The 57,671-nt window shown below is 46.9% G+C and carries 53 protein-coding genes, 2 tRNA genes and 1 pseudogene (1 of these 56 running past the window's edge); 39 read left to right on the forward strand and 17 right to left on the reverse strand.

Annotation, left to right across the window (positions count from 1 at the left end):
• The 4 genes and pseudogenes from T491_RS16580 to T491_RS0112835 all read right to left on the reverse strand — a co-directional run.
• Positions 1-293 (reverse strand): annotated as a pseudogene (locus T491_RS16580) (hypothetical protein); the annotation flags it as partial.
• Between the two features lie 38 nt (positions 294-331).
• A complete protein-coding gene (locus tag T491_RS0112825; RefSeq protein WP_028904244.1) occupies positions 332-955 on the reverse strand; it encodes a hypothetical protein in 624 nt (207 codons plus the stop codon).
• On the reverse strand, positions 945-1,487 hold the full coding sequence (locus T491_RS0112830) for an RHS repeat-associated core domain-containing protein (RefSeq protein ID WP_028904245.1): 543 nt from the start codon (positions 1,485-1,487) through the stop codon (positions 945-947). The genes T491_RS0112825 and T491_RS0112830 overlap by 11 nt, the downstream gene beginning before the upstream one ends.
• A 199-nt stretch (positions 1,488-1,686) precedes the next feature.
• Positions 1,687-2,430, reverse strand: a complete 744-nt coding sequence (locus tag T491_RS0112835; RefSeq protein ID WP_028904246.1) for an RNA methyltransferase — start codon at positions 2,428-2,430, stop codon at positions 1,687-1,689.
• A 94-nt stretch (positions 2,431-2,524) separates the two neighbouring features.
• Between T491_RS0112835 and T491_RS0112840 the strand changes: the two genes are divergently transcribed.
• From T491_RS0112840 to T491_RS0112870, 7 genes are all read left to right on the forward strand, one after another.
• The gene (locus T491_RS0112840) at positions 2,525-4,723 is read left to right on the forward strand and encodes a BamA/TamA family outer membrane protein (protein ID WP_036916110.1); all 2,199 of its coding nucleotides are present in this window, start codon (positions 2,525-2,527) and stop codon (positions 4,721-4,723) included.
• A 75-nt stretch (positions 4,724-4,798) separates the two neighbouring features.
• Positions 4,799-5,614 carry an MBL fold metallo-hydrolase gene (locus T491_RS0112845; RefSeq protein ID WP_028904248.1) on the forward strand — a complete coding sequence of 272 codons (816 nt, stop codon included), beginning with the start codon at positions 4,799-4,801 and terminating at the stop codon, positions 5,612-5,614.
• Between the two features lie 33 nt (positions 5,615-5,647).
• Positions 5,648-6,151 carry a DMP19 family protein gene (locus tag T491_RS0112850; protein WP_028904249.1) on the forward strand — a complete coding sequence of 168 codons (504 nt, stop codon included), beginning with the start codon at positions 5,648-5,650 and terminating at the stop codon, positions 6,149-6,151.
• 1 nt (position 6,152) lies between these two features.
• On the forward strand, positions 6,153-6,635 hold the full coding sequence (gene smpB / locus T491_RS0112855; protein ID WP_028904250.1) for an SsrA-binding protein SmpB: 483 nt from the start codon (positions 6,153-6,155) through the stop codon (positions 6,633-6,635).
• A 14-nt stretch (positions 6,636-6,649) separates the two neighbouring features.
• The gene (gene metH, locus T491_RS16585; RefSeq protein ID WP_051523159.1) at positions 6,650-9,352 is read left to right on the forward strand and encodes a methionine synthase; all 2,703 of its coding nucleotides are present in this window, start codon (positions 6,650-6,652) and stop codon (positions 9,350-9,352) included.
• Complete coding sequence (locus tag T491_RS0112865; protein WP_028904251.1) at positions 9,342-10,826, forward strand: family 10 glycosylhydrolase; 1,485 nt, start codon at positions 9,342-9,344, stop codon at positions 10,824-10,826. Before metH ends, T491_RS0112865 begins: the two co-directional genes overlap by 11 nt.
• Before the next feature lie 10 nt (positions 10,827-10,836).
• Positions 10,837-11,472, forward strand: coding sequence for a hypothetical protein (locus T491_RS0112870; protein WP_155950138.1), 636 nt, complete (start codon positions 10,837-10,839; stop codon positions 11,470-11,472).
• Here the strand turns inward: T491_RS0112870 and T491_RS0112875 are convergent.
• Positions 11,469-11,909 (reverse strand): hypothetical protein, encoded by a 441-nt coding sequence (locus T491_RS0112875; protein ID WP_028904253.1) that lies wholly within the window; start codon positions 11,907-11,909, stop codon positions 11,469-11,471. The genes T491_RS0112870 and T491_RS0112875 overlap by 4 nt on opposite strands.
• Before the next feature lie 152 nt (positions 11,910-12,061).
• Here T491_RS0112875 and T491_RS0112880 point away from each other — a divergent pair, with 152 nt between their 5' ends.
• From T491_RS0112880 to T491_RS0112920, 9 genes are all read left to right on the forward strand, one after another.
• Positions 12,062-12,475 carry a SoxR reducing system RseC family protein gene (locus T491_RS0112880; protein ID WP_028904254.1) on the forward strand — a complete coding sequence of 138 codons (414 nt, stop codon included), beginning with the start codon at positions 12,062-12,064 and terminating at the stop codon, positions 12,473-12,475.
• A 25-nt stretch (positions 12,476-12,500) separates the two neighbouring features.
• Positions 12,501-13,382 (forward strand): Fe-S cluster domain-containing protein, encoded by an 882-nt coding sequence (locus T491_RS16590; protein ID WP_036916111.1) that lies wholly within the window; start codon positions 12,501-12,503, stop codon positions 13,380-13,382.
• Positions 13,379-14,752: an electron transport complex subunit RsxC gene (gene rsxC / locus T491_RS0112890; RefSeq protein WP_036916113.1), complete on the forward strand. Its 1,374-nt coding sequence runs from the start codon at positions 13,379-13,381 to the stop codon at positions 14,750-14,752. The genes T491_RS16590 and rsxC overlap by 4 nt, the downstream gene beginning before the upstream one ends.
• A 51-nt stretch (positions 14,753-14,803) precedes the next feature.
• Entirely contained in the window at positions 14,804-15,796 is a 993-nt protein-coding gene (locus T491_RS0112895; protein WP_028904256.1) for an RnfABCDGE type electron transport complex subunit D, read from the forward strand.
• A complete protein-coding gene (locus T491_RS0112900) occupies positions 15,793-16,422 on the forward strand; it encodes an RnfABCDGE type electron transport complex subunit G (RefSeq protein WP_028904257.1) in 630 nt (209 codons plus the stop codon). The genes T491_RS0112895 and T491_RS0112900 overlap by 4 nt, the downstream gene beginning before the upstream one ends.
• A 3-nt stretch (positions 16,423-16,425) precedes the next feature.
• On the forward strand, positions 16,426-17,010 hold the full coding sequence (locus tag T491_RS0112905; protein WP_028904258.1) for an RnfABCDGE type electron transport complex subunit E: 585 nt from the start codon (positions 16,426-16,428) through the stop codon (positions 17,008-17,010).
• Positions 17,011-17,013: 3 nt separating this feature from the next.
• Complete coding sequence (gene rsxA / locus T491_RS0112910; RefSeq protein WP_028904259.1) at positions 17,014-17,616, forward strand: electron transport complex subunit RsxA; 603 nt, start codon at positions 17,014-17,016, stop codon at positions 17,614-17,616.
• A 92-nt stretch (positions 17,617-17,708) separates the two neighbouring features.
• The gene (locus T491_RS16595) at positions 17,709-18,407 is read left to right on the forward strand and encodes a DUF2027 domain-containing protein (protein ID WP_051523160.1); all 699 of its coding nucleotides are present in this window, start codon (positions 17,709-17,711) and stop codon (positions 18,405-18,407) included.
• Positions 18,404-20,338: an NAD(+) synthase gene (locus tag T491_RS0112920; RefSeq protein ID WP_028904260.1), complete on the forward strand. Its 1,935-nt coding sequence runs from the start codon at positions 18,404-18,406 to the stop codon at positions 20,336-20,338. Before T491_RS16595 ends, T491_RS0112920 begins: the two co-directional genes overlap by 4 nt.
• 47 nt (positions 20,339-20,385) lie before the next feature.
• Here the strand turns inward: T491_RS0112920 and T491_RS0112925 are convergent, their stop codons facing one another.
• Complete coding sequence (locus T491_RS0112925) at positions 20,386-22,911, reverse strand: ATP-dependent Clp protease ATP-binding subunit (RefSeq protein WP_028904261.1); 2,526 nt, start codon at positions 22,909-22,911, stop codon at positions 20,386-20,388.
• A gap of 241 nt (positions 22,912-23,152) precedes the next feature.
• Here T491_RS0112925 and gyrA point away from each other — a divergent pair, with 241 nt between their 5' ends.
• The 6 genes from gyrA to T491_RS0112955 all read left to right on the forward strand — a co-directional run bounded on the left by gyrA (position 23,153) and on the right by T491_RS0112955 (position 30,337).
• Positions 23,153-25,696 carry a DNA gyrase subunit A gene (gene gyrA / locus T491_RS16600; RefSeq protein ID WP_051523161.1) on the forward strand — a complete coding sequence of 848 codons (2,544 nt, stop codon included), beginning with the start codon at positions 23,153-23,155 and terminating at the stop codon, positions 25,694-25,696.
• A gap of 71 nt (positions 25,697-25,767) precedes the next feature.
• Entirely contained in the window at positions 25,768-26,982 is a 1,215-nt protein-coding gene (locus T491_RS0112935) for a hypothetical protein (RefSeq protein WP_036916116.1), read from the forward strand.
• A 76-nt stretch (positions 26,983-27,058) separates the two neighbouring features.
• Entirely contained in the window at positions 27,059-28,204 is a 1,146-nt protein-coding gene (locus T491_RS16605) for an SGNH/GDSL hydrolase family protein (RefSeq protein ID WP_051523162.1), read from the forward strand.
• 60 nt (positions 28,205-28,264) lie between these two features.
• Positions 28,265-29,197 carry a UDP-glucuronic acid decarboxylase family protein gene (locus T491_RS0112945; protein ID WP_028904263.1) on the forward strand — a complete coding sequence of 311 codons (933 nt, stop codon included), beginning with the start codon at positions 28,265-28,267 and terminating at the stop codon, positions 29,195-29,197.
• Between the two features lie 10 nt (positions 29,198-29,207).
• Positions 29,208-29,705, forward strand: a complete 498-nt coding sequence (locus T491_RS0112950) for a nitroreductase family protein (RefSeq protein ID WP_028904264.1) — start codon at positions 29,208-29,210, stop codon at positions 29,703-29,705.
• Between the two features lie 5 nt (positions 29,706-29,710).
• A complete protein-coding gene (locus T491_RS0112955) occupies positions 29,711-30,337 on the forward strand; it encodes a DKNYY domain-containing protein (protein ID WP_231480255.1) in 627 nt (208 codons plus the stop codon).
• 190 nt (positions 30,338-30,527) lie between these two features.
• Here T491_RS0112955 and T491_RS0112960 read toward each other — a convergent pair whose 3' ends face one another.
• The 7 genes from T491_RS0112960 to T491_RS0112990 all read right to left on the reverse strand — a co-directional run bounded on the left by T491_RS0112960 (position 30,528) and on the right by T491_RS0112990 (position 38,072).
• The gene (locus tag T491_RS0112960) at positions 30,528-32,918 is read right to left on the reverse strand and encodes a thioredoxin-like domain-containing protein (RefSeq protein WP_028904266.1); all 2,391 of its coding nucleotides are present in this window, start codon (positions 32,916-32,918) and stop codon (positions 30,528-30,530) included.
• 104 nt (positions 32,919-33,022) lie between these two features.
• The gene (locus T491_RS18190) at positions 33,023-33,148 is read right to left on the reverse strand and encodes a hypothetical protein (protein WP_255327036.1); all 126 of its coding nucleotides are present in this window, start codon (positions 33,146-33,148) and stop codon (positions 33,023-33,025) included.
• Positions 33,149-33,216: 68 nt separating this feature from the next.
• Positions 33,217-33,289: transfer RNA gene (locus T491_RS0112970), tRNA-Lys, on the reverse strand.
• A gap of 43 nt (positions 33,290-33,332) precedes the next feature.
• Positions 33,333-33,405, reverse strand: a tRNA-Lys gene (locus T491_RS0112975).
• A 104-nt stretch (positions 33,406-33,509) separates the two neighbouring features.
• Positions 33,510-35,000 carry a DUF5687 family protein gene (locus T491_RS0112980; RefSeq protein ID WP_028904267.1) on the reverse strand — a complete coding sequence of 497 codons (1,491 nt, stop codon included), beginning with the start codon at positions 34,998-35,000 and terminating at the stop codon, positions 33,510-33,512.
• 13 nt (positions 35,001-35,013) lie between these two features.
• Positions 35,014-35,631 (reverse strand): LolA-like putative outer membrane lipoprotein chaperone, encoded by a 618-nt coding sequence (locus tag T491_RS0112985; protein ID WP_028904268.1) that lies wholly within the window; start codon positions 35,629-35,631, stop codon positions 35,014-35,016.
• Positions 35,631-38,072: a DNA translocase FtsK gene (locus T491_RS0112990; RefSeq protein ID WP_028904269.1), complete on the reverse strand. Its 2,442-nt coding sequence runs from the start codon at positions 38,070-38,072 to the stop codon at positions 35,631-35,633. The genes T491_RS0112985 and T491_RS0112990 overlap by 1 nt, the downstream gene beginning before the upstream one ends.
• Before the next feature lie 90 nt (positions 38,073-38,162).
• Here T491_RS0112990 and T491_RS0112995 point away from each other — a divergent pair, with 90 nt between their 5' ends.
• From T491_RS0112995 to T491_RS0113020, 6 genes are read left to right on the forward strand one after another with little or no spacing between them, the layout of a single operon-like run.
• A complete protein-coding gene (locus T491_RS0112995) occupies positions 38,163-38,816 on the forward strand; it encodes a 3'-5' exonuclease (protein ID WP_028904270.1) in 654 nt (217 codons plus the stop codon).
• On the forward strand, positions 38,794-39,969 hold the full coding sequence (locus T491_RS0113000) for a class I SAM-dependent rRNA methyltransferase (RefSeq protein WP_028904271.1): 1,176 nt from the start codon (positions 38,794-38,796) through the stop codon (positions 39,967-39,969). The genes T491_RS0112995 and T491_RS0113000 overlap by 23 nt, the downstream gene beginning before the upstream one ends.
• 9 nt (positions 39,970-39,978) lie before the next feature.
• On the forward strand, positions 39,979-41,295 hold the full coding sequence (gene tilS, locus T491_RS0113005) for a tRNA lysidine(34) synthetase TilS (RefSeq protein WP_028904272.1): 1,317 nt from the start codon (positions 39,979-39,981) through the stop codon (positions 41,293-41,295).
• A complete protein-coding gene (locus tag T491_RS0113010) occupies positions 41,296-41,673 on the forward strand; it encodes a hypothetical protein (protein WP_028904273.1) in 378 nt (125 codons plus the stop codon).
• Positions 41,674-41,708: 35 nt separating this feature from the next.
• Positions 41,709-42,272 (forward strand): hypothetical protein, encoded by a 564-nt coding sequence (locus T491_RS0113015; RefSeq protein ID WP_197018876.1) that lies wholly within the window; start codon positions 41,709-41,711, stop codon positions 42,270-42,272.
• Between the two features lie 21 nt (positions 42,273-42,293).
• Positions 42,294-44,330 (forward strand): HAMP domain-containing sensor histidine kinase, encoded by a 2,037-nt coding sequence (locus T491_RS0113020; RefSeq protein WP_028904275.1) that lies wholly within the window; start codon positions 42,294-42,296, stop codon positions 44,328-44,330.
• Positions 44,331-44,358: 28 nt separating this feature from the next.
• Here the strand turns inward: T491_RS0113020 and T491_RS0113025 are convergent, their stop codons facing one another.
• Positions 44,359-45,126, reverse strand: coding sequence for a hypothetical protein (locus T491_RS0113025; RefSeq protein WP_155950139.1), 768 nt, complete (start codon positions 45,124-45,126; stop codon positions 44,359-44,361).
• A 208-nt stretch (positions 45,127-45,334) separates the two neighbouring features.
• Between T491_RS0113025 and T491_RS0113035 the strand changes: the two genes are divergently transcribed.
• From T491_RS0113035 to T491_RS0113065, 6 genes are all read left to right on the forward strand, one after another.
• Entirely contained in the window at positions 45,335-45,985 is a 651-nt protein-coding gene (locus T491_RS0113035; RefSeq protein WP_028904277.1) for an ATP-binding protein, read from the forward strand.
• Positions 45,979-46,275, forward strand: coding sequence for an STAS-like domain-containing protein (locus T491_RS0113040; RefSeq protein ID WP_028904278.1), 297 nt, complete (start codon positions 45,979-45,981; stop codon positions 46,273-46,275). The genes T491_RS0113035 and T491_RS0113040 overlap by 7 nt, the downstream gene beginning before the upstream one ends.
• Positions 46,276-46,695: 420 nt before the next feature.
• Positions 46,696-47,688 (forward strand): hypothetical protein, encoded by a 993-nt coding sequence (locus tag T491_RS0113045; RefSeq protein ID WP_028904279.1) that lies wholly within the window; start codon positions 46,696-46,698, stop codon positions 47,686-47,688.
• Between the two features lie 528 nt (positions 47,689-48,216).
• Positions 48,217-48,942, forward strand: a complete 726-nt coding sequence (locus T491_RS0113055) for a DUF4417 domain-containing protein (RefSeq protein WP_081773389.1) — start codon at positions 48,217-48,219, stop codon at positions 48,940-48,942.
• Positions 48,932-49,303: a hypothetical protein gene (locus T491_RS0113060; RefSeq protein WP_028904282.1), complete on the forward strand. Its 372-nt coding sequence runs from the start codon at positions 48,932-48,934 to the stop codon at positions 49,301-49,303. The genes T491_RS0113055 and T491_RS0113060 overlap by 11 nt, the downstream gene beginning before the upstream one ends.
• 1 nt (position 49,304) lies before the next feature.
• The gene (locus T491_RS0113065; protein ID WP_028904283.1) at positions 49,305-49,649 is read left to right on the forward strand and encodes a hypothetical protein; all 345 of its coding nucleotides are present in this window, start codon (positions 49,305-49,307) and stop codon (positions 49,647-49,649) included.
• A gap of 61 nt (positions 49,650-49,710) precedes the next feature.
• On the opposite strand, the gene T491_RS0113070 is transcribed toward T491_RS0113065, so the two are convergent.
• Genes T491_RS0113070 through T491_RS16610 form a run of 3 tightly spaced genes read right to left on the reverse strand, consistent with a single transcriptional unit; the run spans position 49,711 to position 53,363 of the window.
• Positions 49,711-51,240, reverse strand: a complete 1,530-nt coding sequence (locus T491_RS0113070; protein WP_028904284.1) for a DUF4268 domain-containing protein — start codon at positions 51,238-51,240, stop codon at positions 49,711-49,713.
• Positions 51,241-51,254: 14 nt separating this feature from the next.
• Positions 51,255-52,364: a DUF262 domain-containing protein gene (locus T491_RS0113075; RefSeq protein ID WP_028904285.1), complete on the reverse strand. Its 1,110-nt coding sequence runs from the start codon at positions 52,362-52,364 to the stop codon at positions 51,255-51,257.
• Between the two features lie 6 nt (positions 52,365-52,370).
• Positions 52,371-53,363, reverse strand: a complete 993-nt coding sequence (locus T491_RS16610) for an adenine-specific methyltransferase EcoRI family protein (protein WP_036916127.1) — start codon at positions 53,361-53,363, stop codon at positions 52,371-52,373.
• A gap of 675 nt (positions 53,364-54,038) precedes the next feature.
• Between T491_RS16610 and T491_RS0113085 the strand changes: the two genes are divergently transcribed.
• The 5 genes from T491_RS0113085 to T491_RS0113105 all read left to right on the forward strand — a co-directional run.
• The gene (locus tag T491_RS0113085) at positions 54,039-54,479 is read left to right on the forward strand and encodes a hypothetical protein (RefSeq protein WP_028904286.1); all 441 of its coding nucleotides are present in this window, start codon (positions 54,039-54,041) and stop codon (positions 54,477-54,479) included.
• Positions 54,421-56,214 (forward strand): VapE domain-containing protein, encoded by a 1,794-nt coding sequence (locus tag T491_RS16615; protein WP_081773390.1) that lies wholly within the window; start codon positions 54,421-54,423, stop codon positions 56,212-56,214. The genes T491_RS0113085 and T491_RS16615 overlap by 59 nt, the downstream gene beginning before the upstream one ends.
• Before the next feature lie 220 nt (positions 56,215-56,434).
• Positions 56,435-56,614 (forward strand): hypothetical protein, encoded by a 180-nt coding sequence (locus tag T491_RS17725; protein WP_155950140.1) that lies wholly within the window; start codon positions 56,435-56,437, stop codon positions 56,612-56,614.
• A gap of 134 nt (positions 56,615-56,748) precedes the next feature.
• Entirely contained in the window at positions 56,749-57,321 is a 573-nt protein-coding gene (locus tag T491_RS0113100) for a DNA-binding protein (protein ID WP_028904287.1), read from the forward strand.
• Between the two features lie 120 nt (positions 57,322-57,441).
• Positions 57,442-57,671 carry part of the coding region annotated (locus T491_RS0113105; RefSeq protein WP_028904288.1) for an N-acetylmuramoyl-L-alanine amidase on the forward strand (this coding region is incomplete at its 3' end). 56 nt of the annotated region lie beyond the right edge of the window, so 230 of the 286 annotated nt are shown.

The following is a 57,671-nucleotide window of genomic DNA, read 5'->3' on the forward strand; positions in this document are numbered from 1 at the left end:
AAGTATATCTGCTTCGGATTGTTGTTCCAGTCGTAGGTGATATTACCGGTTTCAATGACCGACACCATGCCTGTGCTGTCTTTTATAAACATCACCTGCGAAGACTCCTTGGAGCCCAGTTTCTTTGAAAAGTCCCATACTCTGTTCATCCCGCCTCTGCCGGGCGAGAAGTAGCGGATCTTGCATTTCTGCAGGCTGTCGGTCGATTCTGGCATCATGCCAGACAGATTCACCTGACCATAGACCGGCATCGCTCCAGATAGCAATAATGGTAGTAATAATTTCAGTTTCATATATAACTTATTATGTCTATCTTCGTGTGATTACTTGATTATTCACTTTCCATATGAGGAAATAGAATTTTTAATTCCTTCTCTGAGTAACCTCCTGCTTTATAGTTCGAATCCGTAGAATTCACTTTGAAATATATTACCATCTTGTTGGCTATATCAATAATTGCAGTTCCGTAATTCCTACCCCCTTCTTCTTTGTATACAAGTACATTTTGACTTGGACTGATTGTACACATGCATTCTGGTTCTCGAATTATTGGGAAATGCGTATATAGATTTACATAAACATATATCGAATCATTTTTCTTATAGCCAACATATTGGCGGAAATACTTTCTTAGCCGAAAAGGCTCCTCATTAACACAACCATCTCTATCGTAAAGATAGTAGTTAAAGTAATTCCTAAGAATATCTTTAGCTAAGCTATATTCCTGATCAGAGAGAGAGTAAAATGACATACCTTTTTTTAGGAGAAACGTACTATCAGGATATATATATGTAGTATCCTTATTCAGCAAAAAATCCAGTCCATTTTCGGAATAATCAGTCGCCCATACAATCTGAAAATCATCTATAGACGATTTCTGGATACCTCTGCATGACAGAAAAATACATATGCAAACAAGTAGTTTGCCTACAAGCTTTATAAGTTTAAAATCCATATTCAAAACCTTTTGTTCCAACTTGACTATCCGAGGGGTAAGTTATAGGATTTCCAGATTCGTCCACAAGTGGCTTCCCATTAAGATATACTTCCCAATGACCTTCAACCTCTTCACCTGTTTTTTCATTAATTGTAGTAGCAATCCTTTCATCACCATTTGATGATGTATGAACATTTTCTGTAGGAGCTATAATAATTACATTCTGAAACTCCTGAGCCCCGGAAATTTTCTGAGCAAACTCAGACGTTGCACATGAATGTAGAATTAGAACTGCCTGTTCTGTACTTGTTTGGGACCAACTATTTCCACAATACACATACGGACTGATACCTCTATAGTCTTCTGCTAGCGGATCCTCCCTATCCCATCTTGCGAGAATGGGATCATATTGTCTTGCGCCATAATCGTAGGTATTCAGGCCGTGCATCTTATCGAGTTCCTTGCCGTTGTATTTGTAGGGTTGGAAGTCGGGATTTGTGGCGGCTGAGGTGTCTGCGTATGGAGCACCGAAGGGATAATAGGGTTTCATATCAATGGCTTTTAGTTATTTAAATAACCATGGCAAAGATAGTAAAAGTTTTAGTATCAACACCATGTTTTAACAATGGATAGTGGTCTTTTATGAAATTTTTGCAAAGTACCTAAAGAATTATTGCGCGCTAACTACTTTGCACGTGAAAAGTACTTAGAGAAAAACGACGTATGATTAATCACTTTTTGGATGACTTCTATAGACTGCGGCGGCGGAACTCACTGCAGGTGATGGCGGTGGCTACGCCTACGTTGAGACTGTCGGCCGTGTCGCCTTGGTGAAAGTCGGGGATCAACAGTTTGTGGGTGACGCGGGCACGAACGGTTTCGCTGATGCCGTTACCCTCATTGCCCATGACGATGATGCCATGCTGCGAAAGTGACTGGGTGTAGATATTCTCGCCATCGAGGAAAGTGCCGTAGATGGGGAAGTCGGTGGGCAGACTGTCGAATAGTTGGATGGGGTCGGTATATACAATCTGTACGCGGGCGATAGAACCCATTGTGGCTTGGATAACCTTTGGGTTCCAGGCATCGACAGTACCTTCGCTACAGTAGATGGTGGAGATGCCGAACCAGTCGGCTATGCGGATGATGGTGCCCAGATTGCCTGGGTCCTGAACATTGTCGAGGAGAAGGCTGAGGGCAGAGCTGTCTGGGCTGATGGCTGATGTCTCAGGGATAGGGAAGAGGGCGAGCACTTGTTGCGGGTGCTGCAGGAGTGAGAGACGTGTGAGCTCGTCGGGGGTGACCTCAATGGCGCCTGCCATCTGATTGGTGGCAAGCCAGTCGGAAGTAGCGAATAACTGACGAGGGGTGAAACCGGCTTCCAACAAATCGCCAACCACCTTATGTCCTTCGGCTATGAAAAGACCCTCTTGCTTGCGAAACTTCTTGAGCTCGAGCTGATGCACGTATTTTATCTGATTTTTGCTGATCATATACTATAAAAATGCGAAAATTCTGTGCAAAGATACGAATTAATTGAGAATTTAGAATTAAGAATTGAGAGTTTTTATTAATTTTGCAGCGAAAATGAGTCGAAAAAGAGATAAATATAGGTATTTACCATATATATGTTTGTCGGCAGCGGCACTATTGGTGTGCAGTTGCACGGTGACGCGCGACCTTCCGGAAGGCAGTTATCTGTTGGATGACGTCAAGGTGGTGGCCGATGGAAAATATCGCGATATCAGTACCAGTCAACTGAAGGGCTATGTACGCCAGAAGGGTAACTCGCGCTGGTTTTCGGCCGTGAAACTGCCCTTAGGTGTCTATGCGCTGGCTGGTAAGGATAGTTCATGGGTGAACCGTACGCTGCGCCAGATGGGCGAGGCGCCGGTGATCTACGACTCGGTGCAGGCTCAGATGACCTGTAAGGACCTGCAGCAGGCTTTACAGAACAAAGGCTATCTGGATGCCCAGGTTGAACTGTACACTGACCAGAAGAAACATAAGCTGGATGCCGTCTATGTGTTGCATCCGGGACAGCCGTATTTCGTGCGTGAACTGGAATATGAAATCGAGGATACGACGGTTGCACGTTTGATGAAGCACCGTCGTTCGCTCTTGCACCCCGGTATGCAGTTCAGTGTGGAGACCTTGTCGGCCGAACGCAACCAGATGACGCAGCATCTGCAGAATAACGGTTATTTCCGTTTTCATAAGGAGTATATTACCTATGCGGCTCAGAAAGATGAACAGCAGCACGGCGTGAACCTGAAGTTACGTCTGCAACAGCAGCACAAAGTTTATCTTATCGATGATATCGCGTATGAGAGTTCCGGCGAGGAGCAGCGGCTGCATCTGCGTCCGAAGGTGCTCAGCGAGAATACCTTTTTAGAGGCGGGTGGTCCTTATTCGGCAGAGAAACTGCAGAACACGTATAACCACTTCGGACGTTTGGGAGCGGTGAAGTACACCAATATTGCTTTTGAACAGCAGCCCGATACAACACTGCTCAATGCCAAGATTCAGATACAGACCAACAAGCCATCGACCATCAGTTTTCAACCTGAGGGTACGAATACGGCTGGTGATTTCGGTGCGGCTGCATCGCTGACGTATCAGAACCGTAACCTGTTTCGTGGCTCCGAGACTTTCAGTCTGCAGCTGCGTGGTGCCTACGAGGCCATCAAGGGTCTGGAGGGGTATAGTCATCGGAACTTTACGGAGTATAGTGTTGAGACGCGACTCTCGTTCCCACGATTCATCATGCCTTTCCTGAGTCGCAGTTTCCGTCGCAGAACACTTGCCACGAGCGATCTGTCGCTGATTTACGACACGCAAGACCGTCCTGAGTTCCACCGTCGTGTGCTCACTGCTGGTTGGTCGTACCAGTGGAAACCGCAGAATCATCACGACAGCTACCGCTTTGATCTGGTGAACCTGAACTATGTGTTCATGCCCTGGATCAGCGAGACCTTCAAGAAGGAGTATTTAGACAATGAGACGAACTATAACGCTATCCTTCGCTATAACTACGAGGACCTCTTTATCATGCGTATGGGCTTCGGCTATGCGTATAATAACGGTCACGTGGCCCTGAAGGCGAATGTGGAAACGGCTGGTAATCTGCTGAATATCAGTTCGAAACTGCTGAACGCCTCGAAGAACAGCGAGACGGGACAATACACGCTCTTTAATATTGCCTATGCCCAGTATGTGAAGGGCGACTTTGATTATACCCAGGAGCTGATGCGAGGTACTAACGACCAGTTGGTGTTCCATATCGGTGTGGGGCTGGCTTATCCGTATGGCAACTCGACCGTGCTGCCTTTCGAGAAACGTTACTTCTCGGGTGGTGCCAACAGCGTCAGAGGATGGACTGTGAGAAGCTTGGGACCAGGTCGCTATAAGGATAAAGACGGGCGTATAAACTTTATTACACAGACGGGCGATATGAAGCTCGACTTGAATGCGGAATACAGAACCAAGCTATTCTGGAAATTTAATGGCGCACTCTTTGTGGATGCTGGTAATATATGGACTTTCAGAGATTATAATGGTCAGGAAGGCGGACGTTTTACCTTTAGTCGATTGTTGAGCGATCTGGCGGTTAGCTATGGTATGGGCGTAAGATTAAATTTTGACTATTTTATCCTGCGCTTCGATTTGGGCATGAAGGCGGTGAACCCCGCTTTCGAGATAGAATCAGACGATCACTACCCGTTGTTGCACCCACGTCTGTCGCGCGATTTGGCTTTTCACTTCGCAGTAGGTATGCCATTCTAAAATTAATAAATAATGTGAAAAGCGGGTGCCGTTTCATATTATTTTAGTACCTTTGCACGAAAATTATTATACGACATGTTGAAATTTATATCGTTTGGAAGCGGTAGCAGCGGTAATTGCTATTATCTGGGCACTGCGACAGACGGGCTGATAATAGATATAGGCATCGGAATACGCACACTGAAGAAATACTGTAAGGAATACGGTATTCAGTTGAATTCTGTGAAGCGCATCCTGATAACACACGATCATGCTGATCATATCAAATCAGTAGGAGCCCTGAGTCATGACATGAATCTGCCTGTCTATGCTACGCACAAAGTGCACGAGGGAATAGATAAGAATTATTGCATTACCCGCAAAGTATCGGCTGACCATAAGAAAGAAATAGTACCAGGTGAGAGTATCACCCTTGGCGACTTCAAAGTGAAACCTTTTGCGGTGCCTCATGATGCCTCTGAGAATGTGGGCTACGAGATTGAGGTTGAGGGTATTGTGTTTGTGGTAATTACCGACGTGGGGCGTATCACAGAGGATATCTGCGCCAGCATCCGTCGTGCCAACTATCTGGTCATTGAGGCTAACCACGATGTAGAGATGCTGAAGACGGGGCCTTATCCCGATTATCTGAAGCAGCGCATCAGAAGCGGCAACGGACACCTGTCGAACATGGAGTGCGGCGAAGCCTTAGTGGAGAATATGACCGAAGCACTTAAGCATGTGTGGCTATGCCATCTGAGCGAAGAGAATAATCACCCCGAATTGGCCCGTAAGACGGTGGAGACCATCCTGCGTAGTCATGGCGTGATTCCTGGTAAGGACTTGGAACTCGAAGTGCTTAAGCGCAAAACGCCTACTGGTGTCTATGAACTCGAGAATAACGAGGCGTAACAATCGTATAAATTATCAAATAGTCAAAAAAAGATGGTCGAGGTAATTGTAAAGGATGAAGAGCTGCAGAAGGCAGCCATGGAGGGAATGGATGAATTCCTGGATGTGTTTGTAAAGGCTATCTACGACGCCATTGGCGGTGAACTGACAGCCGAGAGTATGCAGCAGCTCAATGCCGACCAGCTGACGCTATTGGCTTGGAGTATCCTGCACGAAGAGGTGATGGATGGTGGTTTCGTACAGCTCATCTACAACGGCTACGGACCATTTATCTTCAAGAATCCGCTGGCTAAAGCCTTACGCCAGTGGAATATGCGTGCGCCATCGAAGCTGATCTACGATGCCCACACGCTGTGGCTGAAATATCGTGAGGAGATAGAAACAGAGAAGAGCGACGAGGACTTCATGGCCATGTTTGAGCAGTATCCGGAATTCGAGAACCTCGACGACATCTTTATTGAGAACGAGGAGGAGTGGGTGAGCGACATCGCACATTATGTCGATGATCATCTCGAGAACTTCGCAACTATTAAGTGATATGAATAAGACTGAGGAACAGATAAGGAAAAAGAGTCCGGTGCAGATTCGCAACAAGAAGGCCTCGTTCGAGTACTTCTTCATCGATACCTATACAGCTGGTATCGTGCTGACGGGTACGGAGATCAAGAGTATCCGACTGGGAAAGGCGAGTTTGGTTGACACCTATTGCGTGGTGATCAACGGCGAACTCTGGGTGAAGGGCATGAATGTAAGCCCTTACTTCTACGGTTCGTACAACAACCACGAGATGAAGCGCGACCGCAAACTGCTGTTGAACAAGAAAGAGATCCGTGCCTTAGAGAGTGCCACCAAACAGACGGGTTACACCATTGTGCCCATCCTGGTGTTTATCGACGAGAAAGGTCGTGCCAAGGTGGATGTGGCGCTGTGTAAGGGTAAGAAGGAGTTCGACAAGCGACAGACGCTGAAAGAGAAGGAGGATCGCCGTGAGATGGACCGTGCAATGAAAGTTTGGAAGTGATTGAACAGTAAGACATGAGTAAACTAAACGAGATCATAAACGAGAGAGTTCTCATACTCGATGGAGCCATGGGAACGATGATTGGTGCTGTGATCGGTAAGGTAGGTAACAGCGATGAACTTAACCTTTTGCGCCCCGAAGTGGTGTCGGAAATTCATCGTAAATACCTCGAAGCCGGCGCTGATATCATTACGACCAATACGTTCAGCAGCCAACGTATTTCGCAAGCTGACTACCAGTTAGAGGAGCGTGCTTGGGAAATGGCTTGCAAGGGTGCTCAGTTGGCGCGCATCGAAGCCGACAAATTTACTACAGAGGAAAAACCAAGATTCGTGGCTGGTTCGATAGGACCGACCAATAAAACCCTGTCGATGTCGCCTGACGTCAGCAATCCTGCGCTCCGCGACATTACATACGACGAACTGTTGGATGCCTATATGGAACAGGTTGACGGACTGATTGAGGGCGGGGTTGACACCTTGTTGATAGAGACCATCTTCGATACACTGAATGCCAAGTGTGCCATCGATGCCGCTATGCGGGTGATGGAGAAAAGGCAATTACAGCTGCCCATTATGATCTCGGTAACTGTGAGCGATCTGGCGGGCAGAACACTCTCAGGACAGACACTCGATGCCTTCCTGGCCAGCGTCAGCACGTATCCCATATTCTCTATCGGATTGAACTGCTCTTTTGGTGCTACGCAGATGAAACCCTTTATCCGCGAACTGGCCCAGAAAGCCCCATACTATATCAGTTGCTATCCTAATGCCGGATTGCCTAATGCGCTCGGACTCTATGACGAGACTGCCGAGAGTATGGCGCCTAAGATGGGTGAACTGGTGGACGAGGGTATCGTCAACATCATCGGTGGTTGTTGTGGTACCACTGATGAATTTATCCGCTTGTACCAGCCATTGGTGGTAGGCAAGAAGCCCCATGTGCCAGCCTCTATGCCGAGCACGATGTGGTTGTCGGGATTGGAACTGCAGAACGTCACCGAAGAGGTACATTTTGTAAATGTGGGTGAGCGTTGTAATGTGGCGGGCTCACGCAAATTCCTGCGACTTATCAAGGAAAAGAATTACAGCGAAGCTCTGTCGATAGCCCGTAAGCAGGTGAGCGACGGAGCGCTGGTGATTGATATCAATATGGACGATGGTCTGTTGGATGCCCAACAGGAAATGACCACCTTTCTCAACATGATTGCCGCCGAACCGGATATTGCCAAGGTGCCTGTAATGATCGACTCGTCGAACTGGGAGGTCATCAAGGCTGGACTTAAATGTGTGCAGGGCAAGAGCATTGTGAACTCGATTTCACTGAAAGAGGGTGAACAGAAGTTTATTGAGCACGCACAGGATGTGATGCGCTATGGCGCTGCGGTGGTAGTGATGTGTTTCGATGAAGAAGGACAGGCTACCACGTATGAGCGACGTATTGAGATTGCTGAGCGCGCCTTCCGTATTCTTACCGAACAGGTAGGCATGAACCCGCTCGACATTATCTTCGACCCGAATATCCTGGCCATTGCTACGGGTATGGAAGAACATGATGCCTATGCCGCCGATTTTATCCGTGCAACGGGTTGGATTCATGAAAACCTGAAAGGCGCGCACGTTAGCGGCGGTGTGAGTAACCTGAGTTTCTCGTTCCGTGGTAACAACTATATCCGTGAGGCAATGCATGCCGTATTCCTTTATCATGCCATTCAGTATGGTATGGATTTTGGTATCGTAAACCCTTCTACGAAAGTAATTTACGCTGATATTCCTCAAGACCAGCTTGAGGTTATTGAAGACGTTGTGCTGAATCGTAAGAAGGGTGCCTCTGAGCGCCTCATCGAGTTGGCTGGCAAAATCATGGAGGAGGAGCTGGCCAAGAAAGAGGCTGGGGGAGCAAGTGCGGAGAAACACCCTTTCGAGGATCGCCTTCAGACGTCGGTAGAGGACCGTCTGGCCCAAGCTTTAGTGAAGGGCGACGGTACGTTTCTCGAAGAGGATCTGAAGGAAGCATTGGCTAAGTTTGAACATGCGGTAGAGATTATCGAAGGTCCGCTGATGGCGGGTATGAACAAGGTGGGAAAGCTGTTCGGTGAAGGTAAGATGTTCCTGCCTCAGGTGGTGAAAACCGCCCGTACCATGAAGCAGGCAGTAGATATCCTGCAACCCTTCATAGAAGCCGAGAAAACCGAGAGTACGACCTCGGCAGGTAAAGTGCTGTTGGCAACCGTGAAGGGTGATGTTCACGACATCGGAAAGAATATTGTCAGTGTGGTGATGGCCTGTAACGGCTACGAGGTGGTGGATATGGGTGTCATGGTGCCCGCCGACCAGATAGTGAAGAAAGCTCAGGAGGAACATGTGGATATCATCGGATTGAGCGGACTCATCACTCCCAGTTTAGAGGAGATGGTGAACGTGGCTGAGGAGCTGAAGAAAGCAGGACTCGATATTCCCATCATGATTGGAGGCGCCACTACCAGCGAACTGCATGTAGCGCTGAAGATAGCTCCCGTTTACGGTGGTCCCGTGGTATGGATGAAGGATGCTTCGCAGAATGCGCTGATGGCTGCCAAGCTGTTGGCCGATAAGCAGACCGTGGAGCACGAACTGGATAAGAAATATGATAACCTGCGTGAGGAATATCATCAGGAACAAGCGCAGATTGTGTCACTCGAAGAAGCAAGAAAGAATAAACCCAGATATGAAGAATAAATTAGTTTTGATGGCCATAGCTCTGCTGATGGCAGTGGCAGGAAATGCGCAGAAGAGAGAGATGCGCGGTGCATGGATACAGTGCGTGAACGGACAGTTCCAGAATATGGGAACCGCCAAGATGCAGCAGACATTAACCTATCAGCTCGACGAGCTGAAGAAGGATGGTGTGAATGTGATTATCTTCCAGGTACGCCCAGAGTGCGATGCCCTCTACGAGAGTAAGATAGAGCCATGGAGCCGATTCCTGACAGGTGTTCAGGGCAAGGCGCCCAGCCCTTATTGGGACCCTTTGCAGTGGATGATTGAGGAGTGTCATAAGCGCGACATGGAACTGCATGCTTGGATTAATCCCTTCAGAGCCAAGACCAAGGGTACCAATGTGTTGGCAAAGAACCACATCGCGATTCGTAAGCCTGCAAACTGTTTCGCATACGATGAGCTGTTTATCCTGAATCCTGGAATCGAAGAGAATCGCGATTATATCTGTGAGGTGGCCAAGGATATCGTGGCGCGTTACGATGTGGACGGTATCCATATGGACGACTATTTCTATCCTTATCCGGTAAAGGGTTTGAGCATACCTGATGATGAGCTGTTCCATGATCACTCTAACGGCATCAAGGACCAGAATGATTGGCGCCGCTATAATGTGAACCTGTTTATCGAGCAGTTCTACAAGGCCATCCATGAGGTGAAGCCTTGGGTGAAGGTGGGCATCTCGCCTTTTGGCATCTATCGTAACAAGAAGAGTTCGCCAGTGGGTAGTAATACCAATGGTACTCAGAACTACGACGATTTGTATGCTGATATCCTGTTATGGGTGAATAACGGATGGCTGGATTACTGTGTTCCTCAGTTGTACTGGGAGATAGGAAATAAGGCCGCTGATTATGCAACCCTTATTAAATGGTGGAGTCAGCACGCTGCTGTTCGTCCGTTGGTAATTGGCGAGGATGTGGAACGCACGGTGAAATATGCCGATCCTCAGAATCCCAACCAGCATCAGTTGGGTGCCAAGATGAATCTGCATCGCCAGAATCCTGCCGTAAAGGGTACTGTTCTGTGGTATGCTAAAGCGGCTGTAGATAATGTGGGCAACTATGGCACATCGCTCCGCGAAGTGTACTGGAAGCATCCTGCCCTCCAGCCCGAAATGCCGTTCATCAGCAATAAGGCACCAAAGAAGGTGAAGAAACTGTCGCCTTTATGGACTGAGGACGGTTATATCCTGTTCTGGATGTCGCCAAGCAGTAAGCATTGGGAAAGCAATGCAGAGAAATATGTAGTGTATCGTTTTGCCAAAGGCGAGAAGGTGAATCTGAACGATCCTTCGAAGATTGTTACTATCACCGATAAGTTCTTCTACAAACTGCCATACAATGAGGGCAAGGAGAAGTGGACCTATGTGGTTACTGCATTGAACCGCATCCAGAACGAAAGTAAGCCGGCAACGAAGAAAATAAAACTATAGCGAAGGCGTTATGAAAGGATTGATAGGAGGTTTATTAGGATTATTATTGTTGTGTGCTTGTGGAGGCAGAAGTCTGTCGCCCGAAGAGATGCAGCATAAGTTGGACAGCATCAAACAGCTGGAAATCAGGGAACGTTTAGAGGCTCAAGGTATCAACTTAAAGCATTCGGACAATCCGCTCAAGATGTTCTACGACAGTTTGGAATTGTTGCCGCTTCCTATCGCCTATACCGAGGAGTTTGTGAGGTATCTTCCCAACTTCAAACCGGTGCCGCAGGATATTGCCAAAGCGCTTGAATTGGAAGGACATGACAAACAGAAAGCCATCTCTTTGTCCGAATCTATTGGTGCCCGCTTGATGTTGCTGGCTGCTGATGAGGACGAAGACCGCTATTCGTTGTGGCTCTATTCGCTCGATGACGATTATATGCCGGTAGACAAACTGTGTCTGTATGCTATCAATGAGGACGAGGAACAGGATCTCGATGGTGATGAGGAGATACTACAGTATTTCACCATCACCAGCGATTATGAAATCCATCTGATGGACTACTCGAAGGAGAAGGCCAGAACACGTACAGAGGAAGTGTACACGTTGGATGCAACGCGTAACTTCTTATTGCAGAAAAGTGAGGAGTTGTATTAGTCTTCCAGCAATTTCTTGAGGAAGGCATCAAGATCTTCTTCCAGACCTTCCATCAAGTCGGGATCAATGATGACCGTTTCGTCGTCAACCAGATAGAGTTCTGCCACCGACTCCTTATCGTCGTCTTCCAGTACAAATGAGAAAGGCTTGAGGATAGACATGTTCTCAATGGTATCCTTCATCTTGTCCAAACTCTTACGAATCACCGAGGGAATCTCGTCGAAGAAGTTATCTGAAGTATCGCCGATCCAATCTTCAATAATGCATCGGTTGATTTCCTCATCGTTGTCGTCGAAAGCCATTAATTCACCCGTCTCCTGAGTAACGCGCATGTGGATATCAGTCATGACGGAAGCCTCTTCGGAAGGAGGAAATTTGTCGGCTATCTTGCGGATAGCACGTTCAATCTGCTGGAATGTCAGTTCGGTTGTCTTCATCTTCTTTTATTATTAATCTGTGGCAAAAGTATAAAAAAACTTTTGTAATTGCAAACGATTACGAATATTTTTATAAAAAAACCACGTTTTCGCTTGTTTTATTCAGTAGATTGTCGTACCTTTGCAAAATGTAATGTCTACATAGCAAATCGATGAGTAATACGATATCACATTCGGGAATTATTAAAAGCATAAGCGATGGTTGCATTAAGGTGCAGATCGTCCAGACTTCTGCGTGCGCAGCCTGTAAGGTGGCATCGCATTGCAATGCTGCCGAGTCGAAAGTGAAGATCGTAGATGTGTTCTGTCATAACACCGCTGGTTATACCGTAGGTCAGGAGGTGACAGTGTGGGCATCGAAGGATGTGGCTAACCGCGCTTTGCTATTAGGCTTCGGCGTACCTTTCTTATTATTAATAAGTGTGCTGATGATTGCTCTGAAACTATTGGGCGACGAGGGGTTGTCGGCGCTGGCGGCCATCGCGGCACTGATACCTTATTATCTGGCGCTATGGGTACTGAAAGATCGGATACAGAAACAGATATCATTCCAATTAGAATCATAAAATTAGTAACTAAAACAAATAGAGTATGAATTTCATCTTGATTGCAGTAATTGTACTTGGAGCTATCGGACTGATAGCGGCTATTGTGCTTTTTGCAGCCTCCAAGAAGTTCGCTGTCTATGAAGATCCACGTATTGCGCAGGTGGGCGAATTGCTGCCTGGTGCCAATTGCGGTGGATGCGGATTTCCAGGATGTAGCGGTATGGCCGATGCACTCGTGAAAGGTGCAGATGCCGGAAGCCTTGACGGACTGATGTGTCCTGTAGGCGGCGCCGAGACGATGGGAAAGGTGGCTGACTTGTTAGGAATGGCAATTGCTAATTCAGAACCGATGGTAGCCGTAGTAAGATGTAACGGTACCTGTGAACATCGTCCAAAGGTTGCTGAGTATGCTGGCCTGCGCACTTGTGCTGCCATGCATGCCTGTGGCGCTGGTGAGACTGCTTGCGGATTCGGTTGCTTAGGATGCGGTGATTGTGTGGCTGCTTGTCAGTTCGACGCCATTCGTATGAATCCTGAGACAGGAATCCCCGAGGTTGATGACGACAAGTGTACCTCGTGCGGCGCATGCGTCAAGGCATGTCCAAGAAACATTATCGAACTACGTAAGAAAGGGCCGAAGGGTAGGAGAGTCTTCGTATCGTGTGTGAACAAGGACAAGGGTCCTGTTGCCATGAAGGCTTGTGCCGTGAGCTGTATCGGTTGTGGTAAGTGCGAGAAGGAATGTAACTTCGGTGCCATCACCGTGGAGAACAATCTGGCCTACATCGATTTCGAAAAGTGCCGTTTGTGCCGTAAGTGTGTTACCGTATGTCCTAAGCATGCTATTGTGGATGTTAACTTCCCCACACCAGCACCTGCGCCAAAGCCCAAAGAACCTAAAAAAGAAGAGGAGGCAAAAGCATGAAGATCAGAACATTTAGTATAGGTGGTATTCACCCAGAAGAGAATAAACTGACCCACGAGGTCCCTACAAAGGTAGCTGAGCTGCCTAAGCAGGCCATTTTTCCATTGGGACAGCATATTGGTGCTCCAGCCAAACCTGTGGTACAGAAAGGCGACAAGGTGAAAGTAGGTACCATGATTGCCGAAGCCGGTGGTTTCGTTTCGGCTCCTATCTTCTCGTCGGTCAGTGGAACGGTATTCAAGATTGATACAGCCATCGATGCCACAGGCTATCGTAAGCCCGTGATCATCATTAATGTGGAAGGTGACGAGTGGGAGGAGAGCATCGATCGTTCGGACAAACTGGAGATGGTTGAGGCACACCCCGACCTGACACCAGAGGTGATTGTAGAACGTATCAAAAATGCTGGCGTTGTTGGTATGGGTGGTGCTTGTTTCCCCACCTTTATCAAGTTAACACCACCACCTACAGCCAAGGCTGAGTGCGTGATCATTAACGCTGTTGAGTGTGAACCTTATATCACCGCCGACTACCGTTTGATGATGGAGCACGCCGATGAGATTCTGGTTGGTCTCGAACTCCTGATGATGGCAGCGAAGGTGACTAAAGGCTATATTGGTATCGAAACCAACAAACCTGCTGCTATCGAATTGCTCACTGCTAAATGCGATGAAAAGTTCAATGTCCCAAGTTCAAAGTACAATGTAGAAGTGGTGCCCCTGAAGCAGCGCTATCCACAGGGTGGTGAGAAGCAGTTGGTAGATGCGGTGATCCAGCGTCAGGTGCCTGCACCTCCTGCTATCCCTGTTAATGTGGGTGCCATCGTGCAGAATGTAGGTACGGCTTTCGCTGTGTACGAGGCTGTGATGAAGAACAAACCGCTTTTTGAACGCTATACCACCGTTACGGGTAAGAAGCTTGAGAATCCAGGCAATTTCCTGGTGCGTATGGGTACACCCATGAAGGATCTGATTGAGGCTTGTGGTGGTATGCCCGAAGGCGATAATAAACTGCTGGCTGGTGGACCGATGATGGGTAAGGCACTGACTTCGGTAGAGGTGCCAATCTGTAAGGGAACCAACTCGGTAACTATCATCAGCGATGATGAAGCTCGCCGTAAGGAGCCGCAGCCCTGTATCCGTTGTGCCAAGTGCGTAGGTGTTTGTCCGATGGGATTGGAACCCTATTTGTTGGCTAAACTGTCGGAGGTGAAGAATTGGGAGCGTGCTGAGAGCGAAGATATCGTGAGCTGTATTGAGTGTGGATCTTGCCAATTCACCTGTCCTGCGCATCGTCCGCTGCTCGACAATATCCGTTTGGGTAAGAGCACTGTGATGGGAATCATCCGTTCACGCGCTGCTAAGAAATAGAATTGAGAAATAAATGGTAAATGGAAAATTGTTAAATTGTAAATTCTCAATATGAGTAAGTTAATAGTTTCATTATCGCCACATGCCCACGGCACCGATACCGTAGAGCGCAACATGTACGGCGTCATCATTGCACTGATGCCCGCCCTGCTCGTATCGTTCTATTTCTTCGGACTGGGTTCGGTTGTTGTAACAGCAACCAGCGTGGCTGCCTGCTTGTTCTTTGAGTGGGCTATCAGCAAGTATATCCTAAAGCAGCAGCGCAATACGGTGCTCGATGGTTCTGCCATCATCACAGGTTTGTTGCTCGCTTTCAACTTGCCTTCAAACCTGCCTGCATGGATCATCATCATCGGTGCGCTTTTCGCCATCGGTGTGGCTAAGATGACATTTGGCGGCTTAGGCAATAATCTGTTTAACCCCGCACTCGTTGGTCGTGCAGCGTTGCTGGTAGCATTTCCAGCCCAGATGACCACTTGGCCAAAGGTTGGTCAACTGAGTAGCTATCTCGATGCTGAGACGGGCGCAACACCACTTTCTATCATGAAAGAGGCCATCAAGAGCGGCGATGCATCTATACTCGATAAGTTGCCTTCATCGCTCGACCTCTTCCTGGGTAATCATCCTGATGGTGCGGGTGCAATGGGTGAGATTTGTGCGCTGGCTCTTTTGCTCGGTCTGGCATATATGTTGTGGAAGAAGATTATTACTTGGCATATACCTGTTTCGATCATTGCTACGGTATTCGTATTTGCTGGTTTGCTGCATCTCGCCAATCCTGCTTATGCTGATCCTGTCTCGGTGATTCTTTCTGGTGGTTTGATGCTGGGTGCCATCTTCATGGCAACCGATTATGTGACGAGCCCGATGACAGCCAAGGGACAACTCATCTATGGTATTGCCATTGGATTCCTGACGGTTGTGATCCGTAACTGGGGCGCATATCCTGAGGGTATGTCGTTCGTTATTCTGATTATGAATGCGTTCACACCGCTCATTAATAATTACGTGAAACCAAAACGATTCGGGGAGGTAGCAAAATGAAAAAGTTAGAATCATCATTACTGAATATGGTGCTGGTACTGACGTCGGTAGCAGTTATCATGGGGGGTATCCTGGCTTTTGTGAACCACCTGACAGAAGGTCCTATCAATGACCAGAAAGCAAGGGCTTTGGCTGATGGTATTAAAACCGTGATGTGTGTTGACAATCTGAAGGTTGCCAATACAGATACTGTCAAGCAGAACGATGCTAAGGGTAAGGAGATGACTTACATCATCTACCAGATTCAGGATGCCCAGAACAAGGATCTTGGTGCGGCTGTAGAGTCGACAACTGGCGGTTTCGGCGGCGATCTGAAGGTTCTGGTAGGTTTTAATACCGAAGGCCAGATCCTGGGTTATACGCTGTTGGAACATGCTGAGACTCCTGGCTTGGGCGCAAAAGCCGATAAATGGTTCCAGAAGGGTGAGAAAGGTGATATCATCGGTAAATCGCCAGCTCAGCCTCTCACGGTGTCGAAGGATGGTGGACAGGTTGACGCAATCACAGCATCGACCATTACCAGTCGTGCTTTCCTGTTGGCTGTCAATAATGCTTATAACGCTTACAAGGCTACACCAGCTGCTGATGCTGAGACTGGTGCAACTCAAAAAGTAAAGGAGGATTAAGGTATGAACGCAATACAGATTATTAAGAATGGTATCATCAAGGAGAATCCTACGTTCGTCTTGATGCTGGGTATGTGTCCTACATTGGCTACAACCACTTCGGCCATGAATGGTATGTCGATGGGACTTGCTACGATGGCGGTACTTATCTGCACGAATTTTGTCATTAGCTGTCTGAAGTCTGTCACTCCCGATAAGGTGCGTATTCCTGTCTTTATCGTGGTGATTGCAGCTTTCGTAACAATCCTCCAGATGGTGATTAAGGCGTATCTGCCTGAGGTGGATAAATCATTGGGATTGTTTATTCCGCTGATCGTAGTGAACTGTGTGATTCTTGGCCGAGCCGAAGCTTTTGCCGCCAAGAACTCGCCCGTTGCCTCTCTGTTTGATGGTATCGGTATAGGTCTTGGTTTTACCTTGGGTTTGACACTGTTAGGTATCTGTCGTGAACTGCTTGGAGCTGGCTCTGTCTTCGGATTTACATTGTTGCCTGAGACATTTAATATCCTGCTTTTCGTATTGCCTCCAGGTGCTTTCATCACCTTAGGTTTCCTGATTGCAATCGTTAACAAACTTAGAAACGCTTAAGTTATGGAATATATACTGATTTTCATTAGCGCCATATTCGTGAACAACATCGTGTTGTCACAATTCCTCGGCATTTGCCCGTTCCTTGGCGTATCCAAGAAGATTGATACCTCGTTAGGTATGTCGGCAGCTGTTGCTTTTGTGCTGACACTTGCCACCATCGTAACCTGGTTGGTTCAGAAATATGTGCTTGATGCCTTCGGACTACAGTATCTCCAGACGATAGCTTTTATTCTCGTAATAGCTTCGTTAGTACAGTTGGTAGAAATCGTTCTGAAGAAAGTGTCACCGGCTTTGTATCAGGCATTAGGCATCTTCCTGCCGCTGATAACCACTAACTGTGCCGTATTGGGTGTGGCTATTCTGGTTATTCAGAAAGATTACAATCTGCTGCAATCGGTAGTCTATGCTTTCTCAACCGCTATTGGTTTCGGCTTGGCACTGACCGTGTTCGCCGGTATGCGTGAGCAGTTGGAATTGGTGAAGATTCCAAAGGGCATGCAGGGTATGGCTATCGTGATGCTTTCTGCAGGTCTCCTGAGTTTGGCCTTTATGGGATTCTCGGGGGTTGACGGAGGACTGAAAGTGCTTTTCGGCATCGATTAAATAACAACTGACTACTAAAAAGAGTCCGAACTATTTTGTAGTTCGGGCTTTTTTGTTTAACTTTGCCCCCGAAAAAATGAATATTTATTGAGATGAAAATTGGAGATAAAGTAAGATTCCTGAGTGAGGTAGGCGGCGGAAAGGTGGCTGGCTTTCAAGGAAAGAATATAGTACTGGTAGAAGACGAGGACGGCTTCCAAATGCCCATGATGATTAATGAGGTGGTTGTGGTTGGCGATGAGAACTATGAGACTTCTCGTATGGTGGAGCAGAAGGCAAAAGCCCGTCAGGCTGCCGAAGAGGAAGAAGAACCTGAGATTGAACCTGCCGATAGACCCATCACTTTCAAGGCAAAACCTGAGGAACGAAAGGGCGGCGACAAGTTGAGCGCTTTCTTGGCTTTTGTGCCGATGGAGATAAAAGAGTTATCGCAAAGTCGTTTCGAGACGTATTTAGTTAATGATTCCAACTACTATCTGCGTTATGTTTATATGACAGCTGAAGGTAGTGCATGGAAGTTGAGAGCCGAAGGCGAGATTGAACCCAACTGCAAAGAGTTCATTGAGGAGTTCGGACGTGAGGATCTGAATGATATGGAGCATTGCTGCGTACAACTTATCGCTTACAAGCGTGATAAACATTATCTGTTGAAGTCGCCTGTCAATGCGCAGGTACGAGTGGATACGGTAAAATTCTATAAGTTGCATGCGTTCCGTGAGAATGATTTCTTTGAGCAACCTGCACTGGTATATACATTGATTGAGAACGACGTACAAAAAGTAAAGATATGAAATACGGATTTGTAAACGTAGCAGCTGCTGTGCCTACGGTCAAAGTGGCCGATGTGGATTATAACATCCAACAGATTGAGAGTCTGATTGCACAAGCAGAGGGACGTGGTGTGGAGATTATGGTGCTCCCAGAACTCTGTATCACAGGCTATTCATGTCAGGATCTCTTCAAGGAACAGCTCTTGCTGGACCATGCGGAGGACGGTGTTGTAAAACTGCTCGATTTTACTCGCAAGCTTAATGTTATTGTGATTGTTGGTCTGCCGGTGGTAGTCAACGGTCTGCTGTATAACTGTGCTGCTGTGATTCAGAGTGGTTCTTTGTTAGGTATCGTTCCCAAGGTATATCTGCCTAACTATGGAGAGTTCTATGAGAAGCGCTGGTTTGCGTCGTCACAGGATCTTAATCCTACAGATATCTATTTTGCTGGTAGCCCAGTGCATATCTCTGCCGAGCCTCAGGTGTTTGTCACTAGTGATGGTGTGAAATTCGGTATAGAGATTTGTGAAGATGTCTGGGCACCAACACCACCCAGCAATAATCTTTCGCTGGCAGGTGCTGATATCATCTTTAACCTCTCTGCCAGCGATGAGCTGATAGGTAAGCATGCTTATCTGAAATCGCTTCTGGCTCAGCAGAGTGCTCGTATGATAAGTGGTTACGTGTATGCCAGCTGCGGGTTCGGTGAGTCGACACAGGATGTGGTATATGGTGGAAATGCCATCATCTTTGAGAATGGCAGATTGCTTGAAGAGGGTAGCCGATTCTCCCTTCAGCCACAGATTAAGATGTGTCAGATTGACATCGAGGCACTCCATGAGGAGCGCTGTACCAATACCACCTTTATCAATGCGCAGCGTGGTGCCCATGCTCGTTTGATTAATTGCAAAGCCGTAGCACCGTGTGACTTTACGCTGTTCCGAGACATTGATCCGTATCCTTTTATCCCTAAGAGCGAGAAGATGGAGGAGTCATGTGAGGAAATCCTGAACATCCAGGTGATGGGGTTGGTAAAACGCTTGTACCATATTAATGGCAAGAAGGCCGTGATTGGTATCAGCGGCGGACTTGATTCTACATTGGCGCTGTTGGTGGTGGTGAAAGCTTTTGATAAGTTAGGGTTCGACCGTCATGGTATCATCGGTATCACCATGCCAGGTTTCGGTACTACCGACCGTACCTATAACAACGCCTTGAAGTTGATGGAGACATTGGGTGTAACCATCCGTGAGATCAGTATCGCTAAGGCGGTGACCCAGCATTTTGCAGATATCAACCACGATGCCAATGTTCATGATATCACCTATGAGAACTCGCAAGCTCGCGAGCGCACACAGATCCTGATGGATGTGGCGAATAAGGAGAATGCCATTGTGATAGGTACTGGCGACTTGTCGGAGTTGGCCCTTGGATGGGCCACCTATAATGGCGACCACATGTCGATGTATGGTGTGAACGCCGGTGTTCCCAAAACGCTGATTCGCTATTTGGTTCGTTATGTAGCTGACGAGATGGCTTCCGATACATTGCTTGATATCATTGATACACCGATATCGCCCGAGCTGATTCCTGCTGATGAAAATGGTAATATCAAACAGAAGACTGAGGATCTTGTTGGTCCTTACGAGTTGCACGATTTCTTCATCTATTATTTCATGCGTTATGGCTACAGTCCTAAGAAGATATTCCTCTTGGCTCAGCGTGCGTTCTGTACACCAAGGGATGGTCAGCCCGCACTCTACGACGAGGTGACGGTGAAGAAATGGCTGACAACCTTCTGTCGCCGATTCTTCAATCAGCAGTTCAAACGTTCATGTCTGCCTGATGGCCCTAAAGTAGGAAGCGTAAGTCTTTCACCACGTGGTGATTGGCGTATGCCGAGTGATGCTTCGAGTGCTCTCTGGCTGAAAGAATGTGAGAACCTCGATTAAAGCGAGACCTCGATGCAAAGCATCACAAGATATAAAAAAGAAATGAGTTAGCTGAATGCTAACTCATTATCTTTTAATGTAATATGTATGGTATCGCCCGGTTTGATATCGCCGTTTACGATAATATCGCTGATACCGTCTTCCAGATAGTTCTGTATGGCTCGCTTCAGCGGGCGTGCGCCAAACTGAACATCGTATCCTTTTGATGCCACAAACTCCTTAACCTCGTCGCTCAGGTCGATGTGATAACCTATCTGCTCTATACGCTGATACAGTCCCTTCAGCTCTACATCTATGATGCGCTTGATGGCATCCAGATCCAATTGGTCGAAGGTGATAATTTCGTCGAGACGGTTCAGAAATTCGGGTGAGAACTGCTTTGACAGCGCTTTCTGCACAATGTTACGGGCATTCTGCTTGTCCTTGTCGTTCAGCATCAAGCTTGTACTGTTAGTGACACCGAAACCAACTCCACGACCGAAGTCTTTCAACTGACGTGTTCCTGCATTCGAGGTCATAATGATGACGGTATTGCGGAAATCAACCAATCGTCCGTTACCATCTGTCATACGTCCTTCGTCGAGTACCTGTAACAACAGGTTGAACACGTTTGAATGTGCCTTTTCAATCTCGTCGAGCAGTACAATAGAGTAGGGATGACGGCGTACACGCTCTGTCAGTTGTCCGCCCTCGCCATAGCCAACATATCCCGGAGGCGCTCCAATCAGGCGTGAGGTGTTAAAGCTCTCGGTATATTCGCTCATGTCGATACGTATCAGCGCATCGCTGCTGCCAAACATAAATTCGGCCAGCTTCTTGGCCAGATAAGTCTTACCAACACCTGTAGGACCTAAGAACATAAACACGCCGATGGGGTGGTTGGGCTCTTTCAGTCCCACGCGGTTGCGCTGGATGGCTTTCACCATCTTGTCGATGGCAGCATCCTGTGCTATCACGTTGTTCTTCAGCTCTACAGCCATACCCTTCAGGCGGATACCCTCCTGTTCGGCCATACGCTGTGCGGGCACACCTGTCATCATCGATACCACTTCGGCCACCTGGTCGGCATCCACCACCTGTCGCTCTTCGCCTTCGCCATTGGTCCAGCGCTCGTTGAGTTCCTTCAATTCCTTTTCCAGTGCCAATTGACGGTCACGATAGCTTGCGGCTAACTCGTAATTCTGATTCTTTACGGCAGCTTGTTTCTTATCCTTCACCTCTTCCAGCTCTTTTTCCTTCTCGATGATCTCAGGTGGAATCTGTGCGTTGCCTAAGTGAACTTTTGAACCAGTCTCGTCGAGTGCATCGATGGCCTTGTCAGGCATAAAACGGTCGGTGACGTAGCGGTCTGTCAATTTGACACAAGCTTCCAATGCCTCATCTGTATAGCTGACGTGATGATGCTGCTCGTAACGATCCTTGATGTTGTGCAGAATCTGCAGTGTCTCCTCGTTGGTGGTGGGTTCTACCAGAACCTTCTGGAAACGGCGCTCTAATGCTCCGTCTTTCTCAATGCTCTCGCGATATTCGTCGAGCGTGGTGGCACCAATGCACTGGATAGTGCCACGGGCCAGAGCTGGTTTCAGTATGTTTGCTGCATCCATCGAACCTGGTGTAGAGCCTGCACCGATAATCGTGTGTATCTCGTCGATGAATACAATGACATCGGGATTGACTTCGAGTTCTTTCATGAGTGCCTTCAGACGTTCCTCAAACTGGCCACGATACTTAGTGCCTGCTACAACGCCTGTCATGTCGAGTGTATAGATACGTTTGCCGAACAGCATCGGGCTGGTATGATGCTTTTCTATGAGTTGGGCTAAGCCTTCTACGATAGCGCTTTTACCCACACCAGGCTCTCCAATCAGGATAGGGTTATTCTTCTTTCTACGGCCCAGAATTTCTATCACACGCTGTATCTCGCGCTCACGGCCTACACAGGGATCTAACAGTCCTTCTGCGGCAGCCTTGGTCAGATTCGTTCCAAAGCTGTCGAGTACAGGTGTTTTTGAGTTTGGTCTCTTTTGGGTGGTAGTGGTGTTTGGACCATTATTGCCCTTATTGCTGTTACCAGTGGTTTCAAACTCTTCCTCCTCTTCATCTGGTAGTCCGATGCCGTTGCTTACATTGGTGTTCTTGGGCGCAAACAGCATGGCAGATGTTTCATTGTATGTCATATGAAATTGTTCTAATACTTGCTTTGCACCGTTGTTGGCCATGTCGTGCAGGATGGCTAACAACAGATGCTGCTCTTCAATGGTGGCCGCTCTTTGTATTCTGGCTTCAAGAACGGCCAGCTTCAATACATTATTGGCTTGCTCGTTCAGTGTTAGGTCGGTAGCATGAATGGATTCTGTCAGTTCGTCTTGTCTGACTCTTGTCTCCAGTTCAGTCTTCACCGATTGCATATCCAGATTCAGGCGGCTAAACAAGTCGATGACTGGTCCGTCCTTGCTTCTGAGAATGCCCAGTAGCAAGTGCTCGGGACCTACCGAACGACTGGCAAGTCTGGCAGCCTCCTCACGTGAGAAGGCTAATATTTCTGATAGTCTTGGCGAGAATTGCGTTGTCATATCAATCTTTCTGTCTATTATTCAATACCTAATTTAATTATATCTTTTGCAAAGATACAACAAATCTTGCAAACATCATGCCATAAAAACGAAATATTTTCCCATAAAATAGTTTAAAAGGTTTGGTGGGTCGCAAAAAAATAATTACCTTTGCACGGTTAAAAACGCGTCAGCGGGCTTAAAAATGGCCTTAAACGCAAAATGTGATAAATTGTAAATAGTAAAATTGTAAATTTATAAGATGGATCAAACATTCGACAACGACAGAATTATTAAGATCAACATCGAAGAAGAGATGAAATCGAGCTACATCGACTACTCTATGTCAGTCATTGTGGCACGTGCCCTTCCCGATGTTCGCGACGGCTTCAAGCCAGTTCACCGCCGTATTCTCTACGGTATGATGAACATTAACAACGTATCTACACAGCCATACAAGAAATGTGCGCGCGTAGTAGGTGAGGTGCTTGGTAAGTACCACCCACATGGCGACTCTTCTGTATATGGTGCCTTGGTTCGTATGGCACAGGATTGGAACATGCGTTACACCTTGGTTGATGGCCAGGGTAACTTCGGATCGGTTGACGGCGACTCGCCAGCTGCCATGCGTTACACTGAGTGCCGCCTCTCAAAGATGGGTGAGCACATCATGGACGACCTAGATAAGGAAACCGTAGATATGGCTCCTAACTTCGACGACTCGCTTGAAGAGCCAACTGTTATGCCTACCAAGATTCCTAACCTGCTGGTTAACGGTGGTAATGGTATTGCCGTAGGTATGGCTACCAATATGCCTACTCACAATCTAGGCGAAGTGATTGATGGTTGCTGTGCTTATATCGACAATCCTGATATCGATACCGATGGCCTGATGCAGTTCATCCCAGGTCCTGATTTCCCAACAGGTGCTTATATCTATGGTCTTCAGGGCGTGAAGGATGCCTACGAGACTGGTCGTGGCCGTATCGTGATGCGTGCCAAGGCTGAGATTGAAAGCGGCGAAACGCATGATAAGATTGTTGTAACAGAAATTCCTTACGGTGTCAATAAGGCTGACCTTGTGGCTTATATCGCTGATTTGGCAAACCAGCACAAGATTGAAGGTGTTGCTAATGTAAACGATGAGTCAGGTCGTCAGGGTATGCGTATTGTAGTTGACTGTAAGCGCGACTGCAATGCTAATGTGTTGCTGAACAAACTGTTTAAGATGACCGCTCTACAGAGCTCATTCTCAGTGAATAATATCGCTCTGGTGAAGGGTCGTCCACGTCTGCTCTCACTGAAGGAGTGCGTGAAGTACTTCGTTGAGCATCGTCATGATGTGACCATTCGTCGCACAAAGTACGATTTGCGTAAGGCTCAGGAGCGTGCACACATCCTCGAGGGTTTGATTATTGCCGTTAACAATATCGATGAGGTTGTACATATTATTCGTAACTCTAAGACACCTACTGACGCTCAGCGTAACTTGGAGCAGCGCTTCAATTTGGACGAGCTCCAGTCAAAGGCTATCGTAGATATGCGTCTGGCTCAGCTTACAGGTCTGCGTGTTGATCAGCTGCATCAGGAGTTCGACGACTTGCAGAAGCTCATTGCTGAGTTGCAGGAGATTCTTGATAACCCCGAGCGTTGTAAGGAGGTGATGAAGGCTGATCTGCTCGAGGTGAAGGAGAAGTATGGCGACGAGCGTCGTACAGAGATTATTCCATTCGACCATGAGTTCAATGCAGAGGACTTCTATCCCGATGATCCTGTTGTGATTACTATTTCTCACATGGGTTACATCAAGCGTACTCCGCTGTCAGAGTTCCACGAGCAGGGCCGTGGCGGCATGGGCTCTAAGGCAGCCCGTCATCGCGACAACGACTTCACCGAGTATATCTATCCTGCCACTATGCACAACACACTGCTGTTCTTCACCCAGAAGGGGCGTTGCTACTGGCAGAAGTGTTATGAGATACCTGAGGGCGATAAGAACTCGAAGGGCCGTGCTGTTCAGAATATGCTGAACATCGATCCCGATGATTCTATTAATGCTGTTCTGCGTATCAAGAACTTCAATGACGAGGAGTTCCTGAAGTCGCACTATGTGGTATTCGCAACCAAGCAGGGTATTATCAAGAAGACCTGTCTGGATGCTTATAAGAATGTACGCGCCAACGGTGTGATTGCTATCAATATCAACGAGGGCGACGAGGTTGTAGGTGTTCGCTTGACCAATGGTCAAAACGAGTTGCTGTTGGCTAACCGTAATGGTCGTGCCGTACGCTTCGATGAGAACGATGTACGTACCATGGGTCGTGTTTCTACCGGTGTGATTGGTATGCGTCTCGATGGTGGCGACGATGAGGTTGTAGGTATGGTTTGTGTGAACGATCCGAATACTGAGACTATCATGGTTGTCAGCGAGAATGGCTATGGTAAGCGTTCAGAGGTAGAGGACTATCGTAAGACAGCCCGTGGTGCCAAGGGTGTGAAGACCCTCGCTATCACCGAGAAGACCGGCCGTCTGGTAGCTATCAAGGTGGTAAGCGATGAGAACGATCTGATGATTATTAATAAGAGTGGTGTATTGATCCGTCTGAAGGTGGCCGATGTTCGTGTGATGGGCCGTGCCACTCAGGGCGTTCGTCTCATTAACCTGTCAAAGAAGAACGATGTAATCGCTTCTGTATGTAAGGTGATGCACTCTCAGGCTGAGGACGAGGATATCGAGGAAGCTGAGATTGCTGACGAGGCTGTAACTGAGGGAACTGTCGAGACTGCACCCGAGACAAAGGATTAAACCATCAGAAAGTTGATACGTCAAATAAGTAAAATCAATCAATATTAATGGTATAACCAATTTTAAAGCTTATGAAAAAATTATTTGTAATGGCAGCAATGATGGTAGCAAGCGCTACCGCATTTGCCGGTGACAGTGACGCCCTGAAGGCAATCCTCAAGGCAAAGACCTATGCAGAAGCAGAAGCACTTGTAAAGAGCAATCTTGGCTCTCTCGCCAGCGATGCTGAGAAGGCTAAGGCATACAACAAGCTCGTTGATCTGGCTATGGCTCAGTTCGACGCTCAGAGCACCATTCAGACCGAGAACCAGCTGGCTAAGCAGATGGGTAAGGAAGAGAAGCCCGTTGACACCAAGCTGATGTCAGAGATGGCATACAATGCCCTCGTTGCAGGTCTTGAGTGCGATAAGTACGATCAGAAGCCTAACGAGAAGGGTAAGGTGGCTCCAAAGTTTGCTTCTAAGAACGCTCAGCGCCTGTGGCTTGCTCCACGTAACACACTGGTTAACGCTGGTCAGGATGCCCTTACTGCTAAGGACAATGCTTCAGCTCGTAAGTACTGGCAGCTCTTCACCGAGAGCGATGCTGCACCTATGTTCAAGGCTCAGGACCGCGAGGCACAGAAGCCTTTCTTCGGTCAGGTAGCTCGTTTTGCTGCAATCTTCGCTTACCAGGATAAGGATATGGCTAAGGCCCTCGAGCTTGCTGATGTAGCCATGAAGGATCCTGAGGAGTATGAGAATGCCCTCAACCTGAAACTCGAGATTCTGGGTGATGGTCTGAAGACAAAGGACGATTCAGTTAAGTATGCCGAGAACCTGAAGGGTATTTATGCCGAGCACAAGGTGAACGGTGTTATGGAGAAACTGTACAACGTACTGCTGGGCTTGGGCAATGACGCCGAGGCTAACAAGATTCTCGACGATGCACTGGCAAAGGATCCTAACAACTTCGTAGCTCTGGCCGACAAGGGTCTGGCTCTGCTGCAGGCTAACAAGGCATCTGAGGCTATCCCTTATCTGAAGAAGGCCTTCGAGGTTAAGCCCGACAACGCTATCATCGCTACCTATGCAGGTACTGCTTATAGTGTAGAGGCTCAGAATATCGAGGATGCTGCCAAGAAGAAGGAACTCTACAAGCAGGCTATCGAGATGTTCGACAAGGCTAAGCAGCTCGATCCAGATATGTTGCAGGCTAAGTGGGGTTACAACCGTTACAATGCCTACTACAACTACTATGGCGAGAATGCTGCTGAGACTAAGCAGGCTGAGCAGGATATGCACTAATCTACGATTTATATAGATAAACCGTGATGAGGCCTGCCAATGAATGGCGGGCCTCTTTATTGCAAAACAACAATACATGACGAATCAAGAACAGAAATGGGTGGCTTGTTGGGGCAATGCTACCTCTATCACTAACCGCGGGGAGGCCATCTATGCCAAGGACCTTACGCTGCGTTATCCTATCCGTATGCCCTTTGGCGGCAGTCAGCTGCGTTTCCGTTTTTCCAACCTGACAGGCACAGAACCCGTGGTTCTCTCGAAGGTATTCGTAGAGCATACGCCTATCACCTTCGGTGGCGAAACGCAAGTGACGTTGATGCCAGGAAAGGAGACTGAGAGCGATGCCATCAGTCATGCTGTCCATATGGGCGACATCATCAACGTGAGCTTCTATCTGGCTGATTATACGCAGATGAATAGCGGCACGCTCATTACTGGTCCGTTATCAAAGGGCTTCTACACCTATGGCGACTATGCCGAAGCAACTGAGTTGCCACTCAATCTGACACGACATACCAACTGGTTCTACTTTCTGAATACCATCGATGTACTCACATCGCCCGATAATCACGCTGTAGTATGCTATGGCGATTCTATCACCGCGCAGTCGTGGCCTGATTATATGGCAGAGATGGCGCTTGGCTCCAATGTTTCCATTATCCGCCGTGCTGTGAGTGGCACGCGCATCCTGCGTCAGTATGATTGTATTACCTATCAGGCTTACGGCTTGAAAGGTGCCACACGTTTTCCTATCGAGATGAATGTGGCAGGTGCGTCAGATGTCATCATCCAGCATGGCATCAACGATATTATCCACCCTGTGGGCGAGGATGTCAATCCGTTCCGCCCCTGGAGCGATCTGCCAACAGTAGAAGAGATGGAGCATGGTGTTGAGGATATCTATGTGAAACCTGCTAAGGCCATGGGACTGAAAGTATGGAGCGGTACCTTGTTGCCTATCTACGGTTGGCGTACATATAACGAACAGCGCGACATGATGCGACAGCAGTTTAACGAGTGGTTACGCACGTCACCTGTTTTTGACGGATGTATTGATTTCGATGCTGCTGTGCGTAGTAACAGTAATCCAAAGGCATTTGCCGACGGTTTTGATAGTGGTGACCATTTGCATCCCAGCGAGCGAGCCTATGAGGCTATGGCCCAGGCTGCAGCACATCATGTACGTTGGCAAAATAGAGAAGGTGCTGGTACGCGACGATGAATATCTGTCTGCCAAATAGGAAAAAAGGACTATCTACAATAATAACCAAACAATGTAATCATGAAAAGAATATTAGTTACAGGGGGAGCTGGTTTTATAGGCAGCCACCTTTGCGAAAAATTGGTCAGTGAGGGCAATGATGTAATTTGTCTCGACAACTTTTATACCGGTAGTAAAGAGAATGTCTGGCATTTGTTAGGCGAACATAATTTTGAGATTGTTCGTCATGATGTATGTCAGCCGTATTGGGCAGAGGTCGATGAGATTTACAATCTGGCATGTCCCGCCTCACCGGTTTATTATCAGAACGACCCGATACAGACCACCAAGACATCTGTCTTTGGCGCCTATCACATGCTGGGACTGGCTCGTAGAACGAAATGTAAGATACTTCAGACTTCAACAAGTGAAGTGTATGGCGATCCAGCTGTTCACCCTCAGCCGGAGTCGTATTGGGGAAACGTCAATACGATAGGTATTCGTTCATGTTATGACGAAGGCAAGCGTTGTGCAGAGACGATGTTTTTCGATTATCATCGTCTGCATGGTGTTCGCATCAAGGTCATACGCATCTTTAATACCTATGGTCCACGCATGGCCGCGAATGATGGTCGGGTTGTTTCAAACTTTATCATGCAGGCGCTACGTGGTGAGGATATCACCATCTACGGTGATGGCACTCAGACACGTTCGTTCCAGTATGTCTCTGATCTGATAGATGGAATGACCAGGATGATGGCCAGTGACGATGATTTCCTTGGTCCGGTGAATATCGGTAATCCTGGCGAGTTCACCATGTTGGAACTGGCAGAGAAGGTAATCGCGATGACTGGTTCAAAGAGCAAGATTATATTCCGTCCCCTGCCATCTGACGACCCCAAGAAGCGTCGTCCCGACATCTCGTTGGCTAAGGAGAAGCTGGATTGGGAACCAAAAGTAAAGCTTGACGAAGGTCTGGCAAAGACCATAGAATATTTCAAAACCAAAATTTAAAAAGAAGGATATGAGTTTTTTAGATTTAGTGAAGCAGAGATATAGCTGTAGAAGCTATCAGGAGAAGAGTGTGGAACAGGAGAAGCTGGACTATGTGATGGCGTGTGTGCGTTTTGCCCCTTCGGCAGTCAACAAACAGCCATGGATGTTCCGTGTGGTGAAGGATGAGGCCGACAAGGCGAAGCTTCAGGAGTGCTATAGCCGCAATTGGTTCAATTCAGCTCCGATGTACATCATCTGCAGCATCCTGCACGACGAGGAATGGGTGCGCAAGGACGGTAAGCATCATGGCGATATCGATATAGCCATTGCCGTGGAGCATCTGTGTCTGGCTGCTACAGAGCAGGGACTTGCTACTTGCTGGGTGTGCAACTTCGATGCCGAGAAGTGTAAGCAGCTCTTCACCTTTGCCGACAATGAGGAGCCTGCTGTGCTGATTCCCATCGGTTATGCTGCCGACGAGCCTAAGGAGAAGAAACGTAAGGAGATTGCGGAAATATGTAAGTAATGCGTATGAGAAAATTGAATAATGCTGGCCTGTCTCTTAAGTCACTCATGGTGATAGGACTGATAGGGTGGAGTGTCTCAATCCAGGCACAAACATATGATGTTTCCCATGGTCAGGTGTATTTTGGTCATGAGCCCCTGAAGTATGCCGATGCTCATAGCTTTGTGGACTTGGGGCGCGGCTATGCTAAGGATCGGGATAATGTATATCTCAATGGTCGTATTCTCGAATATGTCGACCCAGCTACGTTCCGTTTGAAAGATCATGCTACCACACATTTTCGCGAAACCCGTGATATGTATGATCATGGTCAAGGGCGCCATGGCTATTATAAATCACAATTCAACGTGTACTATGGCGACAAGAAGATTGACGCTTCGGCATCATCCTTCCAGGAGGTTGGTGGTGGTTACGCCAAGGACGCCTTCAACGTGTTTTATCATGGCAAAAAGCTTGATGCTTCAGCAACTTCATTCAAGTTGATGGAAGGTGGTTATGCCAAGGATGCGTTCAATGTATATTACTTTGGAAAGAAAGTTAAAGGCGCTTCTGCAGCAACATTTAAATATACTGGCGACGGCTATGCCAAGGATGCCTTCAACGATTATTATAAAGGCCGGAAACTTGAATAGCAGAAGCAGATGTTTCTAAAACGAAAAAAGAGATAAACTTAATGCTTATCTCTTTTGCTTTTCGTATACCCGCAGAAAGTCGAACCCATGCTGATAATCAGCAAGTTGCGAATTATTTTGTTACTAATCCGCATGTGGTAACAAATTCTTTTCAAATTCTAACTCCCTTTATGAATGAAAATGATTCTCATTACTTGCAGAATTTTCCCATAGTCTGTTTGAATGTCTCCAGATTTTGATCGTCGAGCCAATCTAGGTCGTGAATATTTCCCTGCTTATCGATGATTTTATAGGTGGGGAAGCTGTTTACACTCAGGTAATGCTCGATGGCACTCTGCTGTTCTTTGGGCAGATTGTAGTGAACGCAGTTTGGCCCTGTCAGGTTGTACTCCTTGATGACATTCTTCCACGATGCGTCGCTGCTGCCATTGCAGAGGTAGAGATATACGATATCGTAATCCTTGAGTGCCTCTTTCACTTTCCACGAATCCTTGAGTTTCTGCTTGCAAGGGCCGCACCATGTGCCCCACACGTCGAGATAGATGACGCGACCTTTATAGGGTTCGATGATCTTACGCAGCATCTTCTCGCCATCGGTCATGTTCGCCACATCGGTTGACGGTCGCAGACTGGCTGCATTAGCCAAGTCCTGATGCTCCAAAGCTACATACTTATCGTTTTCGGTCAAAACAAAGTTTAGTGCCGATGCCAACTTGATTTCTTTATTGGCGAAATTCAAATCAGAAGGGTCAAGCGACTTGCGGAACGAGTTAAGCTTCCAATAGAATTTGCGAGCCAAGGCCAGATCAATCAATGCCCTATCGGTAGTTGCCGATTCGATAGCCTGCTTTTGGTAATACAAATCTATCAACGAGAATTCTTGCTCTATCGCCTTCTTCACATCAGGACGCTCCATAATGGCAAGATACTGCTCCGCAATGCCAAGCTTATCTAAATCGGTACCAGCCAAATCAATGTTTAGACTATCTATCTTCTGCTTCTTGGCTTGTTTGGCATACTCCTTGTGAAATTCCACTGCATAACGCTCCATTAGGGCAAGCTCCTCGTCGGTAATCGATACCTTGCCATCGGCCCTAGCCTGGCGTAAAATGATGGGATAGGCACCGTCGTTCAACGTTATTCTGTAAGGATCAATGCTCACAGAGTGGCGCTCATCTCTCAGCTGGTCAAGATAGTCGCGCATAAATCGCGGGAATTCAGAATAGAGCGTATAGGGTTTAGGTGCGGGCTGCCACAACTTGGTGTTGACATAATCCATATACTCCTTGGGCAGAATATTGCCAGGCACATCGAATCGGGCCTGCATCATCGAATAGCCCTGCCCAGCCATACACAGACCTTTAATATAATCAATATAGCGCTGCGATAGGTTGGGGCGATGAGTGATATCCGCCTGCATCTTGGTTATGATTGCATCAAAGACTTTATTCGCGCGTTCCATGAATTGCATGGCGCTCTCGCCTGGATTGATGCGTGTCTCCGGCCATGTTGCAGGACAAGCCACAAGCTCGTTTTGCAGGCGTACGTCATCGCCCATAAACAGTTTCTGACCAGTATTGAAGTCGTTGAGGAAGAAGTAGGTCTTTCCTGGCTCTAATACAGGATGTACCCATGATTGGCGCGGGGCGAGCGTAACGGTTGCAGAATTGAGCAGGGGCATACGGAGGGTGAATCGACCTAGCGAGTCGAGCTTTGCTGTAAAGCTTTCTGTTTTATCGGTGATAAAATTATTTGTCCAGACTTCAAATTCGCCGCTCTGTTTCCAAGCTTGCTCGGGCATATCCTTCAGCCAGCCTACGATGGTTACGCTGTCGCCCTCACGATAGCCATTGTCAACAAATCCCTTGCGAGTGTCTTTGGTAGGATAGTCGGGTAGGGCTTCTTGGGTTATCGGATTGCAGGCAATGGCCTTTCCGGTACCGATGGTGATGGGGCGGATGCCTTTCTTGAGTTTGCCCACCTTGATGGTTAGTCCGTCGTTAAGAGTAAGCACGTAGGTGTCCTTCTGCTCGGTCTGATTCAGGATATCCCACACCTTATTATTATATATAACGTGGTGCTGGGCGAATCCTATCAACCAGTCGCCCGTAAGCGTGTTGCGCCAATAGGTGTCGGTGATGCCAACGGGGGTTACATCAGCATCAGCATTCGCATCAGCATCGCGTACAGCATTAATTATCCACATGCCGGGATCACTTACGGAAACCCTCCAGGTAGAGGCGGGCAGGGCGTCGAAAACCAGCGAGAAGTCTACCTTGCCGTCCTGAGGAATCTTGATGAGTTGTCCCAGTTTCACGCCTATTGCACGCTTGGCTTCATAGATCTTGCCGTCGGCCTGGAGTAGCGATTTCGCAGCCAATACACCTTCCTGGCCTGCAGCACGTTCTGGCATGTCGAAATGCATGAACACCTCAGTGCTGTCGGCACTCAGTACAACCTTGGTTATTTTAACAAATGGTACATTGGAATAGCCTGTAACAATGTTATTCCATATTCGAGTTTGTGCCCACCCGGCAATTGCAACAATGGCCAGCACAATAGTTGATAAAAGTTTCTTCATTTATTGATGGATTTATTATTGATTGTAATTGATATAAATACTCTTATTTGAATAGCTCAGAGTGGGAGCCAAGTCTTACAAGTTCAATGGTGTCGATCTCTTCGTCAATCCATATCAGCAAAGAGTTCATCAACACTATCATAAACCTTATTGGGGTTCTTACCTGACTTAGCCTCATTAATGGCAGCAATCGTTTCATCGCTAAACTTTTCGTCTACTATCTTATTCATACTCATGATTGTTTAATTCTGTATAAAAAAAAAGAGATAAGCTTTGAACTCATCTCTTTTATTCTTTGTACACCCGCAGAGGCTCGAACTCTGGACACCCTGATTAAGAGTCAGGTGCTCTACCAACTGAGCTACGGGTGCATCATTTTGGTGGTCTTTAATGACCTTTCTTTCTTGCTAAATGTACACCCGCAGAGGCTCGAACTCTGGACACCCTGATTAAGAGTCAGGTGCTCTACCAACTGAGCTACGGGTGCATCATTTTTAGCTTTGAATCAGCTCTCTTGCTGAATTGCGGGTGCAAAGGTACTGACTTTTTTTGAAACCACCAAACTTTTTTGCGATTTTCTTTCAAAAAAGACTAAAAATCTCTTGTATTCATGAATCCTTCGAGGTTTTCATACCTTCTTTTCATCATTCTGATGTAGATGTTACGAATCCAAATGGTGTGGGTAACGACGAATGTCAGACCCAGTACGCACATAAAAATGTAGGTCCAGGTGAGTCCTACCAGCAGGTAACCCAGGCCGGTGATGAGCACAGGACCGAAGAACGCAAACATTTCGATGACAATCTGGCGGCCATTCTCAAAATTACCTTTAGCTGTCATCTTGAGCTGCAAGGGGATGGTCTGCTTGTTATATACAGCCAGCTGGAAGATGATGAAGTGCAGGAATCCTGCTGTCATCAGCATGTAGGCGAAGAGCATCAAGAGCGTGTACTTGCCTTCGAATACGGCTGGCAGCATGATGACAAACGGAATGATGAGTATCGCACTGTAGAAAAGGAACTTGGCACGCAGTAGTGCGATGATACTCTCGCGGTGCATCATCAGCAGTTCGATGTAGTTACCTTCCTGTCCCATTACCTTGATGAGTGCAGTGGCACTGTAGATGGCAAAGCAGTACATGCACCAGAAGTTCTGCAACAGCTCGCCGTCGTAGATATCGGTATAAGTCACCAGTAGCGAGAATACCACCACCAGTACCAGACTCATGATGCAACGGCTGCGCATGGTCTTATTGCGAAGATTCGACTTGAGCTCAATCTTCAGGTATTCGCCAATCAGACCGAAGCGGTTGAAGAATGCAAACTGCGACACGTGCTTGAGTGCGCGTTCGCTTTTCTTCGATATCTCCTCATATACATATTTAAACTGGAAATAGCGGTTCACAAAGAACAAACCGGCTATAAGGAGCAGTACCACCGGCAGAAAGTACCACGACATGGCCACATCAGAATATGCGTTGAAGGCTTTCTCGATGGCTGTTGCCACGTGGTTGAGGTTGAACAGCATGGGCGAGTAGGGCAGTGCATAGAGAGCCAAGGCAGGGATGAGCCAGAGCACTTTACGGTTAATCAGTGTGCGGAAGAAGAGGTAGATCTGGCTGTTGAGAATCATCAGCATCTCGGCTGCTATCACCTCATAGAACACGAGTGCAAAACTCTCGCCTGCAACGAGCAGGATAATGGCATAGGGCACAAACATGCAGAGCCAAAGGAAATTATAGCCGCTGAGGTGCTCGCCTACGAGGAAACACTCGATGGCGGTATAGCGCGAGATGGGTTGCAGGATGTAAGGTTTCACCATCATGCCTGGTGTGGTCTGAACGATGAAACGTAACAGGAAGTCGATGACCAGATAGATGGCTGCCACACCGAGCATGGTGCCTGCCTCGCCTTCTGCAGCTGCACCGATGATGCATCCATACATAATCAGATAGAGGCCGAACATGGCCGCACCAAAATAGATTAATCCCTTTGCCCATTTGTTTTGTTCGAACGCCGGGCTGCGTTTGTAGCTAAGGTTCGTATTCTTACGAAGCAAGCGATACAGTTGAAATTTGTTCATTTTAAGTTCTGTTTTATCTTAAGTCAATAATCTCTGCTTTTGGAAAGTCTTTCGAGTTGAATTTAAACTGGCTGTCGGCCAGCTTCTCCTTCTTGATATTGCTGATGTCGAAGGTGGTCCACTTCTTGCCTTGCAGCAGTTTCACCTGCGTGGGCTGATAGCTCTTCTTGTCGACACTGATGAACAGCTCCTTGATTTTGCGCTCGTTCGAGTTGGCTGTCAGGTGTACCACGTAGTTGTTGCCTGTGGTATTCATCGTGTAGGCATAGCCGCGCTTGTAGAGGTGGATGAAGTTGTAGGGATTGATGGCCTGCAACTGTGCCTCGGTGGGATTGCTCACGTTCACCTCGTCGTTGTGCTTCATGTAGGTCCACTGGGTCTTGCCGTCGAACCACACGGTAGCCTGAGGCGTGGTGGCATAGAATTTCTTGCCTTTGATGGCGATGGTGCCACTGGTATTGCCGCTGGTGGCTGTCATCTTGAAGTTGGCTTTTACGCCCGTCTGGGCAGTGATACTGGCAGCAGCTTTGTCGAGAACCGTCTTAGCCGACTGCGCATAACTTGTTAATAATGAACAGTGCATAGTGAATAGCGCTACCACTGCCACTCTTATCAAACCTATTCTTTTCATTATCGTAAATTGCTTAAAAGATTATTCAAACTGTTTTCGTCCTGTATGAGCACCTCACGAGGTTTCGATCCCATGGCAGCGCCTACCACTCCGGCTCGCTCCAGCTGGTCCATCAGTCGTCCGGCACGGTTGTAGCCGATGGCGAACTTACGCTGGATGAGTGAGGTCGAACCGCTCTGGTTCATCACGATCAGTCGGGCTGCATCGTCGAAGAGTGGGTCGAGGTGTGCCATATCCACATCCTTGTCGCTACCGTCACCCAGATCGCTCTCAGGCATATCGGGCTCTGGCAATTCGAATGGCTCGCCATAGCTCTGCTGGTCGCTGATGTACTCGTTGATGCGCTCCACCTCGGGTGTGTCAACAAAGGCGCACTGTACACGCTCGGGCTCCGATCCGCCTACCAACGCCAGCATGTCACCACGACCAATCAGCTGCTGTGCACCTGTGCGGTCGAGGATGGTCTTCGAGTCGATACCGGCCGACACCTTGAAGGCGATACGACTTGGGAAGTTGGCCTTGATGGTACCGGTAATGATGTTGGTGGTGGGTCGCTGGGTAGCGATGATCATGTGGATACCCACGGCGCGTGCCAGCTGTGCGATACGTGCGATAGGCAGCTCAACCTCCTTGCCAGCGGTCATGATCAGGTCGCCGAACTCATCGATCACAACCACGATATATGGCAGGAAACGATGTCCGTTGTTCGGATTCAACTGGCGGGCAATGAACTTCTGGTTGTACTCCTTGATATTGTGTGCACGTGCCGACTTCAGCAGGTCGTAGCGTGTATCCATCTCCTTACAGAGTGAGTTTAGCGTGCGTACCACCTTGGTCACGTCGGTGATGATAGGATCGGCCTCCTCATCGGGCACCTTGGCCAGGAAGTGGTTGCAGATAGGCTCATAGAAACTGAACTCCACCTTCTTCGGGTCAACCAGCACAATCTTCAGCTCGGCTGGATGCTTCTTATATAATAAAGAGGTAATAATGGCGTTCAGACCTACCGACTTACCCTGTCCGGTAGCACCAGCCACCAACAGGTGGGGCGCCTTGGCCAGGTCGAACATGAACACCTCGTTGGTAATGGTCTTACCGATGGCGCAAGGCAGCTCCATCTTCGACTCCTGGAACTTCTTCGAGTTCAGGATTGATTCCATCGAAACGGTCGAAGGCTTGGCGTTAGGAACCTCGATACCTACGGTACCCTTACCGGGCATGGGGGCGATGATACGGATGCCGAGCGCTGCCAATGAGAGGGCGATATCGTCCTCCAGGTTCTTCACCTTCTGGATGCGCACACCCTGTGCCAGTGTTATTTCATAAAGCGTGATGGTAGGACCAACAGTGGCCTTGATGCTCGATATCTCAACGCCGAAGGTGCGGAGCACATCTACGATGCGGTTCTTGTTGGCTGTCTGCTCAGCCATGTCTATATAGGGCTTACCATCGTTATCATATTTCTTCAGCAGGTCGAGTGTGGGGTAGTGGTAGTGCTCCAGATCGCGCTTGGGGTCGTAGGGCTCCATGCTCTTCACGTCGTCTACCAGTGTCTTGGCGTTAGCGGTCTCAGTATCGCCTTTGGCTTCTTCAACCACCATCTCGATATCGTTTTCGCCCTTAGGCGCCTTGGGTGCGGCAGGCTTCTCAGGCTTCACCACAGGAGCTGGCTCGGGAGTAACGGTCTCATCGCGATAGCCTTCGTCGATGACTACTGCACCGCCATCCTCATCGAAGATAACCTCCGACTTGCCTGGATCGTCGAATACCAACTGCTCGGTCTCCTCTTCAGGGGCATTATAGGTGTCGCCTTCGCCGGCTCTGCTCACCGTGAACTTCACCTTGTCGATATAGCGCACGGGGTTCAGCATCTTACGGATGAAGATGACAGTGGCTGCGCTGAAGTAGGTGAGGAAAGCGATGGCTATCAGCGCCAGGAGGGCCGTCAGTCCGGGCGCTCCTACCAAATTGCCGATATAGTTGCTGATGTACATGCCATGATCGCCGCCGGGGCTGAAGCTCTGGTCGGCAAACAAGGGTTGCAGGAAGGTGGCCAATGCCACCGAAGCCCATATCAGCAGCAGTGCTACCGACAGCGACCACTTGAGCAGGTTCACACGGTAGGCCTTCATCAGGTGGATACCATACACAAAGAGCAGCACGGGCAGCAGGAATGCTGGCAGTCCGAAGCAGCGCTTGATGAGGAACCATGCGGCATACGCACCAAGCGAGCCGCAGGTATTGGCAAATTCATGGTTCTCGTTGAGCAACTCGCCGTCGCGAGGCTCTTCTATCAGTGTCTGGTCGGCAGCACCTGTGGTGAAATAGGATACGAATGCGAAACACAGGTATATCGAGATGCCGAACAGGATAGCGCCTGAGATAAAGCTCAAACGCTCCATATTTTCGTTGCTTGTAGTCTTTTTCTTGCTCTTCTTCATATAGTTTTACGACATTTTCGTGCAAAAGTAGCTGAAAAAAATTAGATTTCATCATAAATCGGGATTTTTTTTATAATTTTGCACGCAGAAATGAAAAAGTTAATACAAAACAAGGTAGATAAGAAGGAAATGTCGACCCTTCCGCGCGTAATTTATCCCGGAAGGATTGTGGTGGTCGTATCGGCTTCCGAAGCCGAACGGGCTGTCGATTACCTGTTGGCTCAACCTGTGCTCGGATTCGATACGGAGACACGTCCCAGCTTCAAGAAGGGTGTGCACCATAAGTGCTCACTGCTGCAGGTGTCGTCGGCCGACTGCTGTTTCCTGTTCCGCCTGAATCACCTGGGGCTTTGTCCTGCCATCAAGCGCCTGCTTGAGGACCATACGACGACCAAGGTGGGACTGGCTTGGAAGAACGATGCGTTAGGACTGCATGAGTTGGGCGATTTCGAGATGGGCGAGTTTGTTGATTTGCAGGATATGGCCCGCCAGATCGGTATCCAAGATCAGAGCCTGGCCAAGCTCTATGCTAATGTGTTTGGCGAGCGAATCAGCAAGCGTGAGCAGCTGACTAACTGGGAGCGCGACGTGCTCGAGGAGTCGCAGAAGCGTTATGCTGCCACCGATGCATGGGCTTGTGTTCAATTGTATAAGGAGTTTAAACAAATGTTGGAAACGGGTGACTATGAATTGGTTATCGTTCCTGAAATAACAACTAAGAATAATGAAGAAACTATATCTTAAGCGTGGTAAGGAGGAGAGCCTGCTCCGTTTCCACCCCTGGGTTTTCTCAGGCGCTATTCAGCAGGCCGACGAGGATTTGGAGGATGGCGATCTGGTACGTGTGTTGACCAATCATGGCGATTTCATCGCAGTGGGCCACTTCCAGAAGGGTTCTATTGCCGTTCGTGTGCTTTCGTTCCGCGATGTGGCTATCGATGCCGATTTCTGGGCCTCGCGCTTGGCCTCGGCACTCGAAGTGCGCCAATCCATCGGCATTGCCGATAATCCTCAGAACAACACCTACCGTCTGGTTCATGGCGAGGGCGACAACCTGCCCGGACTGATTATCGACGTGTACGACCGTACAGCCGTGATGCAGGCTCACAGCATTGGCATGCATCTGTGTCGTAAGGAGATAGCCGAGCAGCTGGTCAAGGTGATGGGTAGCCGTATCGACAATGTCTATTATAAGAGTGAGACCACACTGCCGTTTATGGACGACATGGAGAACGGTTTCGTGTATGGCGGTAGTGATGACAACGTGGCGCTCGAGAACGGCTTGAAGTTCTATGTCGACTGGCTGCGCGGTCAGAAGACCGGTTTCTTCGTCGATCAGCGTGACAACCGTTCTTTGCTCGAGAAGTACTCAGCTGGCAAGAGCGTGCTCAATATGTTCTGCTATACCGGTGGATTCTCGGTTTACGCCATGCGTGGCGGTGCAAAACTGGTTCACTCGGTCGACAGTAGCGCTAAGGCCATCGAGCTCACTAACCGCAATGTGGCCCTGAATTTCGAGGGCGACCAGCGTCACGAGGCTTTCTGCGAGGATGCGTTCAAGTATCTGGAGCAGGCAGGCAATAACTACGATCTGATTATCCTCGACCCACCAGCCTTTGCCAAACACCGTGGTGCGCTGCACAATGCGCTGAAGGGTTATACCCGCTTGAACAATAAGGCTTTCCAGAAGATTAAGCCCGGCGGCATCCTCTTTACGTTCAGCTGCTCGCAGGTGGTTACCAAGGATCACTTCCGCAATGCCGTCTTTACAGCAGCTGCCCAGGCAGGTCGTAAGGTGCGCATTCTGCACCAGCTGCATCAGCCAGCCGACCATCCTATTAATATCTATCACCCCGAGGGCGAATACCTGAAGGGCCTTGTACTGTTTGTAGAATAGCATCCGATTATGCTGCACAGAGTTCAGGATTTCATCGACAGGCATCAGCTGCTTGAGCGCACCGCTCTGCATCTTGTGGGCTTAAGCGGTGGGGCTGATTCTGTGGCTCTGTTGCTGATTCTGAAGGCGCTTGGTTACCGGATTGAGGCGGCGCATTGTAATTTCCGTTTACGTGGCGATGAGTCGGATAGGGATGAGCAGTTTGTTCGTAATCTGTGTTGGTTATTGGAAATACCGCTACATTTAATTCATTTCGATACAAAGAGTTATGCCGAATTATATCAAGTAAGTATTGAAATGGCTGCGCGCGATTTGCGTTATGGCTATTTCCGCCAGTTGTGTCAGGATATCGGAGCAGCCGATGTGTGTATTGCCCATCACCGCGACGATGCGGTAGAGACGTTGCTCATGAACCTGCTGCGTGGTGCCGGCATCCACGGACTGACGGGTATCCGCCCCAAGAATGATATCGTTCGCCGTCCATTGTTATGCCTGAACCGGCAGGAGATTCTTCAATATCTCGATTCCATCGGTCAGCCTTATGTTACTGATTCTACGAATCTGGTGCCCGATGTGATGCGCAATAAGATCCGTCTGCAGGTACTGCCTTTGCTCGAAGAAATCGCTCCGGGCGCCACGGCTAATATCGATAGAACCGCCAATTATCTCCGCGAGGCCGAACAGGTGTTCCAGGCAGAGCTTAACCGTGAGATGGCGGAGCTGGGGGGAAGCAGTTGTGATGCTGTTGCCATCGATAGACTGCTGCAATTACCTTCGCCTGAGACATTTCTGCATGAGTGGCTGATGCCTTATGGCTTTAATGCCGCGCAGACAGCACAGCTGATGAACTGTCTGGACAAGACCGGCAGTGAGTTCCGCTCAGCATCACATCTGCTGGTGGTTGACCGGAATCAGTTGGTTGTTGAGCCCGTCTGTCAACCGATGAAATCGCTTAAGATTCCCGAGACTGGCACCTATTGTGCCGCTGAGGATATGAAGCTCTGTATAGAGGAGGTTGAAGACTTAGCCATCTCTAAATCCCTGGATTGCGCTACGCTCGATGCGGCCAAGGTGCAGTTCCCGCTCTTGTTGCGTCCGGTACAGCCCGGCGATCGATTCGTGCCTTTCGGCATGAAGGGCAGTAAGTTGGTGAGCGATTATCTGACCGACTTGAAGCTGAGTGTGCTGCAGAAGCGTCGTCAGTTGGTACTCACCGATGCTCAGGGCGCTATCATCTGGCTTGTAGGTCGTCGTACCGATAACCGTTTCCGTGTTTCTGATGAAACCGCTAAAATTTTACGTATCACAATTAAACATGAAGACTAAATGAAGAAGTTACTTGTATTTCTGTGTATTTTGGGCGTTGCGGCGCTGGTACTGATGGTTACCAAGCCCGATCGCCAGCAGCATCTGGACACCATTCAGACCGTTGTGTCGAAAGCTGTCAGTGCCGAGTTGCGCGATTATCATATTGATGGCGACTTAGGTTCTGTTGTCTCAATGACTGCCACAGCGGGTATCAATCAGTTTCTGAACAGCAGTCTGATGGTCCGCGAACACACGTTCTATAATATCGGTGTTATTTCCTACGACAACAATTTCCAGATGGTTTCGGTGGGTGTGCTGAATCATGTTTATACCCTGAACGAAGAGCAGGCCCGGTACATCATCCGTACCAAACTAAAAGAAGCCATTACATTTTGAACAATCTAAAACAATAACAATCTAAAACAATGAATATGAAAAAGCAGTTTTTATTTGTGTTAGCAGCCTTTATCCTTTTGGGCGCTACATCAGTTTCGGCTCAGAAGAAGCAGCCGAAAGGCATGAGAGTGGAAGTGGCGGAGGCCGAGACCGACAAAGGTGAGTACACCATTTTTACCTATCTCGACAACGACGACACCTTTGCCTATTACCTGAGTCTGGTGCGAGAAAGCGATTTTCTGGAAGCCGATGAGATTCTTGGCATCGAGGTGAAAAACATCAGCGAGACCACTATCTGGCTGGGTGCTACTGCCGACGAGGCATTTGCCACCATCGACAATATCCTGGCCTTGTACGATAAGGATCTGGAGACTACTGCCGAGTTCCAGGGCCGAGCCACAACGAACGGCATGCAGTTAGGAGCTGAGAACATCGTGAAGTGCATGGTGGTTAAAAAGCTGTTGGGTGGCAAGCGTTTGGAGTTCTTCTTCCCCCAAGGCAACCGTACCGCCCATGCCTATCTCACCAAGCAAGTGCTGAAAGAACTGCGTATCGGACTAAAGATGAGCAAAAAGCTCCAGCCCAAACTCCATCGTTAAGCTATTCATGCATCAATAACAATGAAAACAACATCTCACATTTCCGTCCTATTCATTGCCACCTGTCTGCTGGCGATAGCAGCATGTAACAAGAAGCAGGATTATACTCCAAAGACAACACTTGCCGACAGTCTGATTTCAGCATCTACCAGCGTACAGGACCTTGATCGCGCCTTATTCCTTTCCGACAGTTTACTGGAAACTGGCGACATTTCGATGTTCAGAAGTTGCTACACGAAAGGTAGTATCTATATGCGAACGGGAAAGCCGCAAGATGCCGAAGCTATCCTGAAACGCGCCTTAGCCGAAAAGCCCCAGAACGCATACGACAGCTTGTTTTATTTCCAGTGCCTCAAAGCAATGGTGGAACATACTGACCAGAAAAATGATGACGAGGGAGTGCTGCGCATCGCTTTGCCAGCCTACGAAGGTCTTTATGCCTTAGTATCCCAACCAGAATACGCTTCCGAAGCCTATGATATCTTAGCAGAGATTTTGCAGTGTGTGGGGAGGTGCCAACTTAATCAGGGCTTGACTACCGAAGCTGAGAAATATTTCGAGAAATGCTATGAGTGCATCCAGAAAGTAAGGGCGTTAGACTCCTCATGGAAACACGATTACTATGCCACGGTATTCCTGTATACCATAGCCAATTCATATTCGTCCCGGCATGATTACTCTACGGCCGAAAAATGGCTGAACTACGCAGAGACCATCACTAAGGATATGGCTAACAAGGATAATGTCCCCGCCTTTATTACCGACATGTCATGGAGCACCTATTACCTCGATCGCGCCACAATCAGCAATGGTTTGGGGAAACAAAAAGTGGCCGACCAAGCCTATGCAGCGTACAAACGCACACAATATGCCAAGACAGATATTGCGCAAATCTATGAGGGCGAGTATCTGATGCAAGCTAAACGTTACGCCCAAGCTGCCGATGTATATGCCATCGTATATCAGTATCTGGCCGAATTCGGTTCAGAGCCTACACTCGACAACATAGCATACCTTACAAAGAAATTCACAGCCAACTACAAAGCCGGCCGTAACGACTCTGCATTAAGCGTTGCAGCCTACACCTTCGAGTACCTCGACTCTGCCATTATTCTCCAGAAGAAGAATCAGGCCATCGAACTGTCAACTATCTATCATACACAGCAGAAAGATGCCGAGCTTGCCGAGCAAAAGGCCCAGTTGTTACAAACACGTGTGCTGGCTTTGGTAGTTGCTCTTATGCTGGCTATTACTTTCTTTGTTATTTATGCTGTTATCCGTCGCCGCCAGCGCATCCGTTTGGAGGAGAAGAACCAGCAGCTTATGATTGCCAACGCCCGTGCCGAGGAGTCGTCGCGCATGAAGACCAAGTTTATCCAGCAGATATCGCACGAAATCCGTACACCGCTGAATATCCTCTCGGGCTATGCGCAGGTAATGACTGCTACGGATATGGAGATTGATAATGAAACTCGCAATGATGCCAACCAGCAGATTCTGGAGAATACCGATCGCATCACAGGTTTGGTAAATAAGATGCTCGAACTCTCTGATGTAAGCAGCCGTACTGTTATCAGTCTTACCGATCATGTGTCGGCCCTGCAGATAGCCACCCAGGCTGTGCTATCGTCGGGCATAGAGGATGTTGCGCATCTTGAGTTCCAGTTGCAGGATATCGAAGGGGCAGGGCAGGCGCTGCTTTCCACCAATGAGCAGGCTGCTGTACGCGTATTGGCTTTGCTACTGGATAATGCCATAAAGTTTACCGCTCCAGCCGAAGCCTTTGGTCACCAGCTTGATATTGATAAAAAGCGTGCCACGCTCTTGATTACTAAGCTCGATAACCAAATACAGTTTATTGTCGAAGATACTGGTATTGGTGTGCCTGCCGCCGAGGCTGAGCATATCTTCGACGAGTTTGTACAACTTGATGAGTACTATAACGGCACAGGCATCGGACTTACTGTTGCCCGTAGCCTGTCCCGTCGTTTAGGCGGCGATGTGGTTCTCGACACCACTTACACCGCAGGTGCCCGCTTTGTGTTTACACTCCCTTAATATCACTTCCGCCTTTGCGCATCCTTGATTATTTACCAGCTACGGCTTTCAGACGATCTATTAATTTCTGAGCCAGTTCGCGGTTATTTGCTTGGTAAGCCTTCTCTATGCTTCTGGTCGAATCACTCAGCTGCTTATATTCATCAGAACGTACATTGGCTATACGAAACTTAGCTGCCTTCGACAATAGCTGATAGTTCCATGCATCAAAACGTATTACACCGAGAACCTTACCTTTAGCTCCCTTATCATACTTCTTCTTGGCATCCTCCTCGGTAGATTTGAAATAGCTCTCTCTAAGCGACATAAGTGGATTTCCATCGCCATCAACCAATAGCAGACCAGTAGCATTAGTATTATAATCCTTATGTACGCCAGTCTCTTCGGTTAGCTCAATCGGTACCTCTATACTCATCTTTGTTTTTTCGCATTTGTCGTGCACAATCTTCATGTCAGACAATAATTTGAATGGAATACCTTCGGTAACTTCTACAGGAAATTCTTTTTCGCCAAGAGCAGTGATGGCTGCAGCAATCTCTGCATCGGCAATACTGTCCATCTGCTTTGATTTGTTTTTCAACAAATCCATAATTTCATCCTGAGTACCACTCTCAGCCAGGCGTGTAAGCAGATCTACACCTTCTTGGGTATGTTTCTCAGCAATGGTTGGAACATCACCAAACATACCGCCCGAGCTGCTCGAACCGCTTGAACCGCCTGAGCAACTTACGAATGAATAACTACACAAGCTAATTACCAGGGCCATCATGACCATTTTTGCATTAATCTTTTTCATCGTCCTTAAATAATTTTAGGTTTATAATGTATTTTAGGTTTATAATGTTTGCCGATACAAACGGGACTCTCATCCTAAATAGGTTCCTTTCATGCTGCAAAAATACGAACTTTTTCCTAAAGTTCCAAATTTTTTGTCAGTTATTTATTCTTAATTCTTGGTTGTTTCAGAATAAAGTCGTATCTTTGCCACTCAAATAGTTAACATCATGGATGTCGCATTTATATTAGACAAGTATTTTAAAGATACATCAAACGTTTCTATTGACGTTTTTGATGCACAGTCGTTAAACTCTGTGTACAGAGATGTTGTGAATGCAATGACCTCTCATTTTGAAATTGAGGTTAGTGTACTTCAAGCGTTAAGTTATTGTCTTTATGAAATGATGGATAATGTTCATATTCATTCAGGAAAGCCGTTAGGAACTGCAATTACTCATTATGATGATGATTGCAAAACACTGCGTATATTAATAGCAGATGATGGCATGGGAATCAGAGCATCGCTTGCAGAGAACGAAAAGTATCAGAATATTTCTGAGGCTGAAGCACTTAAGTTATGTTTAGAGGATTCGATCACTGATGGAAAAGGGATGGGTTTTGGATTATATACCACCTCAAGGCTTGTAAATAATATCGGAAAAGAGTTTATACTTCATTCTGGAAATCATAAACTCATTATAAAAGACGGAAGAACTTCTGTCATAGAGAATGGTTTCTGGCAGGGCACACTGATCTATATGGAAATAGGTACGGGTGAAGAAATCGATCCTAATCAGATTGTTGATCACCGCACCGATATCGCAGAAGAATATAATGAGTCATTTGTTGAAACGGGAGAATTAGAATCACTATGGTAGAATTTAAGTTTATTGAATACGGAACTGATTTTGGTACGCGTGACATGGGGCAGAAGCTTCGTGAGATATTATTACCTTTGATAAATGGTAACGATAAGGTCGTTCTTGATTTTACCGGAGTAAATGTGGTATCCAATTCTTTTGCTGACGAATGCATCGCTAAATTACTCTTAGAAATGCCTTTGGACGAATTGAAACGCCGTACTACATTTCGTGGTTTGAATCCCTTGGCAGAACGAAGTGTCTTGGTTGCGCTCCAACGAAGATATAAGGTGTTGTCTGATAATTAGCAATTCGACCTTGCCGCTTGGTTCTTAAAACATAACGACCACCACTCAAACGAGTGATGGTCGATAGAAGTTATGAAACCAAGCGGCAAGGTCGAATTGCTCATCATCTCTGCATTTCTGCAGCCATGCCACCGTTCCGCACATCGTGGCTCTACTTGGTTCCACCTTTCACGCTGCAAAGATACGAACTCTTTCTGAAAGTTCCAAATTTTTTCAAAGAAAAATGCTTTTATTCATTATTCCCTAAGAATGAGATGCGCTTAAAAGCGAACTCTTAATAAGTAATGTAGCTAAAATTTAAAAGCATGTCCTATTTTATGATATGTTTTTTCATGATTAATGCTGGGTTTAAAAATCTTTTAGTACCTTTGCAAGCAAAAATTACAATAAAATAATTACAAGTAAATATCAAACCAAATTATGGATCAAATTAACAATCATTACTCAGGACCAATTACGGTTCAGGGAGCAAATTATCAGAGTCATTATGTACCTGCAGAGAAACCCTATGCGGTCTATGCCTTCGTTTATGAAGGCCCGTTTACAACTATTGCGCAGCTAATAGGCACTATGCTAATAGGAAAAGTGAACGAGGAGGGTAAAATGTGTTTCGAAAGCAAAGCTGTTTACCGTATGCCTGATGAGTATATGCTTGACTTTGAGCATTGCTATATACCCGATGATATGGGTTCTATGAAAAGTGACCCTAAATTCTTAGGCTTTGTTGGCGACACCATTGGGAAGGACAAATTAGTCGAGATTGGATGGATGGATTTGGTATGCTCTGATGGAGTTCTGCCAATGAAGAGCTTTATTAAAAGAATAATGATGGCAGGATTAAAAATTAATCTGGGCGATAACTGCAGGATGAAGGAAGTTGAGGGCAGCATCGAATTTCATTATAATAATGAACACATCAAATTTTTTTATTTGGAGGTTCGTGACGATATCGCTTTGAGAGTAGAAATTTGGATTAGTGATGAAAAATTGCTTTCTCCACGAGAAATTTTAAGTGCACTATGGCGTCAGATTAATAATTGGGATGAAGTTGGTGTTACCTTTGAGAATGTCAAGTTGGAAGACAGGTATGCCGACTATCAGACGCAGGTTAACGAACTAATAGAGTTGGCGAAGCTTTATGGCAATTATGTGGAGAACGGGGAAAATGGCACACTTGTTTATTACCTATTAAGCTGTTTGGAAAAGATAGGAAAAGGTCGCTGTTTTTACGACGACTTTGTGATGGCTATGAATAAAGTTAGATTTGAAAACAATAGTGATTACGATAAAGATTTGCAATTGGCTATTGAATTAGGCTATGTTTCTCGCGATGGCAATATCATCCAGTTCTCACCTGATTTTGAACGTATGGCAACATGGAAGTGGCAGTGGTTGCATGGCGAAGATAAATAATAATAAGAAAGCAGGGCAGTTAAATGTCCTGCTTCTTTTTTATTCATTATTCCCTAAGAATGAGATGCGTTTGAGGGGGAGCATGTTTTTATCTTCGTCGCTCATTTTGTCGTACTACTATTTTGTTGGTATTATCTTTTTCAGAGTGCGAAATTACCTAAAATAGATATTTAACAATTATTTATATGGGAAAAACTTGTATTAAAATAATTTATTAGCTATCTTTGCAGTTGATAGGACTAAGATCTCATAGGTCAAGGTCAAGTGTTTAACTCTTTTAATATGGGAGGGACATCTATGATGTATACAGAGATATAAAAGTTTGTGGGCAAAAAGAGAAGACCCCGTGCTACGGCAATAGCACAGGGTCGATAGTAAACTCTCCCGATTTCCCTTCTGAGTTTGCCCCAGATTGGTGGGAATCTACATAGTTCCAGTGCAAAAGTAAGTAATTAATCTTATAAGTAGTACATATGGGTTCTCATATCGGGATTTTTTTAAATTATTTTAAAACAAAAACAAGAAAAAATGGAACAAAAGTCTTTTTTTCCTGGTTATGAGAGCCATCTATGTATGTCTTCATTACCATCCCGAAAGGGTAAAAGTAAGAAAGTTAGGAAAAAGTTCATGCTAAACAAAGAAGAACTTTTCCACAGCGATCTGTATGGAGAGTGGCCGCAGTTGTTTACGACTCCTTTGCCAGCTATAGTCCCTTATTGTGGCGAAATACCTACGAAATTGTTACCATTCAATGAGGCCTATGCCAAAAAGGATTATAGCAGCACAGTACATTTCTTTATAGATGATTTACTTTTTATTCGAGTTCTACGCACCCCTGAGAAGTATTTGGATTTCTTTCAGAAATGTCACTCTGTTATTGGTACGGATTTATCGCAATATGTGGATATGTCTGCTGAAGACAGATTTTTTTCTGCATACATTAATAGTGCATTCTCTGCATATCTACAGCGCAATGGTGTACATGTAATTCCAAACGTTAGCTGGTCTTTGCCAGATAGCTTTGCTTATAGTTGGTCCTCCATGCCTAGTAATTCTATTATAGCCATCAATTGCAAGGGCATCCTCAAACACGATCTTTCTAAGTATCTTTGGTATCGTGGCTATGAGGAAGCTGTTTCTACGCTTCGTCCATCTCTCATTATTCGCTATGGAACCCGTATGCCACGTGAGCATAGTGATATCAGTCTTTATTTTGTTAACGAACGATTAATGAGATTGCGTCATGGGAGCTAACGGAAGTTTTGCAAATGGTTCGACGGCAACCGAGAATGGTCGCCGCTGGCAGACAATACATGTATTGAAGGATGGTACTAAAGTCATCGAACTCAAGAAGAAAGGCGCTGTCAAGTTGCCCGAAGAGAGCCACAGTCCAAATGCTACTTATGCTATTTTTAATAAGGATGGTAGCGGAGTGAAAGCTATAGCTAAATACGGTGCTGACGGCAAGAAAATTTGGGAAATCCACACCACCGACCACAAAGGGCTTGGAGCTCATTACCACAAGTGGAAAGATGGGAAACCTCTCGACGAGGAGCCACACAAGTTGACTCCAGCTATGAAGAAATTATTGAAGAACATATCAGATTTAAAATAATATGGCAAAATCAGATTATGTAATGACCGACTTGTTGGGATACCCATATAATGGGAAATATCCCCCAAAAGGAGATAAACATGGAATCTACCATGGCTATTCTTCTGACGTAGAAGAAACGCTCTTTTACGACTTTGCTGTTCAAGGCTACGATCTCACCTTTGTTTATAAAGGCGTGCGTTATTACTTCCTCTCGACAAAAGATTATGTTGCCTTATGCGATGAACACTACACTGAGGAGTATCAGGTTTTCCCTGATGGCAACACGGCTTTGGAACAATTTAAGATAGAAGGAAAATCTCTTATTGAATTGATTAATCAGCTCGAGGAGGTCGAGCCTGTTTAAACAGAGTTGTATTGATTTCTAACTAACGATGCAGGATATTCTTCGGTCCTGCATCGTTTTGTTATTCTATCGCTTTTACTTCCTTTGAGAACACTTGATAGAAGACAAGGGATTGTCGTACCATCCAATCGATAGCTTCGTCCATCTTCTGCGGGTCTGATAGATCCGTTTGGTGGAACAGGGCGATTGTCTTGTCGCTTGCTGAAGGATTAGCATCCCATTCAGGCTCACATCCAAGAGCATTGTTTATTTCATTCTTCCTGGCTACTAAGGCTGGATAGTACCTAGCTACTACGGGTTTTCTGATATAGAGCTTTACTCCTACAAAATCCTTTAGTGTATTGCACACGTTCGATAACAGTATGTTCTGTCTTCCTATCCTTATGTCATACCAGTAATGTGGCTTAGGTGTTTGCAATGAGGGTATCGAACCTTCCTCGCTCAGTCTATCCCTGAATTTTGTCCAAAACTTCAGTTGAATCTTACGCGAATCAACAATCTTCTTTGTCCTAATCATCTTTGTATCTGGAGCAGGCACTTTGGCTACTTCGTTACTCCTGTATGAATCCAGTTCCTTCCCGTTTTCATCTTTCCATTGCGACCATCCATTAGATGAACCTCCAACACAGAACTGCGCAGCACCACTGGGCGAATCAAAGCAGATGTCTTCCTTCACTATTCTTTCACCGTTTCTGAGTTCAGTGTATTTTGCAAAGAGAATATCACGTTTCTTTCTTCCCGCCGGACTTATCTTGTTGAGATGAACAGGATTAATCTTACTGCCTGATAAAACAGTGAGCGACTGATCTGCAGGATTAAAAAGCCCCTGTGCTGAAGCATTCCTGGTTAGGAGGCACTTAATAAGATGGCTTGGAGATTTTGGTTGAAGCTTGGGCACAACTACTTCCGGTTCTGTTCTGTTGCCATCAGCCGAAGCCGTAAAATGCATGGTTGCCAGCATGCCCTTGATCTCTTCCTCTGAGAAACTGGTACCATATTTTTCCAGCAGGTATGGCTTTAAGCTTTCTGCTATTTGTGTCTGTGCATCTGCTATCAGGCTTTCCTTGATTTTGTTTAAGCTGTTCTGGCGTTGTATCTCCTGAATGCGTTCTTTGCAGAATTCTACAATATCTTCTTTCTTAAAGCCTTCTTTTGAGAACAATTCCACAAAGCGTGCTCCCCGTTTTTCATCCAAGTCAATGGCCAGCTTAAATACCGAAACCACATGGTTGGTATTGGGCCTATCGTAAAATACCTCTATGTGTTCACCTATATATATACCTACATCAAGTCGCAGTTGTCGCATATACGATTCCAACTGGGTTATTTCCTCTTTTGATTGCGTATTTCCTGGACGCTTCACCTCTATTACAAACTGATACTCATTGTCACGCGCTACGAGGATATCCGGTTCCATTCGGTTACGGTTTCCAATTCTAAGCGATTGCTTATGAATGATTTCGCCTTTCCAAGGTTCCCATCCAAGCAGCATCAGTTGGTTTTCTATATGATGATGATAGGTATCTTCCTCAACGTCATGTTTCTTGTCCTCAATCAGAGGATAAACGAATCGTTTCCAAGTTTCTTGCATATCGTTATTGGTTTTTATTTAGCGCCTTTCTTGCGGTTGCAGTCTTTGCAGAGCATCTGACAGTTATCAGCGGTGGTAGTGCCACCTTCTGCCCATGGGGTGATGTGGTCGCCTTCCATCTCTTCCAGTTCAAAGTGATTGCCACACCAGGGACAGATGCCGCCTTGGCGTTCGTAGGCTTCGCGTTTCTGTTTCTTGTCGAATGTCCGGAACGACAGATCGCGAAGGTCACCGCTTAATACATAACTATAGATGCCCGATTTCTTCATGATCTCATCGTCCTCCATCAGGTCGTGTATGCGATGTTCCAGCTCTACCGTATCATATATATTATTATGATAGGTATCGTAGAGTAATCCCCAGTCCAGGCCTTTCATTTCTTTGCGATACGTAGTGAATGTAGAACGCACCCAAGTGATGATGGCCGAGAAATAAGCCCATAGCTGATTGGCGTTGGCATCATCCTTATGTTTCGACATATATTCGCTTACTTCCTTGATGTCTTCCTTACGTGCAGCCCATCTAAGTATGGTGGCCAGGTATGCCTGCTCGATGGCATTGCCATTCAGATAGTCGCTACCTATCTTATATGCAGGGCATCCGTTCTTTGAAAAGTAGCGGCGGGCATCAGTAACAAATGGTCCCACATATACGGCATTAAGCAACTCCTGGTCGAGCAGACGTTCGCCTGCGATATTGATAACACGGAACCAGTCGAGTTTCTCTTTGTCGGTGCCAGTACAGAAGTATACTGTAAGTTCGTAATTCAAGAATGACTCTTGTTCATCGGGTGTTAACGACGAGAAGAACAGTACGCCACGTTCAGGATCATTGATATTGAAATCGTGATAGCGGAACTCGCAGATGGATAGAGTACGTTGCTGACCGTCTATCATTTCATACTCTCCATCACCAACCACACTCCAGTACATGATATTGAGAGGGAACCCTTTTAGGATGGTGTTTACTACCGCCTGCTTTTGTTTCAGGTCGTAGCGGAATTCTCGTTGATAGGGTGGGCGAATGTCGAGTTTGCCACCATATCCACGAACACCATTGTCTGGGTCGTTAACGTAACCGTCTATTAGGTCACGAACCTTGATTGATTGTAGTTTTATATCCATAGTTGTTTATTGTTTTTTGCGAATGAGGATTCGAGAATATGGGCATTTGTGTTTGCCTTCAACAGTAAAAGCCAAATCTGTTCGACCTCGATAATTCTTTGTTACGCCAGCTTGTTTAGCTAAATCTCCACTACCAAGGCCTATTATTTCGAATTGGTCAGGATTGAATTTATCAAGGAAAGTATCAGGTACTCCCATTATTCCATCATAATCACAAGGTATATTCTCTGTTTTACCTACATCGATGGCATCATAATTTTCGTAATGAGGATATTCATCAGGAGTATAATTCCTGTATAAAATCAGGTTTTCGTGACGTTTCTTGATTTCAAGATTTGTAAACCAATGAACACCAGAAACACGAATCATACCCTCTCTGTGGTCTCCTGCAGTTGCTTTATCTTCGTAGTTTGAGATAAAATGTCCTGCACCTCCTTTAAATCCATAACCTAACCATATTTTATTCTCTTTGATTAGTGGGAATATTTCCTTGTAGTGGATTGCATTTTGATGACCAATAATCAAAAACTTCTTCTCATATTGCATCAGCTGTGCCACGTATTCACGGAACAGCGAGAAGGGTGGGTTAGTAACTACGATATCGGCTTGCTTTAATAGCTCTATGCATTCACGACTACGGAAGTCACCATCGCCTTTTAATGGGTGGATGCCGATTTCCTCAGGATCAGGGATATTGTTGCCATTCTTGTCGCCATCGTATATCAGGTAGATGGCTTGTTCGCTCTTATTCTGGCTAAACAGGTCCATATCCTGATTTTTGTAGCAGGTAGTGATGAGGCGCTTCAGTCCTAAGAACTCAAAGTTGTAGGCAAAATAAGTAAAGAAGTTCGACACTCGTGGGTCGTCGCAATTACACAACACCGTTTTGCCTCGGAAGTGTTCCCGATAGTGTCGCAGCTCGTTATTGATATCCTCAAGTTGCGTATAAAATTCGTCTTTCTTTGCCTCCTTGGCGGCGTTTAAGTTTTTATTTGCCATAATGCGATTGATAGTCTTATGAATGGCACCCAACTATCAATCACGCCAAGACGCAAAAAGAGCGTGATGCACCTTTTGCGTTCAGCTATGAGGCAGCCTCGGATGGAAACCTCAGCAATTTACAAGTATGCACCACGCCGTAGCGTGAATGCATTGCTATATTCAAATTGCTAAGATGCTCCATACCGAACACTTATCACTTATTATCTCAGTGCGTTGTTATTTCCAAGAAGTTTCCGAGGCTTTTGGCTGAACGCGAAATAATAGCGAATGCTTTATGATTTACCCACAAAAGTCACACCGGCCACCTCTGTGTTGTATACCAGTGATCGGGTACAAAGGTACGAATAAGTGCTGAAATGAGCAAGGATTTGGCTTGAAAAATAGAAAGTGTTACATGAAAATGCTGGTTTTAGGCCATACGCGATAAAAAAATCAGTGATTTTTTTGCAGCTCTAAAAGGTAACTTGTAACTTTGTAGAAATTAAACAGAGATGAGACATAGACAATTGACAAACATTCAACAACCAGGCTCCATTAGCTGGGCTGCATTCTTAGAACTTGCAGCCTTGTTAGCCAAACCACCCACTATGATGTAATTACTTTGTGGCAACAATTAAGGCATACGCTGATCTTTAGTGACAGGTATGTAAACAATAATTAAAAACAAAACGTATGAAAGAAATATTAGAAAAGGAACAATCCTTTTTAGGGCTGTTCTATACCCAAAATTGCTGGGGTGATTTGAGGCTAATTCTTGAAGTGTGGCGCCAATACTTAAATGAACCAAACCGTACAGCTAAGTTTAAGGATTGGGATAATCTTGAATTTGCTTTTAGTAGCGTATTCAAGAGGAAAAATGTTTACTATGATTTGGCTCGTATGATTGCTTATGGCTGGTTTAAAGAAAGAAAAATAGCTCGAATAAGCGATTATCTGGCTAAACATACTAACTTGGATGATAATCAGAATATGTTTAGACGAAAAGAAAACATACGTCATGGTATTTATGGGCAGATAAATCATTTCAAAAAAGAAAGAGAACAAACTAAGAAAGATGAAAGTCTCATTATTACAACACAGCAAGGATTCACAACCACAAAGCGTATCGCTTGAACAGGTTGTAGAATTAATTCGTACTGGTAGTCTGGTAATGCCGTTTTGCTCGGTATCGGCGATCATAGAGGGAGGCTACCGACCGAAGAATATCACGAGTTTCACGGGCTTATCGGTGGTGAGCTATGCTCATCTGGAGAGTAGCAGTGTGGCGGAGCTCCGTGAGGAGGCACGTGCCGACCCGCACACATTGCTGCTCTTCGGAACAGCCGATACACTCCACATCGTGTTCGGTTATGAGCTTGAGCGCGACTACGAACTACACCTGCAGAAGCTGTACTATTCGAAGGCTTACGACTTCGGGTGCGACTATTATGACCAGTTGATGGGGGCGAAAACCGACCGTAGCGGTAAGGGGCGGATGGTGCAGCTGGTGCATGATGCCGAGCTGTGCTATCATGCCTATGCCGAGCCTTTCTATGCGTGGGAGATCAAGGAGGCCAATGCCGCTAAACGTGAAGGACGGAAATCGCAAGTCGGGGTTAAGGAGCGCAAACAGAACTGGAAGGAGCAGTATGCCAGTGTGAAGGATATACGCGAGTTCCTGGCTAATCATGTGTACTTGCGGCGCAATGTCATCACCTCGCGTGTAGAGTACCGCCTACCTGATAACGATATGTCATGGGTGCCTATCGACGACCATCTGGTGAACTCGCTGTGGACAAAGATGTCGGAACAGAAAACTGTGAGGGCGCCGGATATCTTTCGTGTGATTGAGTCGGACTTTGTGCCCGATTTTAACCCCTTTACCAGCTATCTTGAACACCTGCCGCCGTGGGATGAAAAGAATCATATTCTGTCCTTGTCGCTGTCGGTTATGGTGAAGGGCGGCGTGGAGAAGCAGGAGTTGTTCTACCGCTTTCTGCGCAAGTGGCTGGTGGGCGTGGTGGCGGGATGGATTGATCCTGTAGAGGTGAACCACGAGATACTGGTGCTGATAGGCGAACAGGGGTCGTATAAGACCACCTGGTTCCAATATCTGCTGCCGCCGGAACTACGTAAATACTTTTACACCAAGACCAACGCAAACAGGATGTCGAAAGACGATCTGCTGACATTGGCCCAGTATGGTCTGGTGTGCTGCGAGGAGCTCGATACCATGCGACAGTCAGAGCTGAACCAGCTGAAGGCTGCCGTGACAATGCAGAGCATCGACGAGCGTGCTGCCTATGCCCACTTCCACGAGCACCGCAAGCATATCGCCTCGTTCTGCGGCACAGGCAACAATGTGCAGTTTCTCAACGATCCTACGGGCAACCGTCGTTGGTTGCCGTTCGAGGTGGAGAGTATTCTGAATCCCCGTGAGTTTGAGGTAGATTACGAGGGTGTATTCGCCGAGGCCTATGCGCTGTATCAGCAGGGCTTCTGCCACTGGTTTACGCGCAGTGAGCTGGAGCTGTTAGGACAGCACAACGAGGATTTCGAGGCCCCTATGCCCGAGGTCGAGAAGATCAGCGAGCGTTTCCGTACGCCTCAGCCTGGCGACCAGGTGGAGTTCGTCACCCGTACGATGATTTTCGATGCCATCAGTTATAACCCCACGTTGAGGCTCAATATCAACAACATCGGTCCGGCCATGCGCAAGTTGGGCTTCGAACCCGCTCGCACCAAGCATGGACGTGGCTACTGGGTGTATCGCTATAACGACTTGGAAATCAAGGAGAACAAGCGTAAACGGATGGGTATGGCCGTATCTGATGGTGACAAGGGTGACAACGATGACACCGTTTTTTGAAAAATCCTCGCGCGTACGTACAGGAACTTTGAAAACTCGAAAAAAAAAAGTTCACGTACGTACGCGAGAATGTTTAGAAATATGCAGTTACCGTTGTCACCCTGTCACCCGGAAACGATCAAAAAGGGTGCAATTTTTCTCTAAGTACTTTTCACGTGCAAAGTAGTTAGCGCGCAAAATATCTTTAGTTACTTTTCAAAAATTCAATCACTAAGCGTTTATGAAATCAATGTCGAAACAGGAATTGGCTGCCAAGGCCGGGGTAAGTCTGAACACCTTGAACCGCTGGTGTAAACCCTTCAGTAGTGAGCTGAAGGCACTTGGGCTGCATCCTAAAGCAAGAATGCTTCCGCCGGTGGTAGTGAAGTTTATCGCCGAGAAACTGAGTATCGATTTATAACCTTATCTCACTTTATCTCACCTTATCTCACCATAAGTCGACGTAACTCACCAGCGAGGTTTGTAAATGTTGTATCTTTGTTCTGTCGAATGACAAATGGTCTTAATGTTTCATTTTTAAAGTTTTATTAGTTTATGGCAATTAAAGTAAAAGCAGTAGAGCGCCAGCTCAAGGTAGGCCAGCATGCTGGCAAGTACCGTTTTATGATGCAGGCCGAGATTTACAACACGCTGTCGGCACAGAAGGTGATTAGCGAGGCCTCTGTACGCAGTGGTATCGCTGAGGGCGCACTGAGCGCTGCCTGGGATGCTATCGGCGAGGTTGTCAAGGTGTGGGCCACCGAGGGACACTCCATCGCCATCCCTGGTCTGGGACGTATGCGCTTCGGCGTCAGAGCAACTTCGGTCGATGATGTAAACAAGGTGAGCACCGGCTTGATCACCACCCGCCGCGTTATCTTCTCGCCATCGGTTGAGATCAAGGACGAGCTGAAGGAAACCTCGATCAACATTACCTGCTACGATCGTGAGGGCAAGGTGGTGAAGCGTGTCACCAGTAGCGATCCTGGTAACATCGAGGATCCCGAACAGGATAACGACAACACCGGCAGCAATACCGGTGACAATACCGGCGGAAATACCGGTGGAAATACCGGTGGCGGTAACAATGGCGGCGAGCCCAACCCCGACGGCAGCACAGAGGATTAATGGTTTCACTTAAAAAAACAAACTACTCATGGTAAAGATTTCATGGAAGAAGGTTGTCAAGGTCATTAAGTTCCTGGCAACGGTCATCACAACGATTGCAGGCACACTGGCCGTTCAGTCATGCGGAGCATTACTCTGATAGTCGTTCATTGTTCGGCAGTGCGACCTGATCAGACATCCTCGGTTGCCAAGATCGATACCTGGCATCATGATAGAGGCTTTAAGTTTGGCGTAGGCTATCATTACGTGATCCGTCGTAACGGAGAAATTGAGGCTGGCCGACCGGAATGGATGGTGGGTGCGCACTGTGTGAACCACAACAAGTATTCGATAGGCGTGTGCTACGAAGG

Origin of the sequence: Prevotella sp. P6B4 (assembly GCF_000619985.1) — a bacterium.
Lineage (GTDB): Bacteria > Bacteroidota > Bacteroidia > Bacteroidales > Bacteroidaceae > Prevotella.

Bases quoted from the DNA above. Each gene is read 5' to 3' on its own strand.
- T491_RS0112845 (WP_028904248.1), top strand. From the start codon at position 4,799: ATGTTGAAATTTATATCGTTTGGAAGCGGTAGCAGCGGTAATTGCTAT.
- T491_RS0113025 (WP_155950139.1), bottom strand. From the start codon at position 45,126: ATGAAAAAGATTAATGCAAAAATGGTCATGATGGCCCTGGTAATTAGC.
- T491_RS16610 (WP_036916127.1), bottom strand. From the start codon at position 53,363: ATGGCAAATAAAAACTTAAACGCCGCCAAGGAGGCAAAGAAAGACGAA.
- T491_RS0112995 (WP_028904270.1), top strand. From the start codon at position 38,163: ATGAAAAAGTTAATACAAAACAAGGTAGATAAGAAGGAAATGTCGACC.
- T491_RS16595 (WP_051523160.1), top strand. From the start codon at position 17,709: ATGAAAATTGGAGATAAAGTAAGATTCCTGAGTGAGGTAGGCGGCGGA.
- T491_RS0113015 (WP_197018876.1), top strand. From the start codon at position 41,709: ATGAAAAAGCAGTTTTTATTTGTGTTAGCAGCCTTTATCCTTTTGGGC.
- T491_RS0112945 (WP_028904263.1), top strand. From the start codon at position 28,265: ATGAAAAGAATATTAGTTACAGGGGGAGCTGGTTTTATAGGCAGCCAC.
- T491_RS0112960 (WP_028904266.1), bottom strand. From the start codon at position 32,918: ATGAAGAAACTTTTATCAACTATTGTGCTGGCCATTGTTGCAATTGCC.
- T491_RS0112865 (WP_028904251.1), top strand. From the start codon at position 9,342: ATGAAGAATAAATTAGTTTTGATGGCCATAGCTCTGCTGATGGCAGTG.
- T491_RS0112830 (WP_028904245.1), bottom strand. From the start codon at position 1,487: ATGAAACCCTATTATCCCTTCGGTGCTCCATACGCAGACACCTCAGCC.
- rsxA (WP_028904259.1), top strand. From the start codon at position 17,014: ATGGAATATATACTGATTTTCATTAGCGCCATATTCGTGAACAACATC.
- T491_RS0113045 (WP_028904279.1), top strand. From the start codon at position 46,696: ATGGATCAAATTAACAATCATTACTCAGGACCAATTACGGTTCAGGGA.
- T491_RS0112920 (WP_028904260.1), top strand. From the start codon at position 18,404: ATGAAATACGGATTTGTAAACGTAGCAGCTGCTGTGCCTACGGTCAAA.
- gyrA (WP_051523161.1), top strand. From the start codon at position 23,153: ATGGATCAAACATTCGACAACGACAGAATTATTAAGATCAACATCGAA.
- T491_RS0112955 (WP_231480255.1), top strand. From the start codon at position 29,711: ATGAGAAAATTGAATAATGCTGGCCTGTCTCTTAAGTCACTCATGGTG.
- T491_RS0112985 (WP_028904268.1), bottom strand. From the start codon at position 35,631: ATGAAAAGAATAGGTTTGATAAGAGTGGCAGTGGTAGCGCTATTCACT.
- smpB (WP_028904250.1), top strand. From the start codon at position 6,153: ATGAATAAGACTGAGGAACAGATAAGGAAAAAGAGTCCGGTGCAGATT.
- T491_RS0113065 (WP_028904283.1), top strand. From the start codon at position 49,305: ATGGCAAAATCAGATTATGTAATGACCGACTTGTTGGGATACCCATAT.
- T491_RS0112950 (WP_028904264.1), top strand. From the start codon at position 29,208: ATGAGTTTTTTAGATTTAGTGAAGCAGAGATATAGCTGTAGAAGCTAT.
- T491_RS0112895 (WP_028904256.1), top strand. From the start codon at position 14,804: ATGAGTAAGTTAATAGTTTCATTATCGCCACATGCCCACGGCACCGAT.
- T491_RS16590 (WP_036916111.1), top strand. From the start codon at position 12,501: ATGAATTTCATCTTGATTGCAGTAATTGTACTTGGAGCTATCGGACTG.
- T491_RS0112925 (WP_028904261.1), bottom strand. From the start codon at position 22,911: ATGACAACGCAATTCTCGCCAAGACTATCAGAAATATTAGCCTTCTCA.
- T491_RS16615 (WP_081773390.1), top strand. From the start codon at position 54,421: ATGAAAGTCTCATTATTACAACACAGCAAGGATTCACAACCACAAAGC.
- T491_RS0113085 (WP_028904286.1), top strand. From the start codon at position 54,039: ATGAAAGAAATATTAGAAAAGGAACAATCCTTTTTAGGGCTGTTCTAT.
- T491_RS0112935 (WP_036916116.1), top strand. From the start codon at position 25,768: ATGAAAAAATTATTTGTAATGGCAGCAATGATGGTAGCAAGCGCTACC.
- T491_RS0112905 (WP_028904258.1), top strand. From the start codon at position 16,426: ATGAACGCAATACAGATTATTAAGAATGGTATCATCAAGGAGAATCCT.
- T491_RS0112990 (WP_028904269.1), bottom strand. From the start codon at position 38,072: ATGAAGAAGAGCAAGAAAAAGACTACAAGCAACGAAAATATGGAGCGT.
- T491_RS18190 (WP_255327036.1), bottom strand. From the start codon at position 33,148: ATGAATAAGATAGTAGACGAAAAGTTTAGCGATGAAACGATTGCTGCC.
- T491_RS0112835 (WP_028904246.1), bottom strand. From the start codon at position 2,430: ATGATCAGCAAAAATCAGATAAAATACGTGCATCAGCTCGAGCTCAAG.
- T491_RS0113100 (WP_028904287.1), top strand. From the start codon at position 56,749: ATGGCAATTAAAGTAAAAGCAGTAGAGCGCCAGCTCAAGGTAGGCCAG.
- T491_RS0112875 (WP_028904253.1), bottom strand. From the start codon at position 11,909: ATGAAGACAACCGAACTGACATTCCAGCAGATTGAACGTGCTATCCGC.
- T491_RS0112980 (WP_028904267.1), bottom strand. From the start codon at position 35,000: ATGAACAAATTTCAACTGTATCGCTTGCTTCGTAAGAATACGAACCTT.
- T491_RS0112870 (WP_155950138.1), top strand. From the start codon at position 10,837: ATGAAAGGATTGATAGGAGGTTTATTAGGATTATTATTGTTGTGTGCT.
- T491_RS0113060 (WP_028904282.1), top strand. From the start codon at position 48,932: ATGGGAGCTAACGGAAGTTTTGCAAATGGTTCGACGGCAACCGAGAAT.
- tilS (WP_028904272.1), top strand. From the start codon at position 39,979: ATGCTGCACAGAGTTCAGGATTTCATCGACAGGCATCAGCTGCTTGAG.
- metH (WP_051523159.1), top strand. From the start codon at position 6,650: ATGAGTAAACTAAACGAGATCATAAACGAGAGAGTTCTCATACTCGAT.
- T491_RS0112850 (WP_028904249.1), top strand. From the start codon at position 5,648: ATGGTCGAGGTAATTGTAAAGGATGAAGAGCTGCAGAAGGCAGCCATG.
- T491_RS0112825 (WP_028904244.1), bottom strand. From the start codon at position 955: ATGGATTTTAAACTTATAAAGCTTGTAGGCAAACTACTTGTTTGCATA.
- T491_RS0112840 (WP_036916110.1), top strand. From the start codon at position 2,525: ATGAGTCGAAAAAGAGATAAATATAGGTATTTACCATATATATGTTTG.
- T491_RS0113010 (WP_028904273.1), top strand. From the start codon at position 41,296: ATGAAGAAGTTACTTGTATTTCTGTGTATTTTGGGCGTTGCGGCGCTG.
- T491_RS0112900 (WP_028904257.1), top strand. From the start codon at position 15,793: ATGAAAAAGTTAGAATCATCATTACTGAATATGGTGCTGGTACTGACG.
- T491_RS0113020 (WP_028904275.1), top strand. From the start codon at position 42,294: ATGAAAACAACATCTCACATTTCCGTCCTATTCATTGCCACCTGTCTG.
- T491_RS0113070 (WP_028904284.1), bottom strand. From the start codon at position 51,240: ATGCAAGAAACTTGGAAACGATTCGTTTATCCTCTGATTGAGGACAAG.
- rsxC (WP_036916113.1), top strand. From the start codon at position 13,379: ATGAAGATCAGAACATTTAGTATAGGTGGTATTCACCCAGAAGAGAAT.
- T491_RS0113040 (WP_028904278.1), top strand. From the start codon at position 45,979: ATGGTAGAATTTAAGTTTATTGAATACGGAACTGATTTTGGTACGCGT.
- T491_RS0112880 (WP_028904254.1), top strand. From the start codon at position 12,062: ATGAGTAATACGATATCACATTCGGGAATTATTAAAAGCATAAGCGAT.
- T491_RS0113035 (WP_028904277.1), top strand. From the start codon at position 45,335: ATGGATGTCGCATTTATATTAGACAAGTATTTTAAAGATACATCAAAC.
- T491_RS0113075 (WP_028904285.1), bottom strand. From the start codon at position 52,364: ATGGATATAAAACTACAATCAATCAAGGTTCGTGACCTAATAGACGGT.
- T491_RS16605 (WP_051523162.1), top strand. From the start codon at position 27,059: ATGACGAATCAAGAACAGAAATGGGTGGCTTGTTGGGGCAATGCTACC.
- T491_RS17725 (WP_155950140.1), top strand. From the start codon at position 56,435: ATGAAATCAATGTCGAAACAGGAATTGGCTGCCAAGGCCGGGGTAAGT.
- T491_RS0113055 (WP_081773389.1), top strand. From the start codon at position 48,217: ATGGAACAAAAGTCTTTTTTTCCTGGTTATGAGAGCCATCTATGTATG.